Source organism: Parabacteroides sp. KHUB-02 (assembly GCF_056640955.1).
Genome location: NZ_JBWQEV010000001.1, coordinates 749219 through 806889, shown reverse-complemented (window position 1 = coordinate 806889; position 57671 = coordinate 749219). Strand labels below are relative to the sequence as shown.

44 protein-coding genes, 5 tRNA genes and 1 pseudogene (2 of these 50 running past the window's edge) are annotated in these 57671 nt (G+C 46.1%); 21 read left to right on the top strand and 29 right to left on the bottom strand.

What is annotated here, in order from left to right; all coding sequences use genetic code 11:
* Together ACYIA1_RS03620 and ACYIA1_RS03615 are read right to left on the bottom strand one after the other, a co-directional pair.
* Window positions 1–1228: the 5' portion of an OmpP1/FadL family transporter gene (locus ACYIA1_RS03620; RefSeq protein WP_005866281.1), read on the bottom strand. 383 nt of this gene lie to the left of the window's left edge; the window shows 1228 of its 1611 coding nt (coding positions 1–1228); the start codon lies at window positions 1226–1228; the stop codon falls past the left edge of the window.
* A gap of 30 nt (window positions 1229–1258) precedes the next feature.
* Window positions 1259–2548 (bottom strand): hypothetical protein, encoded by a 1290-nt coding sequence (locus ACYIA1_RS03615; protein ID WP_005866279.1) that lies wholly within the window; start codon window positions 2546–2548, stop codon window positions 1259–1261.
* Between the two features lie 287 nt (window positions 2549–2835).
* Here ACYIA1_RS03615 and ACYIA1_RS03610 point away from each other — a divergent pair, with 287 nt between their 5' ends.
* Window positions 2836–4902 (top strand): cation:proton antiporter domain-containing protein, encoded by a 2067-nt coding sequence (locus tag ACYIA1_RS03610; protein WP_480334398.1) that lies wholly within the window; start codon window positions 2836–2838, stop codon window positions 4900–4902.
* A gap of 3 nt (window positions 4903–4905) precedes the next feature.
* On the opposite strand, the gene ACYIA1_RS03605 is transcribed toward ACYIA1_RS03610, so the two are convergent.
* From ACYIA1_RS03605 to ACYIA1_RS03575, 7 genes are all read right to left on the bottom strand, one after another.
* Entirely contained in the window at window positions 4906–5901 is a 996-nt protein-coding gene (locus ACYIA1_RS03605; RefSeq protein ID WP_005866275.1) for an Acg family FMN-binding oxidoreductase, read from the bottom strand.
* Window positions 5902–6015: 114 nt separating this feature from the next.
* Window positions 6016–6100, bottom strand: a tRNA-Ser gene (locus ACYIA1_RS03600).
* A gap of 15 nt (window positions 6101–6115) precedes the next feature.
* Window positions 6116–6188, bottom strand: a tRNA-Lys gene (locus tag ACYIA1_RS03595).
* A 19-nt stretch (window positions 6189–6207) separates the two neighbouring features.
* A tRNA-Lys gene (locus ACYIA1_RS03590) sits at window positions 6208–6280 on the bottom strand.
* Window positions 6281–6397: 117 nt separating this feature from the next.
* Window positions 6398–7201 carry an MBL fold metallo-hydrolase gene (locus ACYIA1_RS03585; protein WP_005858162.1) on the bottom strand — a complete coding sequence of 268 codons (804 nt, stop codon included), beginning with the start codon at window positions 7199–7201 and terminating at the stop codon, window positions 6398–6400.
* Window positions 7202–7250: 49 nt separating this feature from the next.
* Window positions 7251–8315, bottom strand: coding sequence for an asparaginase (locus ACYIA1_RS03580; protein WP_005858163.1), 1065 nt, complete (start codon window positions 8313–8315; stop codon window positions 7251–7253).
* 22 nt (window positions 8316–8337) lie between these two features.
* Window positions 8338–8949: a trimeric intracellular cation channel family protein gene (locus tag ACYIA1_RS03575; RefSeq protein ID WP_005858164.1), complete on the bottom strand. Its 612-nt coding sequence runs from the start codon at window positions 8947–8949 to the stop codon at window positions 8338–8340.
* Window positions 8950–9121: 172 nt separating this feature from the next.
* Here ACYIA1_RS03575 and ACYIA1_RS03570 point away from each other — a divergent pair, with 172 nt between their 5' ends.
* Window positions 9122–10603, top strand: a complete 1482-nt coding sequence (locus ACYIA1_RS03570) for a DUF3943 domain-containing protein (RefSeq protein ID WP_005858165.1) — start codon at window positions 9122–9124, stop codon at window positions 10601–10603.
* Here ACYIA1_RS03570 and ACYIA1_RS03565 read toward each other — a convergent pair.
* On the bottom strand, window positions 10600–12237 hold the full coding sequence (locus ACYIA1_RS03565; protein WP_005858166.1) for an ABC-F family ATP-binding cassette domain-containing protein: 1638 nt from the start codon (window positions 12235–12237) through the stop codon (window positions 10600–10602). The two genes, ACYIA1_RS03570 and ACYIA1_RS03565, sit on opposite strands and share 4 nt — an antisense overlap.
* Window positions 12238–12582: 345 nt before the next feature.
* On the opposite strand from ACYIA1_RS03565, the gene ACYIA1_RS03560 reads away from it, so the two are divergent.
* Window positions 12583–13131, top strand: a complete 549-nt coding sequence (locus tag ACYIA1_RS03560) for a 30S ribosomal protein S16 (RefSeq protein ID WP_005858168.1) — start codon at window positions 12583–12585, stop codon at window positions 13129–13131.
* 82 nt (window positions 13132–13213) lie between these two features.
* Here ACYIA1_RS03560 and ACYIA1_RS03555 read toward each other — a convergent pair whose 3' ends face one another.
* Both ACYIA1_RS03555 and trxA read right to left on the bottom strand, forming a co-directional pair.
* Window positions 13214–13546, bottom strand: coding sequence for a CGGC domain-containing protein (locus tag ACYIA1_RS03555; RefSeq protein WP_005866270.1), 333 nt, complete (start codon window positions 13544–13546; stop codon window positions 13214–13216).
* 84 nt (window positions 13547–13630) lie between these two features.
* Window positions 13631–14104, bottom strand: coding sequence for a thioredoxin (gene trxA / locus ACYIA1_RS03550; protein ID WP_005858169.1), 474 nt, complete (start codon window positions 14102–14104; stop codon window positions 13631–13633).
* 192 nt (window positions 14105–14296) lie between these two features.
* Between trxA and ACYIA1_RS03545 the strand changes: the two genes are divergently transcribed.
* Both ACYIA1_RS03545 and ACYIA1_RS03540 read left to right on the top strand, forming a co-directional pair.
* A tRNA-Ser gene (locus tag ACYIA1_RS03545) sits at window positions 14297–14381 on the top strand.
* 1150 nt (window positions 14382–15531) lie between these two features.
* Window positions 15532–15619, top strand: a tRNA-Ser gene (locus ACYIA1_RS03540).
* A gap of 80 nt (window positions 15620–15699) precedes the next feature.
* On the opposite strand, the gene ACYIA1_RS03535 is transcribed toward ACYIA1_RS03540, so the two are convergent.
* Entirely contained in the window at window positions 15700–16575 is an 876-nt protein-coding gene (locus tag ACYIA1_RS03535) for a DMT family transporter (RefSeq protein WP_250788522.1), read from the bottom strand.
* A gap of 158 nt (window positions 16576–16733) precedes the next feature.
* Between ACYIA1_RS03535 and ACYIA1_RS03530 the strand changes: the two genes are divergently transcribed.
* Both ACYIA1_RS03530 and ACYIA1_RS03525 read left to right on the top strand, forming a co-directional pair.
* Entirely contained in the window at window positions 16734–18083 is a 1350-nt protein-coding gene (locus ACYIA1_RS03530; RefSeq protein ID WP_250788520.1) for an MATE family efflux transporter, read from the top strand.
* Window positions 18080–18670 (top strand): Crp/Fnr family transcriptional regulator, encoded by a 591-nt coding sequence (locus tag ACYIA1_RS03525; protein ID WP_008779579.1) that lies wholly within the window; start codon window positions 18080–18082, stop codon window positions 18668–18670. The genes ACYIA1_RS03530 and ACYIA1_RS03525 overlap by 4 nt, the downstream gene beginning before the upstream one ends.
* 7 nt (window positions 18671–18677) lie before the next feature.
* Here the strand turns inward: ACYIA1_RS03525 and ACYIA1_RS03520 are convergent, their stop codons facing one another.
* The 7 genes from ACYIA1_RS03520 to ACYIA1_RS03490 form a co-directional block, all read right to left on the bottom strand.
* Window positions 18678–19658: a FimB/Mfa2 family fimbrial subunit gene (locus tag ACYIA1_RS03520; RefSeq protein WP_170105511.1), complete on the bottom strand. Its 981-nt coding sequence runs from the start codon at window positions 19656–19658 to the stop codon at window positions 18678–18680.
* 116 nt (window positions 19659–19774) lie between these two features.
* Window positions 19775–21451: an Mfa1 family fimbria major subunit gene (locus tag ACYIA1_RS03515; RefSeq protein WP_008778117.1), complete on the bottom strand. Its 1677-nt coding sequence runs from the start codon at window positions 21449–21451 to the stop codon at window positions 19775–19777.
* Between the two features lie 61 nt (window positions 21452–21512).
* Window positions 21513–23321 carry a hypothetical protein gene (locus tag ACYIA1_RS03510; RefSeq protein ID WP_034530409.1) on the bottom strand — a complete coding sequence of 603 codons (1809 nt, stop codon included), beginning with the start codon at window positions 23319–23321 and terminating at the stop codon, window positions 21513–21515.
* Window positions 23318–26104: a fimbrial protein gene (locus tag ACYIA1_RS03505; RefSeq protein ID WP_005866256.1), complete on the bottom strand. Its 2787-nt coding sequence runs from the start codon at window positions 26102–26104 to the stop codon at window positions 23318–23320. Before ACYIA1_RS03505 ends, ACYIA1_RS03510 begins: the two co-directional genes overlap by 4 nt.
* 338 nt (window positions 26105–26442) lie before the next feature.
* Window positions 26443–27402, bottom strand: coding sequence for a hypothetical protein (locus ACYIA1_RS03500; RefSeq protein ID WP_413639454.1), 960 nt, complete (start codon window positions 27400–27402; stop codon window positions 26443–26445).
* Window positions 27403–27639: 237 nt separating this feature from the next.
* The gene (locus tag ACYIA1_RS03495) at window positions 27640–28599 is read right to left on the bottom strand and encodes a hypothetical protein (RefSeq protein WP_005866250.1); all 960 of its coding nucleotides are present in this window, start codon (window positions 28597–28599) and stop codon (window positions 27640–27642) included.
* Window positions 28600–28686: 87 nt separating this feature from the next.
* Entirely contained in the window at window positions 28687–29331 is a 645-nt protein-coding gene (locus ACYIA1_RS03490; RefSeq protein WP_005866248.1) for a Crp/Fnr family transcriptional regulator, read from the bottom strand.
* A gap of 114 nt (window positions 29332–29445) precedes the next feature.
* On the opposite strand from ACYIA1_RS03490, the gene hcp reads away from it, so the two are divergent.
* The 6 genes and pseudogenes from hcp to ACYIA1_RS03460 all read left to right on the top strand — a co-directional run.
* Window positions 29446–31092 carry a hydroxylamine reductase gene (hcp, locus tag ACYIA1_RS03485; RefSeq protein ID WP_005866246.1) on the top strand — a complete coding sequence of 549 codons (1647 nt, stop codon included), beginning with the start codon at window positions 29446–29448 and terminating at the stop codon, window positions 31090–31092.
* Window positions 31093–31147: 55 nt separating this feature from the next.
* Window positions 31148–32005, top strand: coding sequence for a pyridoxamine kinase (locus ACYIA1_RS03480; protein ID WP_005866243.1), 858 nt, complete (start codon window positions 31148–31150; stop codon window positions 32003–32005).
* Window positions 32006–32054: 49 nt separating this feature from the next.
* A complete protein-coding gene (locus tag ACYIA1_RS03475) occupies window positions 32055–33002 on the top strand; it encodes a ketopantoate reductase family protein (RefSeq protein WP_005866241.1) in 948 nt (315 codons plus the stop codon).
* A 2-nt stretch (window positions 33003–33004) separates the two neighbouring features.
* Window positions 33005–33577 (top strand): DNA-3-methyladenine glycosylase I, encoded by a 573-nt coding sequence (locus ACYIA1_RS03470; RefSeq protein WP_480334388.1) that lies wholly within the window; start codon window positions 33005–33007, stop codon window positions 33575–33577.
* A gap of 53 nt (window positions 33578–33630) precedes the next feature.
* Complete coding sequence (locus tag ACYIA1_RS03465) at window positions 33631–34140, top strand: helix-turn-helix domain-containing protein (protein ID WP_052647234.1); 510 nt, start codon at window positions 33631–33633, stop codon at window positions 34138–34140.
* Window positions 34137–34991 (top strand): annotated as a pseudogene (locus ACYIA1_RS03460) (IS3 family transposase); the annotation flags it as partial. The gene ACYIA1_RS03465 and the pseudogene ACYIA1_RS03460, both read left to right, overlap by 4 nt.
* Before the next feature lie 94 nt (window positions 34992–35085).
* On the opposite strand, the gene ACYIA1_RS03455 reads toward ACYIA1_RS03460, so the two are convergent.
* Both ACYIA1_RS03455 and ACYIA1_RS03450 read right to left on the bottom strand, forming a co-directional pair.
* Entirely contained in the window at window positions 35086–36063 is a 978-nt protein-coding gene (locus ACYIA1_RS03455; RefSeq protein ID WP_122378939.1) for a type I phosphomannose isomerase catalytic subunit, read from the bottom strand.
* Window positions 36064–36085: 22 nt separating this feature from the next.
* On the bottom strand, window positions 36086–38104 hold the full coding sequence (locus ACYIA1_RS03450) for an alpha amylase C-terminal domain-containing protein (RefSeq protein WP_022192727.1): 2019 nt from the start codon (window positions 38102–38104) through the stop codon (window positions 36086–36088).
* Window positions 38105–38202: 98 nt separating this feature from the next.
* On the opposite strand from ACYIA1_RS03450, the gene ACYIA1_RS03445 reads away from it, so the two are divergent.
* Window positions 38203–40491: a cation:proton antiporter gene (locus ACYIA1_RS03445; protein ID WP_005866233.1), complete on the top strand. Its 2289-nt coding sequence runs from the start codon at window positions 38203–38205 to the stop codon at window positions 40489–40491.
* Window positions 40492–40521: 30 nt separating this feature from the next.
* Window positions 40522–41106: a nitroreductase family protein gene (locus tag ACYIA1_RS03440; RefSeq protein WP_005866231.1), complete on the top strand. Its 585-nt coding sequence runs from the start codon at window positions 40522–40524 to the stop codon at window positions 41104–41106.
* A 2-nt stretch (window positions 41107–41108) separates the two neighbouring features.
* On the opposite strand, the gene ACYIA1_RS03435 is transcribed toward ACYIA1_RS03440, so the two are convergent.
* Both ACYIA1_RS03435 and ACYIA1_RS03430 read right to left on the bottom strand, forming a co-directional pair.
* Window positions 41109–44090 carry an SbcC/MukB-like Walker B domain-containing protein gene (locus ACYIA1_RS03435; protein ID WP_480334384.1) on the bottom strand — a complete coding sequence of 994 codons (2982 nt, stop codon included), beginning with the start codon at window positions 44088–44090 and terminating at the stop codon, window positions 41109–41111.
* Entirely contained in the window at window positions 44087–45337 is a 1251-nt protein-coding gene (locus ACYIA1_RS03430) for an exonuclease SbcCD subunit D (protein WP_005866227.1), read from the bottom strand. The genes ACYIA1_RS03435 and ACYIA1_RS03430 overlap by 4 nt, the downstream gene beginning before the upstream one ends.
* Before the next feature lie 294 nt (window positions 45338–45631).
* Here ACYIA1_RS03430 and ACYIA1_RS03425 point away from each other — a divergent pair, with 294 nt between their 5' ends.
* Window positions 45632–46882, top strand: coding sequence for a TonB-dependent receptor (locus tag ACYIA1_RS03425; RefSeq protein WP_005866225.1), 1251 nt, complete (start codon window positions 45632–45634; stop codon window positions 46880–46882).
* A gap of 47 nt (window positions 46883–46929) precedes the next feature.
* On the opposite strand, the gene ACYIA1_RS03420 is transcribed toward ACYIA1_RS03425, so the two are convergent.
* A complete protein-coding gene (locus ACYIA1_RS03420; protein ID WP_480336311.1) occupies window positions 46930–48177 on the bottom strand; it encodes a sensor histidine kinase in 1248 nt (415 codons plus the stop codon).
* Between the two features lie 366 nt (window positions 48178–48543).
* Here ACYIA1_RS03420 and ACYIA1_RS03415 point away from each other — a divergent pair, with 366 nt between their 5' ends.
* Window positions 48544–48678, top strand: coding sequence for a hypothetical protein (locus ACYIA1_RS03415; RefSeq protein WP_255417773.1), 135 nt, complete (start codon window positions 48544–48546; stop codon window positions 48676–48678).
* 3 nt (window positions 48679–48681) lie between these two features.
* On the opposite strand, the gene ACYIA1_RS03410 is transcribed toward ACYIA1_RS03415, so the two are convergent.
* Window positions 48682–49461 (bottom strand): DNA-binding domain-containing protein, encoded by a 780-nt coding sequence (locus ACYIA1_RS03410; RefSeq protein WP_005866221.1) that lies wholly within the window; start codon window positions 49459–49461, stop codon window positions 48682–48684.
* A 212-nt stretch (window positions 49462–49673) separates the two neighbouring features.
* On the opposite strand from ACYIA1_RS03410, the gene ACYIA1_RS03405 reads away from it, so the two are divergent.
* Complete coding sequence (locus ACYIA1_RS03405; protein ID WP_480334380.1) at window positions 49674–51962, top strand: NADP-dependent malic enzyme; 2289 nt, start codon at window positions 49674–49676, stop codon at window positions 51960–51962.
* A 111-nt stretch (window positions 51963–52073) separates the two neighbouring features.
* Here ACYIA1_RS03405 and ACYIA1_RS03400 read toward each other — a convergent pair whose 3' ends face one another.
* Genes ACYIA1_RS03400 through ACYIA1_RS03390 form a run of 3 tightly spaced genes read right to left on the bottom strand, consistent with a single transcriptional unit; the run spans window position 52074 to window position 54475 of the window.
* Window positions 52074–52967 carry a D-isomer specific 2-hydroxyacid dehydrogenase family protein gene (locus ACYIA1_RS03400; protein ID WP_480334378.1) on the bottom strand — a complete coding sequence of 298 codons (894 nt, stop codon included), beginning with the start codon at window positions 52965–52967 and terminating at the stop codon, window positions 52074–52076.
* 24 nt (window positions 52968–52991) lie between these two features.
* The gene (locus tag ACYIA1_RS03395) at window positions 52992–53471 is read right to left on the bottom strand and encodes a DUF456 domain-containing protein (RefSeq protein WP_480334376.1); all 480 of its coding nucleotides are present in this window, start codon (window positions 53469–53471) and stop codon (window positions 52992–52994) included.
* A gap of 29 nt (window positions 53472–53500) precedes the next feature.
* Window positions 53501–54475 (bottom strand): virulence RhuM family protein/type II toxin-antitoxin system death-on-curing family toxin, encoded by a 975-nt coding sequence (locus ACYIA1_RS03390; protein ID WP_480334374.1) that lies wholly within the window; start codon window positions 54473–54475, stop codon window positions 53501–53503.
* Window positions 54476–54570: 95 nt separating this feature from the next.
* Here ACYIA1_RS03390 and ACYIA1_RS03385 point away from each other — a divergent pair, with 95 nt between their 5' ends.
* The 3 genes from ACYIA1_RS03385 to ACYIA1_RS03375 all read left to right on the top strand — a co-directional run.
* Window positions 54571–55977 (top strand): efflux transporter outer membrane subunit, encoded by a 1407-nt coding sequence (locus ACYIA1_RS03385; protein WP_005866210.1) that lies wholly within the window; start codon window positions 54571–54573, stop codon window positions 55975–55977.
* A 69-nt stretch (window positions 55978–56046) separates the two neighbouring features.
* The gene (locus ACYIA1_RS03380; protein WP_259010303.1) at window positions 56047–57162 is read left to right on the top strand and encodes an efflux RND transporter periplasmic adaptor subunit; all 1116 of its coding nucleotides are present in this window, start codon (window positions 56047–56049) and stop codon (window positions 57160–57162) included.
* Between the two features lie 7 nt (window positions 57163–57169).
* Window positions 57170–57671, top strand: partial view of an efflux RND transporter permease subunit gene (locus ACYIA1_RS03375; RefSeq protein WP_048928372.1) — the beginning only. Its footprint extends 2636 nt past the window's final position; only the first 502 of its 3138 coding nucleotides appear in the window; its start codon is at window positions 57170–57172; its stop codon lies off the right edge, out of view.

Below are 57671 nucleotides of genomic sequence, written 5' to 3'. Positions count from 1 at the left end.
TATCCGTTATATCTTGGTTAGTATACACGTTACTGCTACCATCCGTTTGATACATACGCATATTCTTATAATTCATCAACTCGTAATCAACGCTTATCAAAGCGGTCGTACCCAAGATTGCGGCGGCACTAAAGATCCATTTATCCGGAGAACGGAATTCATAGTCATAATAAGCATTATTAGGAGTAGCCGCATCCAGTTTACGCTCCTTCATCTCCCCTTTATCCATAAAGGTCAGATAAGAACCGGCCTCACCATAATAACGATCTGTCATCTTATACCACGTAGGTGAATTATAAGCTACACCTAAACGAAGAAAATCAGTAGGACGAACAATGGCACCCACATTAAATGAATACCCGGTACCATCCGTATCCAAGTAATTATCTAAGTATAAATTATTGCCGTTCGTAAATTCCTCATCATACGATGACTGATATCTATAGTTCAGATCCGTAATCGCAACCGTAGCGCCAAGCATCACAAGTTCCGATATATTTATACCGAAAGCCAAGTCATATTGATCCACGGAACCTCGCTCTGAAACTTTTAATTGACCTCCTTGCAATAAATACGGACTCCATTGCCCATCCGCATCTTTATCCCCGAACGCACTATAATACTCTTTATCATTATCGTTATATGAATCCATATAACCGGCATTGTATCCTAGAATAGATAGCCAATCACCTAAGTCTTGGTTATTATAAGGGTTATAGTCTTTACCCTCCCCCAACAGTCCGCTAGGCATTCCTGCCGCACGCATGGCCACATAATCAGAAAGAGAAGTATTCAAATCACCTCCTGTAGCCATCGTATAGTTCCGGTTATAATTCTTCAAGCGATTATAAGAGAAACCAACGTTCCAGCTCACGATACCCTCATCATTCGCTGTCGGGAAATATCCTACGTAAGCGATATTATCGAAACTCACCTTCGTACGGCTGTTGTCCACCTTCGAACCAAGCCAATCGGTCTTCGCGGAGGCCGAAGACAAACTCAATGTCGTAACCACCTCCGAGCTTTTATAAATCGCCAAGCCTGCCGGGTTCGTATTCATAGCGGAAATATCACCACCTAACGCACCAAAAGCACCACCCATTCCTAAATAACGAGCCGTACCATTCAACTCCGTCTGGGAATACTTAAAGGCATCCAACTGTGACTGCGAAAAAGCGGTGCCGCCACACAGGGCAAGCACCGACATTATAATTCCTATCCTTTTCATCGTATCTCTAATTTTATCAACCTAACACTTTTACCTGCGACCACCACCGGCACGGCCACCTCCGCCACCAACAGAGCCTCCACTAGAACGACCTCCACCGAAGCTACCGGAAGAAGAACCTACCGAACTACTACGAGAAGGAGAGGAACTTCTAAATTGACTGGAAGAAGAGCGACTATTTGAGAAATCGCTACTGCTTCTGGAAGAAGAACGTGTTACCGGAGCTGAATATTGACGTCCGGAAGAAGATGCGGCTCCAGAACTACTTCTGGAAATCCTTGTTCTCGCCGAGCTATTACTTATGCCCGAGCTACTTCTTGTCGTTGCCGAATTTCTAACAGAAGAAGAGGAACGACGTCCCGCACCAGAGGAAATAGCAGATTCCCTACGGGTAGATCCCGCACGTCCATTGCTCAAGGAACTTGAAGACGAAGGTCTTGTAGTCGATCCGGAATTTCTCAAGGAAGAAGAGCCACTGCTCCGCCCACCTGTATAACCGGAACCTCTGCCACTCGCATAAGAGCGATTATCTCGATAAGAAGAACGTCCGTTTGAATAATGTCTACTTGGAGTCGAATAGTAACCGGGATAGTAATGATGGTGATGTCCCCAATGGCCACCCCAATAGCCTCCACCCCAGCCCCAAGACGGGCCATACCATGGATCGTACCACGGACTATAATAGCCGGCATAAAAGCCTCCCCAGCCCCAGCCGAATCCCCAAGACGGGCCGTAGAAGCGAGATGAATAAGTCCACCAAGGGCTATAACTATAGAACCAAGGATCGTACCAACCTGTATACCAAGGCGAGCCCCAACCGTTGCCGACATTGATATTAAAATTCACGTTCGCGCTACCGTTCGAATAATCCGTATCATAGCCGTAACCATAATATCCGTCACTCAGATACAAATCGACTTGATCCGCTCCGGCGATCGTAATCTTACTCGGCGAATGATAACGAATGATACGTTCCGTATATTCAGTATCCGAACGACGCTCGGAAGAAGACTCATTCTCATCGCTATCCTCATAGATAACGGAATCATCCTCACGATAAGGCTCCTCCACCTCGACTGATGTATAACGACGGTTATATTCATCCACATCCCGGCTGTCTGAAGAAGCTTGGCTCTTGGCTGTAGCGACCAGGGTCCTAGACTCCTGTTTCGGCTGAACAACCTTTTTCTCTTCAACCTGTTCTTTCTTTTTCTTGTTTTTGGAAGAGAAATACACATCATCAAAGAACTCCTCCTGAGCCGCGGCACTAAACGCGATCAGAAGCATCATCACTAAAGATGTTAATTTCATGGGTTTCATATTTGTTTCTCCTCTACATTAAATAAATATTTTTCTCTTTTCATGTTTGACACCCTTTTATGCAAAGGGTTTAAACGCTTTTTAGTTTTATAACAATAAACTCAATGCAATGTATGTACAAATATAATCGGTTCACGCTAATGTCCCAAGATTTACATATACTTTAACTTATAAAACTCACACATTTATTGTTATCTATAAAAGAAGATGCAAAGTTGGCGTAAACGCTGCAATCTCCGCAAATTCTTATTATTTTTGTTTCAAATTATAACGAAAAAATTACGCATATGGTATTAGCCTCGACAATAGATTTCACATTGCCCTTAGCGGACCCGGTATTAAAATTTCTCTTGATTCTTTTAATTATCCTGGCCGCTCCCCTTTTATTAAACAAGCTGAGAATCCCTCACCTGCTTGGACTGATCATTGCCGGCGCAATTATCGGACCGCACGGCTTTAATCTCGTATTACGGGATAGCAGCATTATCTTGTCCGGGACGGCGGGATTGCTTTATATCATGTTTCTCGCCGGATTGGAAATCGATATGGCGGATTTTAAGAGAAATAGTACGAAAAGCCTAGCTTTCGGCATGTACACATTCCTCATTCCGATGATCCTAGGAACGGTTGTCGGGATATGGGTCCTGCGATTCAACGTATTGACCTCCGTTTTACTCGCCAGTATGTTCGCCTCCCATACATTGATCGCCTATCCGATTATCAGTAAACTGGGTATCAGCAAAAACAAAGCTGTCAGTATCACCGTAGGAGGAACGATGATCACTGATACCTTGGCATTGCTCGTCCTAACGATCATTGTCGGCATGGCCACCGGACAGGTCAACGATATGTTTTGGATTCGTCTGGGGGTTTCCATCTTGATATTCGCGTTAATCGTATTATTCGGTTTCCCTTTCATTGGGCGTTGGTTCTTTAAGCATGTACACGATAATATATCACAGTATATATTCGTGCTGGTGATGGTATTTCTGGGATCTTTCCTAGCTCAGGTAGCGGGCATGGAGGCGATCATCGGGGCGTTCTTATCCGGACTAGCCCTAAATCACCTTATCCCGCAAAGCTCACCCTTGATGAATCGTGTCGAGTTCGTAGGAAATGCCATATTCATCCCATTCTTCTTGTTGGGCGTAGGTATGTTAATAGATTATCGTACGTTCTTTACCAGTTTCGAGACCATTAAAGTTGGGCTTATCATGATTATCGTAGCTACGGCCGCCAAATACATAGCCGCTTGGATGACCCAAAAGACTTTCCATCTGTCCACGGATCAGCGAAGCGTTATTTTCGGCTTAAGTAACGCACAAGCCGCCGCTACATTGGCCGCCGTGATGGTCGGATATAACGTAATCACCGGAACAGACGCTAATGGGGAACCAATCCGGTTATTAAATGAGAGCGTGTTGAACGGTACGATCCTGATGATACTTGTCACTTGCACCATCGCCTCTTTCGCCGCCCAAAAAGGCGCTCATAACATAGCGGCCCAAGATATATCCGATAAGGAGGAAAACAAAAAAGAATCAGAGCATATCTTGATACCGGTCAGCAATGAAGAGACCGTGGAAGAGCTGGTCAACCTCAGCTTGGCGATCAAATCTCCCCAAAACAAGAACGGCTTGTTTGCCCTAAAAGTGATAGATAACCATCATTCAGACGAGAAAGCGTTAAAACAGTCCCGCAGGGTTCTACAGACCGCAGTCAATACGGCTGCCGCCACGGATACCCAGATGAAAGATTTATTAAGATATGACTTAAGCGTATCGAATGCTATCGCCAGCGTGGTAAAAGAGCGGGAGATCACAGATCTGGTAGTGGGATTGCACAAGGAAAAAGATATACCGGCGGCCTTCCTAGGCCATATCGTGGAAAGCGTATTGGCGGAAAGTAGTGTAAGTACATTCATATACAAGCCCGCACAACCCATCTCTACTGTTAGACGGCATCTGATCATCATCCCGGAATTGGCCGAAAAAGAAATCGGTTTCAACCAAATCATCTTCCGGCTACGAAACGTGACCCAGAACACAGGTGCAGCGACAGTCTTTTACGGTTCGGAAGCGACCTTGAATGCCTTAAAGAAATTATTAGCCAAGAAAAGCGGAGAAGCCAGTTATATCGAATTCAACGACTGGGATGACTTCCTGATCGTTTTCCGGGATATAAAACCGGACGACACGATGTGGGTTATCCTTAGCCGCAAGGAAGGACTTTCCTACGCTCCCGCCATGGCCCGTATCCCCAAGTACCTCAACAAATACTTTCAGGCAAACAGTTTCGTCTTGGCATATCCCGTGCAAGCTGGCATGAACGAGGGCACTCGCTATCTGACTTAGCCATTACGGAACCAGCCTCTCACGCCAAGACTTTCGAGGTGAGTACGGCATTTTCCGCTTAGCGTATCCTAGACGGAGGATCAAGGCAGGAATCTCGTTGGTGAAAGACAAGTCTTTCGCCAGCAAACCGGAAAGATCACGCACCTCACAAGGCTGGTTCAAAAAGGCGAAAGCGATATTCTTTTCCGTAGCTCTCAAAAGAAAACGTTGCAAACTCCGGCCTAGCGCAAACCATTCCGGTAGCGTATTTGTCCGTAAGGCGAACAAGGCTAAATGAGAAGAAGAGTCCAGCTTCTTCTTGTCTCCCCTATTTTGTATGCCGACTTTCAAGACACTTCCCATGATTGTCTCTGAGATAAGACGGGGAAGATTCGGCGCCCCGAACACCGCATAACTCAGGCCGTCCGATGTAGCTCGTACATGATTCTTATTAAAACGCATCCATGATTTCAGCTCTCGTTTAAACAGATGATCGTTCATTTGCCGGTTATTCCCCGCAAATATATAAGAAGAAAGCGTATCGAACTCCCACTCTCCTTTCGACCACAAATGCAGACTGATATTTTCCTCCAAAGGCGTATTCCTCAAATAGCTCAATTGATCCGATGGAATCATTTCCCCGGAATATATGCCTCGATTCGTCTGTCTGACCGAAATTTCCTCGATAAGCCCACTCGTCTCCTTAATCATCGATGCCTCCGACAAGAGCACGGTGATCTCCCCCGATCCTGAAAAAACCGGTAGCGGAGCATATCCTTTTGCCTCAGCCGCAATGCAAAGATTCTCGGTGGCACATCCTAAGCTAATAAATAACTCACGGTTATCCGGATCTACGGCCGGAAGGGACTTACTCATATCCGGAAGAATCTGTATCCTATCCTTTTGCACACGAAACAACCAAGGTTGGGTATTATGCCCCGATGGGGCTTTCACGGCTTGTTCCATCATATAGATAAAATCCGGCCGTATATCACTTATCCGCAATGATCCTGTTTCCATATTATTATACACTTTCTCATTCTAGCGATGCCCGCTACCTCTTTCCGTTCGTGCCCGGACAAACGCCTCAAAAACAAAAAATCCCGTAAAGCTTTCGCTTTACAGGACTCTCTGCGGAAAGACAGGGATTCGAACCCCGGGAACCTCTCAGTTCAACGGTTTTCAAGACCGCCGCAATCGACCACTCTGCCATCTTTCCAATAAGTAAATCGTGTGACCTGGGAGGGGCTCGAACCCTCGACCCAATGATTAAGAGTCATTTGCTCTACCAACTGAGCTACCAAGTCAACATGTTATTTGTTTGAGTGACCTGGGAGGGGCTCGAACCCTCGACCCAATGATTAAGAGTCATTTGCTCTACCAACTGAGCTACCAAGTCATTCTGTTTTGCTATCGTTACTTTTTCAAACCACCGTTTGTTTCTCGATTGCGGGTGCAAAGATAGAGGTTTTATTTTTCCCCGCAAACTTTTCGACTACTTTTTTTTCTTAAAATTTTAATCAAACTCGTAAATATCCGAGGGTGTAGTCCGCTTCAACGCTACCAATGAGACATCTTTCCCTACCCTTATGCCCTCTTGGAAAAGACGTATATCCACTGTCTTATAGGCCAGTTCGGGATGGTTATTGTCCCGGCTGAGATGGCAAAGCCAGATATTCTTCAAACCGGTATTATAATGGGTCGCCAAGAACTCTGCAGCCTCCCTATTACTCAAATGCCCGGTGGGGCTCGCCACCCGCTCTTTCAAGAAAGCGGGATATGTACCGAAACGAAGCATCTCCTCATCATAGTTCGCTTCCAATATTAAATGGTTCGCCATGCAGATATATTTCCCCACCGTGTCCGTGATATGGCCTACGTCGGTAGCGAAAGTGAATTTATGATTACCATACTCGATATGGTATCCCACATTATCAGTACTATCGTGAGGCACCTCGAAAGCCGTGATACGGAAATCACGGATAAGGAATGGAACTTCTTTTTCTATAACCTTGCGGGAGACACATAAGGTCTCCTCCACATACCGGCTCTTATCAATCCCCCGGTGCACGTCGGCTGTCGCATAGACAGGAATGCAAAGCTTCTCGCCCAAATACCCGACCGTCTTGATATGATCCGCATGATCGTGGGTAATCAACACGGCCACGATCTTGGTAAAATCGATCGACCGGTCCTTCAATACTTTCTTTATGGTCCGGATTCCGATACCTGCGTCAATCAGCATACCGAATTCCGAAGTCCCCAAATAATAGCAGTTCCCACTGCTCCCACTCGCTAAACTCAGAAATGATAGTTTCATACTCTCCTATTCCGCAACACTGCTTTTTTTCTGTTTTACATAGTATACACTAGGGGCGGAACGTCTCAGGGATCGATACCTCCCCGATCAACGAGCAGTTCATATGCTCCTTCACCTCGTCGGGTGTCAGCCCATGGCCGAAGAGGAACATTAGCTTCGTCACGGCGCTCTCCGTCGTACTATCGAAGCCGCTCGTCACGCCTGCCTCCAACAATTTGTGCCCCGTCTCATAACGGTGCATCTCCACACTTCCGGCCCTACACTGAGTAACATTCACGATGACGATACCACGGTCTACAGCCTCCTTCAACATATTCAAGAACCATTCCTCGCACGGAGCGTTTCCGCTTCCGAATGTTTCCATCACCACGCCTTTCAGACCCGGGATATTCAGGATACTTTCCACTACTTGCGGAGAAATTCCGGGGAATAGTTTTAGTATAGCGATATTTCGGTCCAACAAATAATGCGGCTTCAGCGGCTTACGCGATACCGGATGATATACCTGCGGCAGATCATACTTAATATAGATACCCGCATGAGCCAAAGCCGGGTAATTGTACGAACGGAACGCGTTAAAATTATCTGCGTTTATCTTACTCGTACGATTCCCCCTCAATAAATCATTCTCAAAAAAGATACAGACCTCCGGGACCAACGGTAAGCCGTTCTCCTTGGCGGCCGCTATCTCGATCGCCGTAATCAAGTTCTCCTTCCCATCGGTACGCAACATCCCGATCGGTAATTGCGATCCCGTAAGGATCACCGGCTTACTCAGGTTCTCGAGCATAAAACTCAATGCCGATGCCGTATACGACATTGTATCCGTGCCATGCAGTACCACAAAGCCGTCGTATTTCTGATAATTATCGGCGATGATTTTCACGATCTTCATCCACGAGTCCGGCCCCATCTCCGAGGAGTCCATCGGAGGATCGAACTGTATCGTGGCCACCGAATACCCCAGTTTCTTCAACTCCGGCATATTGTCCTTCAAATGCTGGAAATTAAACGACTCTAACACTCCAGTCTCCGGATTCTCGATCATACCTATCGTCCCACCCGTATATATCAACAGGATGGAAGCCTTTTCTTGTTGAGTATGCATGTCCATATAATTATGCAAAGTTAATAAATTATTCTTCTCCTTTCAACACCGGAACACTTATATGATATTTTACGGCGATTATACGTGCGAGGAACACGCTCAACGCCGATACGAACTGTATCATCGCCGCCGACATAGAAGTTTGCATACATATATAATATATCAAACCGCCAAAGACACAAGCCAACGCATAAATATCTTTCCGGAATATCAAAGGCTCCTCATTAATCAATATATCCCTCATCATACCGCCAAACGAGCCGGTTATAGTTCCCATCACGATCGCCACCCACATGGGAAACCCGAAATCCAAGGTCTTGGCGATACCTACCACCACAAACAACCCCAATCCGATAGCATCGAATATAAAAAATGTATTGTTCAAACGGATCACGTATTTTCGGAAAGCGATAACGAACAACAAAGCCAAGGCCGAGACAATCAAATAAGAGGCTTGTTCCATCCAAAAAGGCACCGCATTCAATAAAATATCACGAATCGTACCTCCTCCTACAGCGGTCACGACACCCACCACATAGGCGCCAAACCAATCAAATTGTTTCGCAGAAGCCAATCTTATGCCACTTATGGCAAACGCAAAGGTCCCTGTATAGTCACAAAAGGTGATAAAATCTATCATTTTGTTTTTTTCGCAAAAATACGGAATAGTTCGCAAATAACAGCATTTATAGAAAGAATACCTAACAATAATTTAAACCAAACGAATCCCTTAATGTTTATTATATATAAGTTTGCGGAGTGGTTATAACCGTAACCTATTGATTTTTATTCACAAAAGAGAATTGAGTTAGATGAGGATGAAAAAATGCATGTTGATCGGGTTGATCTGTCTGCTATCCAGCCAATGGATGTGGGGGCAACACTTCCCTCAGATGGATGCCCGCAATTACGTGAGCGACACGGCCCTTTTCATTCCACGCCGCCCTTGGTTGGCAGCAAGCGAGGTATTCGGAATGAACATGGCCGTCTGGACTTTCGACCGTTTCTTAATGAACGAGGATTTCGCGAAGATAAACGGACATACGATTAAGCAAAACTTCAAGACGGGGCCTGTTTGGGACACGGATAAGTTCTCTACCAATCTGGTGGCCCATCCCTATCACGGATCGTTATATTTCAACGCGGCCCGTAGCAACGGACTGAATTTCTGGCAATCCATTCCATTCGCGGCGGGAGGCAGCCTAATGTGGGAATTCTTTATGGAAACGGAACCGCCCTCCATCAATGACATGCTTGCCACCTCTTTCGGCGGTATAGAATTAGGTGAGATTACCTACCGGCTCTCCGACTTATTCATCGACAACCGCTCCCACGGGGCGGAACGTGTGGGACGGGAGATCTTATCCGGTTTGATATCTCCGATGCGGGCGATCAATCGTATCATCACGGGAGAAGCTTGGAGACACAGCAGCTCCAAGGGGCGTGTCTACACCTCGGTTCCCGTGAACTTCATCGTGGGTGTTGGTCCTCGCTTCCTTGCCGAGCAGGAAGGCTCCAAGCATGGCACTACGAGCATGCACGTATCCTTCAGGTTGGATTATGGAGATCCTTTCAATGATGATTTCTATTCGCCCTATGAATGGTTTCAGTTGAAGGCCGGGTTCGATTTCTTTTCGAGCCAGCCGCTCATCAGCCAAGTCAATGCCGTTGGGGCTATCTGGGGGAAACAGGTCTGGAGTAAAGGCCCTCGTAGTCTGGCCGCTGGAATCTTTCAGCATTTCGACTACTATGATTCCGAGTTAAAATCCAATAGTTCCCAAACGGTAGCTCCCTACCGCATATCGGAAGCGGCGGCGGTCGGTGGTGGATTGATCTATTACAAAAGAGGCACGCCGGACAATAAGGTAGATGTTTACGCCGAATTATACGGAACAGGAGTCGCCTTGGGCGCAAGCATCTCCGATTATCTCCGGCTGGAAGAGAGAGATTATAATCTGGGAAGCGGTTATAGCGTGAAAGCGTTTACCGGATTGGCCTACGATAAACGCTGGGCGTTCTTGATCGATTTGGAGAACTACCATATCTTCACATGGAAAGGATACGAGCCGGATATAGACTGGAATGCGGTGGACCCTACAAAGTTAAACGTACAAGGCGATGCCGGCAACGCACGTCTGACGGTATTTTCCACCACCTTAGCCTATATGTCCAAGCATAAATGGAATATTGCGTTGCGAAATCGTTATTTCTCCCGCCGTACCCATTATAAGTATCATAAAGATATAGATAGCTCCACGTATGATATTATGCTGACGCTTGGGTGGAGGATTTAATTCTTCCGCTCAAGCTCACGCAGATTCTCCATCTTCTTGCGCTGCATAAACTCATAGATGCCTTCCAAATGCTCCGTCACTTTTTGGTTTCCGAACTCATAGACCTTAGAGACCAGCCCATCCAAGAAATCACGGTCGTGGGATACGACGATCAACGTCCCGTCAAAGTCAAGCAACGCCTGCTTCAAGATATCCTTCGTCTTCATATCCAGATGGTTTGTCGGCTCATCCAGAATCAGCAAGTTCACAGGCTCCAACAATAGCTTAATCATGGCCAGACGTGTACGCTCGCCACCGGAAAGCACCTTCACCTTCTTCGCCGAGTTCTCGCCGCCAAACATGAACGCACCCAGCAGATCCTTGATCTTATTACGGATATCGCCTTGCGCCACATCGTCTATCGTCTGGAAAACCGTAAGGTTCTCATCCAGCAGGGAGGCTTGGTTCTGGGCGAAATAACCGATCATCACGTTATGCCCCAGCGTCAACGTCCCCTCGTGCTCGATCTCTTTCATGATACACTTCACCAAGGTAGACTTACCCTCGCCATTCTTCCCGACGAAAGCGATCTTATCCCCTCGCTCGATCATCAGATTAGCGTTTCGGAAAACCGTATGATCGCCATACGCTTTCGAGACATTCTCGATCGTCACCGGATAAGAGCCCGAACGGGGCGAAGGCGGAAACTTCAAGCGCAAAGCCGAGGTATCTTCCTCATCCACCTCCAAGATCTCCAGTTTCTCCAGCATCTTCACACGGCTCTGCACCTGCAAGGTCTTGGAGTACGTGCCCTTGAAACGCTCGATGAACTCTCTCGTCTCGGCGATCATCTTCTGTTGCTCGTCATAAGCCTTCTGTTGTTGCTCACGACGTTCCTTCCGTAATTGCAAGTATTGGCTATAGTTTACCTTATAATCATAAATCCGGCCCATCGTCACCTCGATCGTACGAGTCGTGATATGATCCACGAACGCACGGTCGTGGCTGATCACCACTACGGCCTGACCGTTATCGATCAAGAAATCCTCCAACCACTGGATAGACTCGATATCCAAGTGATTCGTCGGCTCGTCCAGCAAAAGGACATCCGGTTTCTTCAACAGTAGTTTCGCCAGCTCGATACGCATACGCCAGCCACCGCTGAATTCACTGGTTTGCCGGTCGAAATCCTCCCGTTTGAAACCCAGTCCCAACAAGGTTTTCTCTATATCGGCGTCGTAATTGATCTCCTCTATGGAATAGAATTTCTCGCTCAAGGTAGAGACCCGCTCGATCAGCTCCATATAACCATCCGACTCATAGTCCGTACGAGTCTCCAGTTGCTTATTCAATTCGGCGATCTCCGCCTCCATCTCGTGCAGATGGGCGAAAGCCTGCGCCGTCTCCTCGAAAACGGTACGGCCATCCTCCGTCATCAAATGCTGCGGCAAATAAGCGATCACGGTATCTTTAGGGGCGGACACTTTTCCACGGCTTGGCTCCCGCACGCCGGCCAATATCTTCAACAAGGTAGATTTACCGGCACCGTTCTTACCCATCAAGGCGATACGATCTTTCTCGTTAATCACAAAAGAAACATCCGAGAAAAGGGCGCTTCCACCAAACTCTACTGTTAGTCCGTCAACTGAAATCATATGTTTATTTTAATACATTAATATAATGAAGCCGCGAAGATAAGAAAAATCCCTTTCATTAGGGATGTACAGGAGATTTCATACGATCTTTCCGGGGCAAGACTAGGAAGAAATTGGTTGCCGATGCCGTCGACAATATTTTCGACGCCGTCAGCAATATTTCCGACAGCGTCAGCATTATTGCCGACGGTGTCGGCAACCAATTGCATAAGGGACTAATCCCTTAAACTACCTTTAAAAAAAGCAGAAGCATCCACATATTTTCCAACAAAACGCTTGTTTTATAAACAGAAACTCCTATCTTTGCACCCGCTAATACAAACAGCTTAAATTAATTATTCAAACATGGCAACAAAAATTAGATTGCAAAGACACGGTCGTAAAGGTTACGCCTTCTACCAAATCGTGATCGCAGACAGCAGGGCTCCACGTGATGGAAGATTTATTGAAAGGATAGGTTCTTATAATCCGAACACTAATCCTGCTACAGTAGATTTGAACTTCGAAAGAGCTTTGTATTGGTTACAAGTAGGTGCTCAACCTACAGACACAACTCGTAACATCCTTTCTCGCGAAGGCGTTTGCTTGAAAAAGCATTTATTGGAAGGTGTTAAGAAGGGTGCGTTCGACGAAGCCGCAGCTGAGGAGAAATTCCAAGCTTGGTTGAAGAACAAACAAGCTTCCGTACAAGCTATCAAAGAAAAAGACAGCGAAGCAGCTAGAGCAGAAGCTAAAGCACGTCTTGAGGCTGAGAAGGAAGCTAATAAGGCAAAAGCAGAAATCGTAGCTAAAAAGAAAGCAGAATTGGCAGCAGCTGAAGCTGCTAAGCAAGCTGAGGAAGCAGCCGCAGCGGCTCCCGCTGAAGAAGCTCCGGCAACTGAAAGCGCTGAATAATTCGTGCGATGCCAAAATAAAAAAGAGGACATTTTTCAATGCCCTCTTTTTTTATGCCTTTTCCACCAGCTACCGGATCTTCCTAATGCGTATAATCGATCAGCCGGATGCCATCGCCTAAATCGTTCTGGATAACATCCTTCATCCTTTTGGCGAAAGGACAGGCATAACCTATCGGCGTCCCTTTTTGGATACAGGAAGCAAAAGCGATACTATCCGCCCCTCTATTCACCAACTCCCTCGCCCTTAATACGGCCTTTTTTCCGGGACAACCTCCGCAATTGATAAACCCAATGATCTCAATATCTTCCTCTACACCCTCAAAGGCTCCCTTTTTCTCACGGATCATCCTAAAATCAGTAGTACCGGGGCAAAAATCCTCTGTTTGCATACATCTGATAATTCCTACTTTCATAAAGCATCCCTCCCAATTAAAAAAGCCGTAAAATCTAAAATTCTACGGCTTTCCGATCTATAAATGATGATTAACTAAGTCGTGTTACTTCTTCTTCAACAAGAAAGTATCGATCTGTTTCACAAACTCCTCACGGGGAAGAGCTCCCATCGATATCTGAGGCTGTCCTTCCTTAGGGATAAACAAGAACGTAGGAATACTTTGTATGCCGAAAGCGGCAGCCAACTCCTTTTCCTTATCCACATTTACCTTATAAACTACGATATCATTCTTATACAGGATAGCCAAATCCCTTAAAATAGGAGCCACTTGCTTGCAGGGACCACACCAGTCCGCATAAAAATCGATGATACAAGGCTTATCACCTTCATATACCCATTTCGTAGCGTTCTTCTCGTAATTGAATACCTTTTGCAGGAACTCTGCCTTGTTCAAAGTAACGACCTCTCCCTTGGAGGCGGTACCAGCCTCACTTGATTTATCTGATTTAGCGGACATCGAGCAGCTTACTAATAGCAGCACAACCGAAACCAGCCATAAACTTTTCAACTTTCTCATATAGAAACCTTTTACTTGATTGATAAATTATTTGCTACAAAAATAGCAATAAAAAGGGGATTCCCACACATTCTATTCTTAAAAGAAAAGAATAAACAAAAAGAAAAAAAGCGCATAAGACTCTTGTATATTCCAAAAGAATGACTACCTTTGCAAAGCAATTAAACGAAACGTTTGATCGCAAAACATATTGGAAAGATGGCAGAGTGGTCGATTGCGGCGGTCTTGAAAACCGTTGAACCGAGAGGTTCCCGGGGTTCGAATCCCTGTCTTTCCGCAGAATCTACTGAACAAAACAAGAGAGTAAGTGGACAAAAACCTACAAATCTGCGATTTGTAGGTTTTTTTATTATTGCCTATAAGTCTTGTCTCCAATGCCTTATCAGAAGAAAATTCGGCTCACCCGATAATCAGTGGGGGTATCTTCAGGCTCATATATATTTCATTTCAGCCGGCAACCTAAGACAAGTCGACCTACAGAAATATCGAAGTCGGCCAACAGATGAGATCATGGGATAACCATTGCCATATAAATCGCTGTCTTATATCCTGTTAATCAACAGGCCAACTCACTTGAGAAAGGCTTCCCAAGTGAATAACTAACCATTTCCAGACTCGTAAGCTTACGGCTACCCCCAGCCGTAAGTTATTCACTTGACAAGCCGTAAGTTATTCACCTGACAAGGCATAAATTATACATTAACCGTCTCTCCCCCGATGGTTATCGGGAAATGGCAGAGGAACTATAGATACAAGTGGCCCATTTGTCTTTTTGACAACTTGTAATCTGAAGTCCCGGAGAATCGATTATTCCGTACCTAAGTGAGTCTCGCTTCCAAATTCGAGAGAAAAAAACAGCAATTCTCTGTTTGATAGCCGTTTGCTGAAAAACGGCCTTTCGTTCCAGTCGAAATAATTCACCCTAGTTCATGTTTTACGGTCGTTAGGCGGTAATAATGCCCAACGCTACCGCATGTGAGGGCCGATGCCTATATATGTGTAGGCTTACGCCACTATATGTGTAGCTTGACGCGACTATATGTGTGGGTTGACACTGCTATATGTGTGAGTTGATACAGCCATATGTGTAGGTTGATACGTATATATTCGTTAAAAAGCGACGCTTATCGTGTTAAAAAGCGGTTGTGGCAGCTTGTTCGCGCTCCCCGTTTACGCTCGTTGGCTTTTATAGCCAGAGAGCCGTGTCGTGAAAAAGAAGGCATTTCAATCAAAAAGATACCATTCATCGCATTAAGCTGACATCCGCGATTCTTGTTTTATCCCTTTGAATTAACTCTGTTCCCAATAAATATCGGGTGAGCCAAGTAATCGCATCCAGACATTGCATCTCTATGTAAATTCGCAAGCGAAACTCTTGCATAATCAAAAAAAATCAATACCTTTGCACCCGGTTTCAACAAGACCTTGGAGAGATGCTCGAGTGGTTGAAGAGGCACGCCTGGAAAGCGTGTAAACCCCTAAAGGGTTTCGCGGGTTCGAATCCCGCTCTCTCCGCAGAACTAACCAGACAATGAACAGTTAAGTCCCACAAATCGTTGGATTTGTGGGACTTTTTAGATTTTTTGTTACCTACACTAAATCTTCTTGTTTGATCGAATAACACTTAGTGTTTGTAAGATGACAGACAATATTATTACCCCTAGCCCTATATAAAAAGCGGCGTTCAACTCTTTAGCCTCACTAAAAAGAAGCATAGCCAAGATAATGCTATAAATAGGTTCCAGATTATAACTCAAGTTTACCGTGAACGCAGAGATCTTTTTCAGGACTTGTATCTGAAGTAAATACAAACCAATCGTACAAACAGAAGCTAAAAGCAATAAATAAGTAAAATCTAATAGCCCGGGAACAATCGTCGATACAGGAAAATATCGCAAATAGAACGGTAAAATACAGGAAAGCCCGATAAAGCCACCTACCATTTCATACAAGAGCATGGTACTTGTTGAATAATTATTTCCGATCTTCTTATTCGTGATCGTGAACAAAGCCGCTAAAGCGGATGATATAATACCCAAACCTATTCCTAAACGATAGCGAGTATCGAAATGGAAAATCAGCACCACCCCGAATAAAGTCAACAAACTAAAAACAACCTCCTTGAAAGACACTCTATGACAATTAACCAATGGTTCTAGAAAAGCCGTAAAGAAACCTACCAGAGAAAAACAAACCACTCCAATAGACACATTCGAAGCCTTTATACTTCCATAAAAGAAAACCCAATGCAATCCCAGCAATAACCCTACTCCCCCTATTCTCAAGGCATCCCCGAAAGAAATTCGATTCAATCTTTTGCCGACGGATAAAACGAGTAAAAACAACAAAGACGCAAGCATCATACGATACCAGACCAATAGGGCTTCATTCAAGCTAATCAATTTTCCAAATATGCCCGTCGCACCTGCCAAAATAATAGATATATGCAGTTTTATAAATGCGTCTTTCATTATGTCACTATAATATTTAATTATGGACAAATGTACAAAGGAAATATAAGCTATCGAATTCAAACTTGATAAATACTCCGTTTTTTACCCTAATGGTAACTTTTTTCTAAATGGAGAAGCCTACTTTTGTGCCGCAAAAATAAAAAGAAAAGAAACTGATGATGCAAGACAGTATTGATTTTGGAACAATGAACATTCCGAAGTTGTTCCGTATGATGTTTATCCCTACCTTATTAGGTATGGTCCTTTCCGCCACTATTAATATCGCCGATGGAATATTCGTAGGAAGAGGCGTAGGAAGTGACGCCTTGGCTGCGGTAAATATCGTGGCTCCTTTTTTCATGTTAGCAACCGGAATCGGGCTTATGTTCGGAGTAGGCGCATCTATCGTCGCCTCGATCCACCTTTCACACCAGAAAGTCAAGGTAGCGAATATTAATATCACGCAAGCGCTTTCGGTCTCATTATGTATTATGTTATCGCTTTCCTTGTTAGTGATGACATTCCGTACTGAGGTCGCTCTTTTATTGGGTAGTTCCGAACAATTATTGCCCTCCGTATTGGAATATATGAACTGGATCGTCCCGTTCCTTGCCTTTTACATGTTATTGAATATCGGGTTATTCATTATCCGGTTAGACGGATCACCTACATACGCCATGTTATGCAGCGCTATCCCGGCCCTGATAAACCTAACATTAGACTATATTTTCGTTTTCCCATTGCATTGGGGATTAATGGGAGCCGCTTTAGCTTCCGCTATTTCCGTAATCGTAGGAAGTATTATGATCGTGGTTTATATCGTAGGTTTTTCTAAAGTATTACATCTTTACCGCCCTAAATTCTCGCTTAAAAGTATCTTATTGACAATCCGCAATATCGGATACATGGTAAAGCTTGGTTCTTCCGCGTTCTTAACTGAGGCAGCTATCGCTTGTATGATGCTGGTGGGTAATTATATATTCATGAGATACCTTGGGGAAGACGGGGTTGCCGCCTATAGTGTAGCCTGTTATTGCTTTCCTATCGTATTCATGGTGAACAATGCGATCGCCCAGTCTACCCAGCCGATCATAAGCTACAACTATGGCATACAGCAGTGGAAAAGAGTACGGCAGGCGTTTAAGTTAGCCCTGCTATGCGCTGTCGTGTGCGGAGGACTCGCCTGCGTGGGTACTATTTTATTCTGCCCGGAAGTCTCCTCCTTATTTCTCGGTAATCATGGCAACGCTTACGAGATAGCGGTCTCCGGCATTCCCTATTTTTCTTTGGGATATGTCTTTTTCGCTCTCAATATCGTTTGTATCGGGTACTACCAGAGCATAGAACGTTTCAAACCCGCTACGCTATTCACTATTCTACGAGGAATCGTGATTATCACCCTAAGTTTCATGTACCTACCTGTTGTCTGCGGAATTAAAGGTATTTGGCTGGCCGTACCTTTGTCGGAATTAATTACTTTTGTAATCATAGTGGTATACTATCTATTGAAACGTAGAAGAGCATGAAAGAGGAAGTTCGCCAGAAAGTGATGGAACGGTTTTCAATCTCTGAGCAGGCCATGCAGTTATTGCTGGAAAGCGCAGAGATGATGTCGTTTGTCCCCAAAGATATAATCGTACATGAAGGTGAGATAAACACGAATATGTATATCTTATCCAAGGGAATCTGGCGGGCTTATACATTTAAAGATGGGACGGAAGATACCTTTTGGTTCGCCGTGGAGAGCGAGATCGCACTCCCGGTATGGGGATATACTTCCGGCTCTCCTTCTCTTTATACCATAGAAGCCGTTACGGAAAGCGAGGCGTATTGCCTATCCAAACAGAAACTAGAAATCCTATTTCAATCCTCCGTGCAATTAGCAAATATCGGAAGAAGGATTCTAGAGAATTTTATGCTTGAGATCGAGACTTCATGGTTAAGTTCTTACAAACGAACCGCCATTGAACGTTACGCCATTCTATTGGACAAACAGCCCGAAATCATCCAATCCGTCCCCCTAAAATATATAGCTTCTTATCTAGGTGTCACGGCTCAATCCTTAAGTAGAATCCGGGCGAAGTTAGCTAGTTCTTTAACCTTTATCGTGTAAAGCCTCTTCATATCCCCTCGGACTGGAGATACCATGTCCAGCCATTTATATTTACCTGTACGGCATTCCATGTATTATCAGCAAAGAAAAAGATAATCTTATATCTATCTTGGCGATCCAGATATTCTTGTACATCCATATTATTTCCCTCCATACTAGTCAAGGCTAAAAAATCTGTCAAATTAATATTGAATACCTTTTTGCCGGTAGACTTCTCCGTTACGACAAAACGTGTCGGCCGATCTTCCATCAGCCGCATCGTGTTCAACTCGACAGCTGCCGCCGATGATGACTTTTGTTCCATATAATAAGGTCGGAAACTTAACACATCATCCTCCAATAACGAGTTGTCATAGGCCAGATGGCCATTCGACTCGATGATCTCATATTCATAATCATTCATGTTCACATTCCAATTATCTCCGGAGGTAGCCCGGATATAACTATCGGAATAACCTTGAAAAACAAACCGTATCTTATTCGTATCTTTTATCAGATCAATCGTCTTAGTCTGATGGCTGGTCCCTGTAAAATCAACGTCACTGATATAACCATACCAAAGAGGCTCCAGTTCTTTACTGATGATAAGAGACTCCTCACGTTTCAGCCTTAACCTCATATCAGTAATCGTATTCTCTCCCCTAGGCGTATAAATATCGTAGGAGTCACGTGCGCCGGCCCAAGCCAGAAATTGGTATTCTCCTATCGGAAGCTTTACCTCCATTTGGTAATTGCCTGTCGCCAACGCTTCACCTTCCTCTACTTGACTGAACAGAAACTTTCCGTCTTTGTCAAATACATAAAGCTCCACTTTATCCACCTGCGTATGGAACGCATCCGTGAAAAGCATATTATAGTCGTACTTAAACTTGACAAATAAACGACATTCGGGAAGATCCTCATGAAACATATCGCAAGAGGTCAATATCCACGGACAGATAATAAGGATTCCCCAAATTGTATAACGTATAAGACGGTTCTGTTTCATATTTTTCTATTTTTCTAATTAATCCTTACTCTAATTAAAGGGAGTTCCCAGAAGGAAAAAACACTGTTTGGAAACTCCCCTTTTCTAACCTGCGATACCTAACTAATAACCTAAAATCATAAGATCTCCTCTTGGCTATACCAAGTCCACGGGTTCACGTTAATCTGGATAGACAACCATGTCTCATCATTCTCATCTGGCGTATCTGGGTCCGGATCCGGAATAGTAGGATAACCCGGATTATTAAATCCCTTGATATTAATATCATAAACGGAATTACGCACAACCCCAAACTCTCCAAACTCATTCATCGCCTTATCCGAGTCATCATGTTTAATCATGATCTTGTAATAACTTACACCACCATCATAATAAAAGACCGTACCATAACTACCCGCCCCTTTATTCTCTACGGCAAGCCTTGCGTCTACAAATTTCTGTTTAAGTGCCGCAGCCTGCGTTTCTGCGCTTTGACCGGATTGCTTAAATTCATCTCCGGTTGGAATAGTAACCTCCTTGGAGGAATCCACGTATTTTACATACCGGTTGAAGGCTGTTGATATAGAGGTTGGATAACCGTCAGGGTTCCCATCCTTATATTTCTTTGTCAACTCATTTTCTATCCAGTCCATCAAGGTATCATATGTATAGCTTACGCCATTTACGATCATCCAAGACTCACCCTCTCCCACATCAACCGTACCGCCATCTAATTTTTTCAGTTTCTTCGGCGCAAAGTTCGCTTGTAAAAGGACTTGGGTCGTATAAGCATGGTTGTTATACTCTTTTTCTTGTGTATTCTCCAGACAATATTCAGTAACGGGATTAGATGCTGAACTTATCTCATTCCAAGATATGGCAGATGCGTTCGTCGAAGCAGACACAAAATTGTAATTATTCGTATACGCCACTTGATTCGCCTCGTTCCACTCACCGATATTCGTATTGTTGTAATTCGGGTCTACCCGGTATGAACCGATCTCATACCTATCGAATGGAGTGACACAAGTACCGCGAGCATCCGGAGTATTGGCAGGATCTTCATTCCAAGTCTTAATCCTCCTCGATACAGGATAATACCATTTATTAGTAACGTTCAGAATCCATTTCGGGCTATAGATCGATGCCGTGCTATTATCCATAGCGCCATCGCTGGTATATACACGTACTTTAGCGACAACACGATCTATATAAATCGCTAGCGGATTCTTTACCGCGACATCTTGGCTCTTATAAAGAGTTAAGTTTATCGTATTTCCCGAGTTATCCGAAGGTTCCAGATGACCTTTTGAGTTTGTCATCAAAAATGTTCCTGTTTTCGCGACACTCGTTGTTATCGACTCATCCTTCACCGCCTTGTTCACATCCACGAAACTAGAGCCTTCCCCGACGCTGGAGAAACCGGCACCCGGATTCGCGATAATCAGTATTGTCTTAGAAGTAGCCGGAATCTGAAAAGCCTTACTGCTACTGCTTGCGCCGGAAGATGTCAAATCACCGGAGCCGGTACTTAGGTCTATCACTTTTGTAACTAGACTCGCATCTTGATCGCCATCGAAGAAAATCGCTTTAACATCCTCAATCTCATATTCGCCTGTTATCGCATTCTCTTGATTAGGGGTATTCAATCCACGGGTAACGGCGGCGGGAGTCTTAATATTCAAAGCCACCCACGCATCGCCCGAAGGATCGGTTACTACATCGCTATTCCCATCCGAAATAGCATGGTCATCACTACACGCAGCAAACACTAGCGTCGCAAGCGCAAACATAAAAAGTCTTTTCTTTTTCATTTTACAACAATTAAACTGTTTCTAACTAAACACTTATCACTTTTTATCTCTTAGTCATCTTTTAATCCGTCACGACCGTTTGGGATAATTGACTAATATTTAACTTTATACGTTGTACAGAATTAGTATTCGAGGATACACCGGGATCTTTTATAGTAGTCAGGTATATAATGCCACTTCTCTGTTTGGACATTGTATTCCCCAAGACTTCAATATAAATTGTCCCATCATCAACCGTGATCTTATCCGTGTCCTCCCGTACAGCGCCGACGGAAGGACGCAGCTTTATCCAGCTCTTAGGATCATCCGCCCCATCTTCCACATATGCGGAAAGACAATAGTAGTTCATATCGAAACTATCGCTGCTATCCGCAGCCGGCATATATTTAATTGTCACTCCAGCCGCCGGTATAGCATATCTTTGCCTAATACGCACCGTCTTTTCGAGAGTCCCCAATTTCAGCGTGATATACGCATGATCTAACAAGCCATTCGATATTTGAGCTTCCACAGCCGTGATATTCGGATCTGATGTCGTATCATCCACGATCGGTATTCTCGCTCCATTAGATGGGTTTACCAGCAAGGGTACCCCAATGCCGACCTCGTTTCCATTATCACTAATCCGGCAGGCATTCGGAAAACGAGTCCGGCAATCCGTAATCAATTTAAAAACCTCAAAATTGGCACCCTCACTCGTATAGGCGATAAATACCGAATTACTGACTCCCAGAAAGAAATCGTTGTTCGCTACAACTTCGTATGAGTCTCTATTATCAACTGAGATCTCATAATCCAGAGCTGTGTTGGAAGGTTTAGAGGCTTTTGCATCTTCTACCGTATCATAGCCGGGACCTTTTGCCGTAACAATAGTGAATTGATAAGAATGATTACGTTGTAAATCCATTAACTGGACATCCTTATTGACGATCGCCATTTTATAGAAATAATCCCGTCCCCCATACGCACCTTGAATAATCAAGTGTGTATTATTCCGCATATCAGACTCATATAAATAGACTGGATCATTCTCAGTACTCTCCCCCCCATCTATGAAATCTGCCTGAACCAATAAGGATGAATAAGCAGCATCATTCCTGTATTCAGTCAAATTAGAGGTATTATCCCTAATGAGACCATCCAGCGTATGTAACGGTCCTTGCCTAGGTACATTCATAACCGCCACAACTCCCTTTAGCTCAAAGTTCGTCGCCTTATTGACAATTACCATTTTAGCGATCGCCCGGGTAAGCATCAAGGGCGTTCCGTCCGTATTCTCGATCTTTGTTGTATGATCTATCTTATCTACTTCCAGTAAATAACTCATCGGGATCACTTGCCCGTTACCACTATAAGGAATGACAGAAACCGAAGGTACCGCCAATGGAGCCGTCAGCATATTCGTACAGAAATCAGCCAATGTCGTCAAACCTTGCATCAATTGGGCAGAAAATCCAGTTTCATCGAATCCATATTCCGTAACCGCATCCCCATAATAAAATCTATCGGGTGAATTAGCCAATATCAATAACTGATATTTACTGTCATTCGATTGTTTAGTCAATATCACATATCTTTTTCCCGCTAATTCAAAGGCTTGCACGGCTTCCACAAAAGTAGCGTTAGGCCCTTCTCCTTTGAAAACAAACATCCATGGGTTCTTACCCACCGTACCCTCATCCATAAGTCCTTTTGTTGACGGGAGATGGTACGAATTAGCACGGGCGAAAATCTCCAGCTGTACTTTTTCAGAAAAGACTTCTTCCTCTCCTACCTGTTCAGACAAAGCAAATTCATGCTCACAGCCAGATAGCATTAATAGGGATAACAGAGCCCAAAAACCGATCATATGTATACTAATTATTCTCATTCTTTCACGCAACGAATTGTAAAACCAAATTGATGACTCGAAGACTTGGGAGTTGTCGCTAAATAATTATACTCTATCCCCCAAATATTACCGTGAGCAGAACCTTTCTCTTCTCCACTTGACGTATCAGTCCACCCCGGAGCCGCTGAAGAAGACCAATAATACCCTGTCTCACTCGCATATTCCAAACTACCATCCGTATGCCATCTTCGGCCTGCGGCCGGAAAGAAAATAGAGGCGTTATTGTCCGGATTAAATATCAAGACACCCCCATAAGCCGCTTCCGTCGTATCTAAAGACACTCCTTTATACTTACTGACCTTCCCCGAACCTCTTTCTATGCCATCGATCATATCTCTTTCCACGATAGGACGCCTGTCGAAAAAACCATCCGCATAGAATCCGTACTTGATCTCTTCCAGAATCTTAGGGATATATTTCTCCGGTTTATTCTGTGGATCAATCGGTTTTTCAGCCGTCACCCAATTTCCATCCCCTTTCATTGGATTACGGAATAACGACATTCTTATCTCGGATTTATATACATCATTATAGGTATAACTATTCAACACAATCCTATCCAAGGGACCGTCGCTTGGACGATGATAACCCGGGGGACAGATCTCGTAATAATCTTTCAGTTTATCCCCGCTCGTAGCATCCCAAAAAGTGGGAGTCTCAATACGTCTTATCGGCCATTCCGATAACTCCCACGTAGCACTCTTATTATTCACGTTGGTAGGGTGATACGCACGAAGTGCTAAAGAAGCATATGCTACCGGTAATCCCCATTGAAAATGAGCGCCGGCTTGAGTCGGATACTTAACAAAATCAACTTGATCAGTGCTTTTATCTATCTGCCTCCATTCATCCTTTGTATCAACATCATTTAAGAATGACCGAGCTGTCAAATTGTACGCACTAAATTTTACACCTAAATCCGGCCCCTCGTTTGTACCCCTCCGCATTATATAATCAGGAGCCTCTCCTTGGCGGACATATAAATCAGTTTCGTAAGTCGTCCCATTTTCCGTATAAGAAAGCTTTACGACACCATATCTAGGCACTCCTTTTCTAGGATTCTTGCTCTTCAATCCTATCCGGAAGTAAACACGTCCTCTTCCTTGTACAAAACTGCCTGTCTCACCTTTCTGTGAATTAGGAATAACCGGATAGTCTTCCGGATCTCCCGGAGAACCTGTTCCAACGTTAGGATCAAAGCTAGGTGTCGAGCTTATCACTATAAAATCCTGATATTCGGTTGGAACTTCCACACGCCACTGATACCAATAACTCCACTTGTTCCCACTAATTATCCTTTCTCCACTTTCATCATCCTTATAGAAAGCCCCTACATAAGGGTTAGACCATAGATGATTCGTTGAATTAATATCAAACGGATAACGATTTCCATATTGACTGACCTTTACGGTTATCGTTCTACGAATAGCGTTCTTCCCCGAGAAATCTTCCGCAGCCATCAATGTAATCTCATAGGTTTCCTTACCTATAATATAGTTTGGCAAATCAAGTAAGATATCCATATAGCCCGCTCCAGTACTCGGATCATACGAAATCCTCTCATCAGCGTTCGGCTGCCACTCTTGACTCGACAAAGCGTTAAACACCTCATTCGTTTCCTTATAAGTGTTTGTACTTAGCACTTTTACTTTATCAAAAATCCTCACAACCGGCATATTGGACGAGAAAGAGATTCGTGCCCCGTTAAAATCGGTAATATCGACCTCCGTATGTGACACATTTAGCACTCTATTACCAGATATATTCCAATCATTTGCTATTGAATCCCAATCCGATGCCTGTATATTCATCTCCAAGGGTTGTTTAATGATCCCGGTAAGATCTAGCTTCGTATTTTTAGGTAAGTTATAATCAACCGGCTCTGAGTTTATTTTCAACTCACAGGAGGGATTATAGCTATCCTCCATATCTACCGTAAAAACCACCGCATTTGCCGGATCGTTCTTTCTCTCCAACTCATTAGAGGGCAAAATAATACGAGTGATCTTCCGAGCCCAATTCATTCCGGGAATATTTGGAGTAACAGAGGAGAAATAATCACCATCTTCTCTCAATGTAAAATTACGTGTTACATTCCTCTCAATAGTAGAGCCACTATATTGAGCTGTCAATGGGATCAAATTAGGGATACCACTAAATATAACTCCATTAAAAATATCATCGAAATTATCTGCCGCCTCCAAAACAACATCTACTCGAACTCCCAGACGATTAAGGGCCAGTTGTAATAAAGAAACCGTTGTCCCATCACTCAATTTAGCCCCTTTACCTTTTGGTAAAACCTCTACGTTATTTATTTCCTGCATCATTGGGATCGATTTCTCCGAAGAAAAAGAGCTTGCGGGATAAGCGATAAGATTCAAATCGTCATAACGTGAAAGAGTGTTCAGTTTATTGGCTATAACGTTATCCGTCGGTTCATTCGCCAAAAATACGAAATCATAATTCCCAGCTACGATTGGATGCCGGATGATATTTTCTATCCATTGATTCTTACTATAGTGAATATTAGATATGCATGCTCCCGTTGTCTTATTGAAAGCCAAAACACGAAGCGTATTCACGTCGTAGTCCTCTTCGCTACCCGAATGAGTCGTATTTTGAGAATCTATATTCCTAATAGAAATATAGGCTCCTTCCACATTACCGCTAATCATTGTCTCATCCGTACATGAGAAAAGGATTATCAATAACAAGACTGCCACGAAACCTTTATATATTTTACACTCTTCCACTATCATAAAAATTGCTCTAATGTTATAATGCAAATATCACGATATAAAAAGTCACAATAAACTAAATATGCACCCAATAATGACAATATGAATCACAGTTTACATCTAATTATGCAATTATTTTTCAGGCCGTTACAGTTTCCAGAAAAACAAGATCAAAAGGCTCTATTTTTCTATTATACGCAAGACTCTTATCAAACAGTTCCGATTATCGAAACAAATCACATTAATAAGAATCCACGAAAAAGCCCTTAAACGAAAGATCGCTTAAAGGCTCAATAAACATCCCTTATAATATTCATTTATGTAGAAATTAGGTCCGTTATATTTCGTCTTATCTATAATTATAATATATCAATAACCGATCTCTGTCTTTTTATAAAATCGATACGTTGTGCCTCTCCACTTTCGGATATTAGGATAGAATGGCGTTTCAATGCCTGAATCCAATCTCGTTGCATTTTACAAATCTGCGGACTTTGGGAGTCCATAGAATTGATTGAATAAACTCGTAGCATACTAATTTGGAAATCCAGCTTCTCTATATAAGTATAGGTTGCCTCAAAATCAATGCTTGATAAGTAGAAAAACACCTTATGGCCCTCACTGAACTCTCCTGTGATAGATAAAGCCTCCATATGAGTAAGTAATTGATAAAGTTCCTCTTTCAAGCACAGAACATCCTCTTTCGATATCAAATTCAGGCAAGCAAAGTATTGGACCTCTTTCACGAAAGAAACAAAAATATTCATATCCCAGATAAAACTGGTTTTCGGACAATTCTTTACGCTATAACTTAATTTTTTATGTACATTTATAATTCGTTCTTCCACCACCATCCCATATAGAGAATTTGGAGTCTTTATCTGTCCATGATGATATAACCAGCGGCAAAGACGGAACTTAGACAGATATTCAAAAGAGGAATAAAGCGTAAAAGGCAAAACATTCGATGCCGTACAAACCTCCGTACTCTTATCTCCTTTCACATAGTCAAATATCCGTAAGTAACGATCAATAATCTCATAATAACTTTCTATCGCATTGGCAGACCGGAGCAAGTTCATATCGAAAGTCACTCTATTATGCAAGTGATTTCCTATGATCTGATCTATGGAGATCCCCAACTTATAGGAAATTTGCGCAACCTCATCAATCGTAAAAGCGACCTCTCCCCAAAGCCTGCGGTACACCGCCTCTCTCCCGATACATAAAGTATCCGTCAAGAAATTAGCAAGATTTTGTCCGGGAGGAAACCTATCTTTCATTGCGGTTATCAATTCATTTACAATACTATCTTTCATTGCCTTATACCTTATTTCCAACTATTAATATTCCTTGATACATTTGGCAAATGTAAAACATGTAAACGATAGTTTTGTACGATAAAGCAAGCCTATGAGAATTGTTCCTTTTCTAATTAAAGCAAACACAGACAGAAAAAGATAGAAAACGAAATTAAACTAAAAAAGCACCTATAAATTTCGAATCGCACAATCGGAAGATCTAGGTTGTTTCATTTATCGAAACAGGTTCAAACCCTAAAGCGTATTTATAATCTCCCTTTGTCTATTGAAAAACTGGATACGTTGCATCTCTCCACTCTCGGAGATCATGGTAGAGAACTTTTTTAAAGATTGAATCCAGTCTTTCAAGCTATTAAACATCTCAGAATCCTGTGTCGTAATAGAATTTATCGAGTAAACCCGTATCATACTTAACTGCAAAGAACTTGTTTCCAGATAACTATACGTAGCCTCAAAGTTAATATGCGATACATAAATTCGTACACTATTGCCAGCCTCGGTCTTTCCTCTCATGGCAAGTTCTTCCAATTCATCCACCAACACTAATAACTCCTCTTTGATACGTTGTATATCCTCACAGGAAATAAGATGGATATCGGAGAAATATTTAATGTCATTGACCAAATGATGGAAGATCATATTATCCCAAATATAATCCGTAGAATGGATATACTGTGTCAACGATACAAATTCTCTTTGGGTATCAACCAGTTTTTCCGGTATCTTCAGATTCTCAAAATGATTGCATTGGATATGCTTATTCTGATACATCCACTTAAATAAACGAAACTTTGACAAAAGGTCATGCTTCAAATAAAGGATCTGAGGAATAGTATTGGAAGAGGTACCCAAAGCCGTAGTAGGATCATCCTGAAAGGCCCTAAAGATCTTCACATATCTAGACAAGATCGTAAAATAAGCATTAAAAGGATCATCGTGATCTACCACATTCAAGTCGAACACGGCATTGGCACTAAAACTAACCCCTACTATTTTATCCAATGACACACCCAATTTCCTTGAGATAAGAGCTGCCTCTTCCAAGGTGAAAGGAACCTCGCCACGTAAGCGCCTATAAATGGCTTCTCTGCCAATATAAAGGGTATCCATCAACAGATTCGCCAAATTTGTCTTAGGAGGAAGTTTTTCTTTTAAAGCTTCAATCAAGCCTGTATTTAATTCATTTATCATCATAACCATGTCGAATGAAAAATCATCTACTCTAGTAACATATATAGAGAGGAAGTTGTTTCGAGAACAAGTACATTCGTAGATGGATTTTCAAAGCACGTAGCTTTTCAGCTTATTCATATCAACTATTTTCCCTTCCCGGGAAATAGCCCCTTCCTCTATCATTTCCGAGAAACTACGGGCCAATGAAGGACGGGCCACTCCAAAATATTCCGAAAGCTCTGTTTGATTACGATCCTGCTTATAATGATCTCCTTGAATACGTTTAAGTATATAGTAAGCCAGTTTACCTTTAATGGTCTTAATCGATAATAATTGAAGACGTTCAGAAAGAAATTGTGTCCGGTTGGCGTTAAAAGCCATATAGCTTTGAAGAAAATGCTCGTTTGTCGCCAGCAAACGCATCACCGCATTCTTAGGTATTAAAATGATCTCGCATTCCTCCAAGGCGATAACATCTACCGGGAAGCGATTATTTTCCGCAAACAAAAATGCGGAGGCCAAAGGAGTAGGCGCCGATAAAGTCTCCACTTCCAGAATTGTCCCGCTTTCGGTGATCATCTCAGTCTTTACCCGTCCTTTACTCAATAGATAAAGCGAAGATAAGGCATCTCCCTGACGAGCCACCCAGTCACCTTTCTTAAACGACCTTGTCGAATAATCCAACGAACTGAAAAGAGCGGTTTGCTCTTCCTCAGACAATTTTCCGCAAATAGGACACAAACTCAGATTCATAAAACTTCCTTTTGCGGATAAAGATAAAGAAAATAATCAAAGAGTGTAACAACTGTTACAGGTTAAACGATCTTCTATCCCCTACATTCGCGATAAACTTATAAAATAAAAGCTATGTTCTGTTATCAATGTCAAGAAACCGCCCAAGGAAAGGGCTGTATATTAAAAGGTGTATGTGGTAAGACCGCCGAAGTGGCCGGATTACAAGATTTACTGATGTACTTAATGAAGGGAATCTCCAAACTAACAACGACTTTACGCAAGCGAGGCGTGGAATCATCCACGGCCAATAAGTTTATCGTCGACGGACTTTTCATGACCATCACAAACGCCAATTTCGATTCATCCAGATTCGTATCAAAGATCAAAGAAGCCTATCAGCTACGGGAGAACCTTCTCGACGAGCTACATCGACAGGGAATCCATCCATCCTTAACCTGCGATTGTCTGACTTGGAAATCGGACAAAGTAGAGGAAATGGAGGTCAAATCGAAAGAAGTAGGTATTCTCGCCACAGAAAACAAGGATATCCGCTCTCTACGAGAATTACTCACTTATGGGGTAAAAGGTATGGCTGCCTACGTGGAACACGCTTACAATCTAGGCTTCGAGGATACCAGCCTCTATGCCTTTATCCAAGACGCCTTGGTCGCAACGACTCAATCGGACCTGACCGTCGCCGATTTAACCCGATGGGTACTCACCTGCGGCGAATACGGAGTAAAAGCCATGGCCTTATTAGATAAAGCGAATACTTCCACCTATGGCAACCCGGAAATTACGAAAGTGAATATCGGCGTAGGAAAGAACCCGGGTATACTTATCAGTGGGCACGACTTGAGAGACATTCAAGACTTGCTGGAACAAACCGAAGGTACAGGCATAGATGTCTATACACATAGCGAGATGCTTCCTGCACATTATTACCCGGCTTTCAAGAAGTATAAGCATTTTGTAGGAAACTACGGTAGCGCCTGGTGGAAACAAACATCTGATTTCGAGACATTCAACGGAGTTATCCTGTTTACGACCAACTGCCTTGTCCCTCCCCGTTCTTCCGCCACTTATGCCGATCGGGTCTATACGACCGGCTCTACCGGGTTCGAAGGATTCCCACATATCGCCGATCGTAAGCCCGGAGGCTCTAAGGATTTCTCTGCGTTAATCGAACACGCAAAGAAATGCGCCCCTCCAACGGAAATCGAACATGGGGAGATCATCGGTGGATTCGCTCATGAGCAGGTATTCCAATTAGCCGACAAGGTTATCGATGCCGTAAAATCAGGAGCGATACGTAAATTCTTTGTCATGGCAGGTTGCGACGGAAGAATGAAGAGCCGTAGCTACTATACCGAATTCGCCGAGAAATTACCGAAAGATACCGTCATATTAACCGCCGGTTGTGCCAAATATCGTTACAACAAACTGCCTTTGGGGGAGATCAGAGGTATTCCACGGGTATTAGATGCCGGACAATGTAATGACAGTTACTCATTGGTGATGATCGCCCTCAAGTTAAAAGAGATCTTCGGGCTGGATGATGTCAATGAATTACCTATCGCATACAATATCGCATGGTACGAGCAAAAAGCGGTAATCGTATTACTCGCCCTACTCTACCTAGGCGTAAAAAACATTCACTTAGGACCGACATTGCCAGCGTTCTTGTCGCCGAATGTAGCCAAAGTATTGGTCGATAATTTCGGGATCGCCGGAATAGGTAGCGTGGACGAAGACATGGAACTATTTCTAGGAAAGTAAAATAAACCTTTCCCGATCCGCTCTTGTTTTCCTATCACATTTTAATCGATTCAAGATGAATAAGGAACAACAAAAAAGAGTAGCCGCCATTCATGACCTATCGGGATTTGGCAAATGTTCATTGACAGTTGCCCTCCCGATCCTCTCGGCGGCAGGAATAGAGACAAGCGCCTTACCTACGGCCATACTTTCTACACACACAGGAGGTATTCTCGGCTATACTTATAGAGACTTGACGGAAGATATGCGTCCGTTCATGAAGCATTGGAAAGAATTGGATATCCGTTTCGACGCCGTCTACAGCGGCTTTCTTGGATCTTTCGAGCAATTAGATATCGTAAAAGAGTTCTTCTCCCTTTTCAAGCGGGAAGATAACCTGATTCTAGTCGATCCTGTCATGGGCGATAACGGAGAACTATACAAGATATTCACCCCTAAATTCGCCAAAGGAATGAGATCCCTTTGTGAAAAAGCGGACATTATCGTACCGAACCTGACGGAGGCCGCATTATTGTTGGGCGAACCCTACCAAGCAGGTCCCTATACCAAAGCTTATATCGATGGTATTTTACATAAACTAAGTCAGCTAGGCCCTAAGCAAGTTGTCTTGACCGGTGTCTATTTCGACGAGAAAGAACTGGGAGCCGCCACTTTCGATATGGAACGAAATGCGACAGAGTATGTTTTAACAGAGAAAATACCCGGTTATTATCATGGTACGGGAGATGTTTTCGCAAGTGCTTTACTGTCCGGTTTGTTAAATAATTTCAACTTGGAGAGATCTGCGGAAATAGCCGTTCGCTTCACGACAGAAAGTATTCTTCGAACATTCAAGGCGCAAACGGATTATCGCTTTGGCGTGAACTTCGAACAATCCATTCCGGATTTACTAAAAGAACTGAAACTGATATAAATGAGAGCCTTTTTTTTCTCATATTTGCAAATAAAAGGAATATAATAGTATGGCTAAATTAAGAATAGCGTTTTCTGGTATCGGTGCGGTGGGTGGTTATTACGGAGGTATGGTCGCCGCCCGCTATCAAGGAACAATAAAAGCAGATATCTTTTTTATCGCCCGTGGAGAAAATCTAAAGGCTATCCGTGAAAACGGTTTACAAATGCAACTAGGCATCCGGACAATCCATACGGCTCCGGCACTAGCCACCGATAATCCCGCCGAGATAGGGCCGGTAGACTACCTTTTCTGTTGTACAAAAAGTTACGATCTAGAAGAAAACATCCAGCAGCTAAAGCCTGTTATCGGACCTGAGACCGTTATCATCCCCTTGCTAAACGGATTGGATATCGAAGAACGAATCCATAATATACTACCCGAACAAGAGGTCTGGAAAGGATGTGTTTACATCGGTTCCCGCTTGACAGAGCCGGGTGTTATCGAGAAATTCTCCTTGAAAGAACGTATTTTCTTCGGTAACAAAGATGCAAACAAAGATAAGCAAACCGAGTTGCTTAAATTACTTATGTATGCCCGGTTAAACGCTTTTAATCCAGCGGATATAGACCTACGCATCTGGAAGAAATTCTTCATGATCTCTACGGCGGCTACGGCTACGAGTTTCTTCAACCAGCCCATTGATGAAGTACTAGCCCAACATATCGACCTGTTCATCGCTTTGGGTACGGAATTAAAAAGCGTAGCGGAGGCTATGGGAGTCCGTTTACCCGATGACATCGTCTATACTTCCATCGAGATGCAAAAGATGATGCCGGCCGGCTCCACGACTTCCATGCATAGTGATTTTCTCGCCGGGAAAAAAACAGAGTTGGAAACATTGACAGGATATGTAATTCGTCAAGCGGAGAAGCTCGGCGTTGATGTCCCTACTTATCGATTTATGTATAACGGATTGTCTTTTTATCCCTATCCGAAGAAAACAGAAATATCATAATTATGCAAAATATAATAAACGGGCGTTGTGGTTGGTGCGGAACTGACGAGTTGTATATGGCGTACCACGATCAAGAGTGGGGAAAGTTGGTGACTGACGATAAAACACTGTTCGAGTTTCTTGTATTGGAAAGCTCTCAAGCCGGATTGAGTTGGATAACAATCCTTCGGAAGCGTGAGGGATATCGTAAGGCTTTTTGTGACTTCGACACCGAACGGGTAGCGCAAATGACCGATGAGGATGTTGAACGGTTGATGCGGTTTGAGGGTATCGTGAAAAACCGCCAGAAAATCAAATCCACAATCACAAACGCAAGGCTGTTCCTCGCCATACAAAAGGAGTTCGGCAGCTTTTACAATTACACCCTGTCATTCTTTCCCGACAGAAAACCGATTATCAACACATTCCGGTCATTGAGCGAGATCCCTGTCACGTCGCCTGAATCCGAAGCCATGAGCAAGGACATGAAGAAGAGGGGCTTCAAATTCTTCGGACCTACAATTTGTTACGCCCACCTACAGGCTTCGGGATTTATCAATGATCATCTGATAGACTGCGTTTGCAGGAAAGGATAATAAAAAGTGAAGTGCCCCTCGAAAGTTGGACAAAAAACTTTCGGGGTTTATTTATGTCAAGACATCACACATTAGCAGAAAAACAAGAAATCCTCCGTCTTCATGAAGAGGGAGCCAGCATGGTTGAGTTGATGACTCGTTTTCATGTCAGCGATTATTATTTATATATTCTTTTTGGAAGATATAAGAAATATGGCATTGACGGTTTAGAAAATTACAAGAAAACCGTTATAAGTTTGGCATTGAAGTTGCAAATAATCAAGGAGTATGAGGAAGATTGCTTACCTTTGTGGCAGCTTTGCGTGAAGTATGACGTCAGTCATTCCAGTATTTGCCGTTGGATACAGCAATACAAATCTGGAGGATATGAAGAATTGTACCGTCATAAGCAGCGAGGGCGACCAATCAAGAATATGGGACGACCAAAAAAGAAAGAACCTCAAACGGAATTAGAAAAGCTCCAGGCTGAAAACTTACGCCTGCGGGCAGAGAACGCCTTGCTAAAAAAAGCAAAGGCCTTAATGGAAGAAAAAAGGGCCAAAACGAAAGACTCTGGTCTCTAGTCATCCATTCATTAAGGCCGGAATATGGTCTCGACCTATTGTTAGAGATTAAAGGAATGGCTCGTTCTACGTTTTATTACCACCTTAAACGACTTGGCAATACCTCAAAATATAAAGAGGAAAAGAAACGTATAAAGGAAATCTTTCAGGAAAGCAAAGGACGCTATGGTTATCGCCGCATCACCTTGCAATTACGTAATGATGGATATGTTATAAATCACAAGACGGTAGAGAAACTGATGCAGGATTTGGGAATCAAGTGTCTGATACGCAAAAAGCGGTATCGCTCCTATAAAGGAACTGTCGGCAAAATTGCACCAAATATCCTCAATAGGGATTTTAAGGCAGATTGCCCTTATAGTAAACTTGCCACAGATGTGTCACAAATATCAATTGGTCAACAAAAAAGTTTTTTGTCGCCTATAATAGATATGTTTAATGGAGAAATACTTAGTTATAATGTATCTGACAGAGCAGATTTAGAACAAATAAACAAAATGTTGAAGGATGTTTTTGCTATTACAGACAAAGCACCGGCAGGGAATAAAATCCTGTTGCACTCTGATCAAGGATGGCAGTATCAACATAAAGACTATCAGAATGCATTGGCCCAACACGGGATAATACAAAGTATGTCCAGAAAGGGGAATTGTTTGGATAACTCTGTCATGGAAAACTTCTTTGGGATTATGAAATCCGAACTCTTATACTCCAGGGAGTTTAAATCCATGCAGGAGTTCAAAGAGGAACTTGAGCAATATATTGATTGGTACAATAAGAAAAGAATTAAAATGAAGCTAAATGGAATGAGCCCGGTACAATACCGAGCTCATTATGAAGAGAATTTATAAAATTAGAATTTAACGTCCAACTTTCGGGGGGCACTTCAAAAGTCCGGTTTATTAGATTTGACACACCCTCTCATTACTATTTAGCGCATCGATCTTATTGACCGATATAAGTCTCCATGAACTTAGCGCCCGGAGCCGGAGAGATGGTTACAACCTCCGTGTCAGCGGGGATCAAGACAGTTTGACCTTGGTGAACAAAGATCTCGTTTCCTTTATTATCACGGATGGAAGCCTTGCCTGCCATACAGATGTAAACGACAAAAGAATCCAGTTCCGAGAAATTACGAACCATAATCGTATCCAGATCCAAAAGGTTTGTCGTGAAATATTTACAGTCCGCCAACTCTACCGTGGCATTCGTATGACCTTTGTAGTGAGTACGGTAATCCGGATACAACGTATAATCGATAGCGTCTTTCGCCAATTCCGTATGCAGCTCACGGCCATTACCGTTCACATCTTTACGGTTGTAATCGTAAATACGATACGTGATATTACTGGTCTGCTGGATCTCGGCGATAAAACAACCCGCTCCGATCGCATGCACACGTCCCGCCGGCAAGAAAAATACATCACCTTCATTTACGTCGTAACGTTGAAGCACATCCATGATCGTATTGTTCTCCACCCGTTTCACGTATTCCTCTGCGTCGATTTGCTCAGAGAAACCGGAATACAAGCCAGCGCCTTTCTCTGCCTTGATCACATACCACATCTCCGTCTTACCGAAAGAGTTGTGGCGCTTTTTCGCCAGCTCATCGTCCGGGTGAACTTGAATAGATAAATTATCACGGGCATCGATAAACTTGATAAGCAAGGGGAAAGTCGTCCCGAATCTCTCCATCACCTTCTCTCCCAGCAATTCCTTGCCATAAGAGCGGATCAACTCATCCAAAGACTTACCTTCCAACTCGCCATTATCGACGATTGAATAATTTCCCTCAACATGAGAAAGCTCCCAGCTCTCGCCTACACCATTCTCAACCGGAGTAATACCCTTAAACGGGCAGATATCTGAACCGCCCCAAATCACCTTCTTGAGGATCGGCTTAAATGTAAATGGATATAACATAACGTGTTTTGTGTATAGAGTTTTACTTTTTGACCTTCACTTTCCTTAATACGACGGCGCTACGTGCCGGGATATAAAGTTTCAGCCATTCTTTCTTTTCTTTCTTATATAACGGATCAAATTGCGTGAAATGCCTTATGGTATCATCAGCCAAGCCAAACCCCCCGAAACGGGTAGCGTCGGTGTTCAATACGACCTCATATTCTCCCTTCGGAACTAAGAAACCGTAATCCGTGAACGATTTCGTCGGGCTAAAGTTGAACACAAAAACCAAGTCTTTACGCATATAAGCCAATATCTGATCGCCATCATTATCCCAAACCTTCTGGATAGGGGTATCTTGGAAATTCTTCACATCCCCGATCAATTCCAACATCTCACGGTCGAAATCGCCCAAGAAATGGTACTTCAAATCCAAGTTGTCCACCAAATCCCATTGGCGGCGAGCGTATTTATAAGACCATCCATTGCCCTCCCTCGGGAAGTCGATCCATTCCGGATGCCCGAACTCATTTCCCATAAAGTTCAGATAACCGCCATTAATAGTAGAAGCCGTAACCAAACGGATCATCTTATGCAAGGCGATACCTCTATCTACCATGAAATTATGGTCATCTTTTTGCATATGCCAATACATATCGGCGTCGATCAAGCGGAAGATGATCGTCTTATCACCCACCAAGGCTTGATCGTGGCTCTCGGCATAACTGATCGTCTTCTCATCGGCACGACGGTTCGTCGTCTCCCACCAGATCGAAGACGGATGCCAATCCTCATCTTTCTTTTCCTTGATCGTCTTGATCCAATAGTCCGGGATGTTCATAGCCATGCGATAATCAAAGCCATAACCACCATCCTCTATCTTAGCCGCCAAACCCGGCATGCCACTCACCTCCTCGGCGATCGTTATAGCGCCCGGATTCACCTCATGGATCAATTTATTGGCCAAGGTTAGATAAGCGATAGCGTCGCCATCTTGGTGGCCATTAAAATAATCGCCGTAATTACAGAAAGCCTCGCCCAAGCCATGGCTGTAGTAAAGCATGGAGGTCACGCCGTCGAAACGGAAACCATCGAACTTATACTCCTCCAGCCAGAACTTACAATTCGACAATAAGAAATGAAGCACCTCGTTCTTTCCATAATTGAAGCACAGGGAATCCCATGCCGGATGCTCACGGCGTTCGCCACTCAGGAAATATTGGTCATACGAACCGTCAAAGCGGCCTAATCCCTCCACCTCGTTCTTTACGGCGTGGCTATGTACGATGTCCATGATCACGGCGAGACCCATCCCGTGCGCCTCATCGATCAGTTGTTTCAACTCGTCCGGCGTACCGAAACGGGAAGAGGCGGCGAAGAAGCTACTTACGTGATAGCCGAACGATCCATAATAGGGATGTTCTTGTATAGCCATGATCTGAATGGCGTTATAACCATCCTTCGCTACACGAGGCAATATATTTTGACGGAATTCATTATACGTCCCCACCTTCTCCTCGTTGGTGCTCATACCGATATGGCACTCGTAGATCAAAAGGGGAGACTTCTTAGGTTTGAACCGTTTATTCTTGAATTTATAAGGTTTCTCCGGGTTCCATACTTGAGCGCTGAATATCTTAGATTGCTCATCTTGCACCACCCGGCGAGTCCATGCGGGAATACGTTCTCCGCTACCGCCGTCCCACTCGACCAGCAACTTAAACAAGTCCTCATGATACATCTGCGCATCGGTCAAAGCGATCTCCCATACGCCATTCGCCTTACGTTTAAGCTTGTATTTATTATCTTTCTGCCATCCGTTGAATGTTCCAATCAAATAAATAGCGGTAGCATTCGGCGCCCATTCACGGAACACCCAGCCTTTCGTGGTTTTGTGTAACCCAAAATAAAGATATCCGGAAGCCATCTCGGATAAGGTTAGTTTACCATTATTCGTCAGGCTCTTTTCTTTATCAATCACGTATTGATACCGGCCTTCTATAGCCGCCTCATAAGGGGCCAGCCACGGGTCATTTTTTATCAGATTTAGAGACTCCATGATTTATTATAATTTGGTTCTCGGCAAAGATAAAAGAAAAAAACATACCCATTGATAATATTAGGATATTTCTTATATTCGCGGTAAACCGTACAAAGATGAGCAAAGGAACAAAAAGTATAGCCTTTTACCTAATGATGATCCTCATTTTCGGTTCGCTGATGTACTTTATCGCCAAAGAAGGAGAAAGTCAGCAACTGGAAAATTCGATTGCGTCCATCCAAAACGCACCTAGTAATTTAGAAGAGGGATTTACCATATTTACTCAATTATTAGTACATAATATCGAGTCTTCCATAGGAATTCTGCTTTTACAAATCATCACGATATTGCTTACGTGCCGTTTGTTCGGTTGGTTATTCCAGAAGATCGGGCAACCCACCGTCATCGGCGAGATCGTTGCCGGAATCGTGCTAGGGCCGTCCGTATTAGGCAATTTATTCCCGGAGGCTTCCGCCTTCCTTTTCCCTGTGGAATCGTTGGTGAATATAAATATGCTGAGTCAATTCGGACTTATACTCTTTATGTTCGCTATCGGGATGGAACTTAATATCTCCGAGGTAAGGAAAAAGCTGAAAGAGACGATCTTAATCAGTCATACCAGTACGATCGTCCCCTTCTTTTTCGGTATGCTGACCGCCTATTTCGTGTACGACAAATATGCGGATAAGAGTACGCCTTTCCTCTCTTTCGCCTTGTTTATAGGTATCGCCATGAGTATTACCGCCTTTCCCGTATTGGCACGTATTATCCAAGAGAAAGGACTTACCAAGACACATTTGGGTACCATCTCGTTGGCAAGCGCAGCGAATGGGGATATCACCGCATGGTGCTTGCTAGCGGTTGTCATAGCGATCGCACAAGCGGGTTCGATGCTAAGTGCCGTTTACAACATTTTATTCTCAGTCCTTTACATAGTGTTTATGTTTTTGGCGGTGCGGCCATTCCTGCGGATGATCGGACATATTTACCACAACAAGGAGGTAATCGACAAGGGGCTGGTCGCTTTCATCTTCTTGCTATTGATCACCTCGGCTTATCTGACTGAGATATTGGGATTGCATGCCTTGTTCGGCGCTTTTATCGCAGGGGTGGTGATGCCGGGAAATGTCAAATTCCGCAAGATCATGACCGAGAAAGTAGAGGATGTATCCCTTGCGCTATTTCTTCCCTTATTCTTCGTATCCACCGGATTACGTACGGAAATAGGTCTTCTAAACAAGCCTGAGTTATGGTGGCTATGCCTTATCTTCATAGTCGTGGCCATCGCGGGAAAGTTTGGGGGAGCGATGTTCTCCGCCCGATTCGTGGGTGAGAGCTGGAAGGATAGCCTATACATAGGGGCACTCATGAACACCCGCGGGTTGATGGAGCTGGTCGTATTGACGATCGGGTACGAGATGGGGATATTGACACCTTCCGTATTCGTGATCTTAGTGCTAATGACGCTGGTCACCACCTTTATGACAACACCGTTGGTCTCATTCATCAAATTCTGTTACCGGACGCATGACAAGCTGATGGAGCAAAAAGAGAGAATGCCATTGGAGGGGATATTCAAGGTACTGTTGTCCTTCGGACGAGCCGGAAATGGACAGATCATGCTGGACGTAGCCTACCAGATGTTCGCCCAAGGCAAAAACAAACTGGAGCTGACGGCACTGCATTTGACGGTTGGCTCGGATGTAAACCCGCTACACACGGATAATTTCGAGGAAGTCAGCTTCGGCCCGATCCTTTACGGGGCCAAGAAGCTGGGCATTCAGATACAGACCCGCTACGAGGTATCGAACAACGCCGGAGTGGATATTTGTAGCATCGTAAACAATGAGGGGTACGATTTCCTTTTGGTCGGTTCCGGGATATCGATGAGCAACACACCGGACGATATAGCGGCAAGCCATTACCGGGCCTCGTTCTACAACCGTTATTTCAAACGCTTCAAGGCTCCGGAATCCTGGTTTTATCCGGGTGCCTTATTGAAAGACAAGACGAAGATGTTTATCGAGCAAAGCAATTGCCCGGTAGGTGTATTCGTGAACCGGAATTTCGTCAAGGCATCGAACGTGATCGTGGTCATCGACTCCGAGGAGGATTTATTCCTGTTGGGATACGCCCAGACCTTATTGAAGTCTACACACGGCTCGGCCAGCGTACTTGATAAATCCAGCAGTACGACCCCGGGGAACGAGGTGATCAAGGAAGGAATCCTGCGATTCACGGAAGACGTGAAGCAGACCACGCTTCTACGAGAGAAAGACCTTACACCCCAGTCTTTCAACGGCTTCAACTTCATGCTGATCAGTTATAAGACATGGAACGATGTCTCCGAGCACCGGAAAGAAGCCTTGCAGAAGATGCCTTCTACGTTGATATTAAGCAAATAATCCGTTATAAATCCATATAAACCCGTCTTTATGAGAATCTGTCTTTTCTTCTTGATCACCGTTTTCCTCATGGGCTGCTCCTCTACGGAAAGCCAACGGCAGGAACCGGAAAACCAGACCTTGGAAACGATACTCAACCGCAAAAGCGTACGTAAGTACAAAGATCGCCCGGTAGAAAAGGAAAAGATAGACAAACTGATACGAGCCGGAATGGCCGCCCCTTCCTCCCGTGACAGGCGACCTTGGGAATTCATTATCGTAACCGACTGGAAAGCCTTGGATACGATGGCCGAAGGCCTTCCCTTCGCCCGGATGCTGAAAGAGACAAGGCAAGCGATCGTCGTTTGCGGCGATACGATCAAATCCTCCAACGCTTGGTTTCTGGATTGTTCCGCCGCCTCGCAAAACCTGCTACTTGCCGCCGAATCCATGGGATTGGGAGCCGTATGGACGGCTGTTTACCCCTATCCGGACCGGATTGAGATCGTTCGGAAAGAGCTTCGGCTACCGGATCATATCATGCCGTTGAACGTCATACCTGTTGGATACCCCATGCAGAAAGAGACTCCCAAAAACAAATACAACGTCCAACAGATCCATCACAATGGCTGGTAAAGCTATATGACTTCCAGATAACTCCGTCCGTTTCCCGCCCGGTTCACCCGAATCTGCACGGGAATACGTTCCGTCATTTCCTGTACGTGCGAGATAACGCCGATCTTGCGCCCTTGCGTACGTAGGCTCTCCAAGGCATCCATAGCGACCCGCAACGTCTCCGCATCCAAAGAGCCGAAGCCCTCATCGATAAACAGGCTCTCTACCTTCATCCGGTTCGAGGAGAGAGAGGACAAGCCTAGCGCCAAGGCCAGCGAGACCAAGAAAGATTCCCCTCCGGAAAGGCTATGCACAGTACGGATCTCGTCGCACATATCTTGGTCGATCACCTGCAAAGCCAAGGTATCCGGCACACGCTCCAACCGGTAACGCCGGGATAGTTGCCGCAATTGCACATTCGCGTAACTCAACAAGACATCCAAGGTGTAGCCTTGGGCGATCCTACGGAACTTGGCGCCATCCGCCGAGCCTGCCAATTCATTCAGCTTTGCCCAACGCTCGCTCACCGCCCTCCGCTCCGAGAGCTCTTGCTGGAAGCCGGCTATCTTCCGCTTATTCTCCTCGTGCGTACGCAGACGGAAACTACATTCAGACTTTTGGGCCGTCATTTCCGACAGGGATTCCTCCAGCGTCTTCCCCTCGGAGTTCTCTTGATAGGCGACCATCCAGTTATCCAGCTCCTGCCGGCGTGCGGAAAGGAGACCGGAAGTCTCCGCCAGATCCTTCTTGATCTGTTCCGTACCCCCCCGGTATTGCTCCACCTCGCCGGCGTGCCTCGTCGTACTCTCTTGCAGCTGCTTCAAATGGCTCTTCAAGGCTTCCACCCGTTCGTGGAAGGTACGTTCCACCTGGTCGGCGGGCTGGCCTCCCAGCAAGAGACTCCGCTCCGAACGCAAGCGGGTATAGGATTGATTCTTCTCGTCGTAGGCTTTCGCGGCGTCCTCGTACTGCTTACGCAAGGGAGGGAGGAAAGCCTCGTACGACTCCCGTTCCGCTTTATAGGCGCTCCGCTCCCGTTCCAATTCCCGCAAGCGTTCCCCGTTGGCTTGCCACTGCCGGGCGAAATCCGTCAAGGTCTCCCGGAAGCTTTCCGGGTCCTTGTTCCAGCCCGTCTGCCATGCGTCGTTCCCGAACAGGGCGTTGGCGGCGGATAGGGATTGGGACAGCTTCTCCTGCTGCTCCCGCTTATCCAGTTCTTCCCGGTCGATTTGCTCGGACAGGGATTGTAGCTGATTCCTTAATTCCGTCCGTGCGTTCTCGTCCGCGGCGAGTTGTTTATGCAGCTCCAGTTCTTTCTGTTGCAGGGCGGCGAGTTGTTTCCCGCAGGCCTCCTGCCGTTCTTTCCGGTCGAGAAGCCGCTTGAGGCGCAGGGTAGCTTCCGAGATGCGATCCGCCAAAGCCAACAGACGCTCATGCGCCTCGTGAGAGGCGAAAGGATGCTCAAGGCTTCCGCAGACCGGGCAAGGCGTTCCGGCGATCAGCTTGTCCCGCAGGCTTTTGATATCGCCAGTCGTCACGAACTGGGCTTGCTCCAACAATAAACGCTCCCGTTCCGTACGGCAGGTCTCGATCGATCGATCCAAAGCCTCCGGTTCCAATTCCTTGAGGGCTAGCGCTACGGACTTCCGCTCTTCCTCAATCTTTACCTGTTCCTTGGCGTGCGTCTCCGCCTCCCGCCGCAAGGACTGTCCTCGCACCTCCAACCGCTGGATTTTCTGTCGGATAGCTAGCAAGGCCTTGTCCGACCGCTCGGCTGCCCGGCGAGCCGTGAGGCAGGTATCCAGATGGATCAGCAAGGCCGACAGTTGCTCGGCGATCCCCTCCTTGCTCCGGTAGCGTTCACGCCACGACGTCAGCTTGTCCCATTCCTCCGAGGCTTTCTTCTGCCGCTCTTCCACCTTCCTGAGTTTCTCTTCCGCCTCCTGCTTCCGCCGGGAGAAGTCTTTCATCCGTTCATCGGCCTCGGAGCGGGCTTTCAAGGCCGATTCCAGTTGCACGTCCAGTTTCCGGGCCTGTTGCAATTCCAGTCGCAAACTCTTTGATTCCTCATCCGTCCTCGCCAATCGCACCTCTCCTTGCTCATACTCCTTCCTTGAGGTTTCCAGCGATGCCAACGCCCGTTCCAAGAAACGGGCGTTCTCCTCCCGCTGTTTTTCCTTCGAGGCGATCTGGACCTCGGCCGCTTTCACGGCCTCCCGCAGGCTTTGCCGCTCGACCTTCGCCTTCTCCAGACGGGCCAGCTCCACCTCCAAGGCCGAAAGGCGGGTTTGGGAGGCTTCCACCTCCTCCTCCGATAGAAGCTCTATGCCTTGTACGCGGGCGTATAGCTGCTCGTAGGCCTCCTTCGCCTCGGCGTTCTTGGCGAAGATCCGGCGGGAGATCTCCGAGTATTGCTCCGTACCCGTCAGTTTCTCCAGCAAGGAGGCCTTCTCGCCCTGCTCCGCTTTCAGGAAGGTAGAGAAATCGTTCTGAGCCAAGAGCACCGAGCGGGTGAACTGATCGAAAGTCAGGCCGATCAGCTCGATGATACGGGCTTGCAGGTCCTTGTTGGTTCCCGGCTCCTCTTTCCCGGCATCTATATTATATAATGTAAGGCGGGCGGCCTGCAAACGTCCGCTCTCCTTCTCCCGGGCCCGGGATACGGACCAGCGGGCGCGATACCGACACCCGTTCAGCGCCACGAAATCCACCTCGGCGTAGCCCGAGGCCGTCCCGCGGCGCAAGAGGAAGCGGGGGTCGCTTTGCGGCAACACCTCCTCTTGCACGTCCCTCAGCCGCACGTTATTCTCCTTCGCCAGCTCCGTTCGCGGCGTACGGGAGAAAAGGGCGAGGCACATGGCATCCAGCAACGTGGATTTTCCCGCCCCGGTAGGCCCGGATATAGCGAAGATACCCGCCGAAGCCAAAGGCTCTTCCGTAAAATCAATGGAAAACTCTCCTTCCAGCGACGCCAGATTGCGTCCTCTGATCGCCAGCACTCTCATAAAGAAACCTCCCTCATCACCTCATTAAACAATGTCTCTATCTCCTCGGGCAACTCGCCTCCGTATTTCACGGCAAACGTATGTCTCAGCATATCCAGCGGGGCTATCTTTTGCAAATCATTATACGATAAGGCCCTCTCCTCCGCCTCCCCTTCCCGCCGGGGATACGAAGGAACGATGGAGGTGAGGCGGACCGCCTTCCCAACCAACGCCTCCTCTACCCGATGGCGGAACGTAGGGTCCGGCTCCGTCAGCAGGACCCGTATCTCCACGTAAGGCCAGCGGCTCTCGTCCTCCCTGCCCTCCTCCGGCTCCGGAAGCCCGGCAAGGCATCGCAAGACCTCCTCCGGTGGTAACGGGCTGTCCGGTATACGCAGCAAGTCCGCGACTCTTGGGATCTCGATCGCCTCGATACCAGCGACCTTCCCCTCCTCGACCGCTACGGCTATCACTTGATGCCGGTAATTCTTCTCCGAGAACGACATGGGAAGCGGGCTTCCGGCGTAACGTACCGCCTCGCGCCCGCCGATCCGTTGCGCCTTATGGATATGCCCCAGCGCCGTATAAGCGATCCCGGCGTCGAAGGTATCCGCGGATACGGACTCCAGACCTCCCATGATGGCGCGCTCGCTCCGGTCGTCGTCCGACAACTCGGCTCCGGTAGCGTGGAGGTGTCCCAAGGCTACGATCGCCTCGCCGGGGTTCCTCCGGGCATCCGCATAGGCATAGAGCCGCCGGTACATCCGGCCGATGCCCGCCACATACGAATCAAGCTCTCCCTCGGGCGCCGCCGGGTAATCTCCTTGGCGGAGGAAAGGCACCGCCAGGCAAAGCGCCTCCCGTTCTCCCGCCCGGTTCCTTAAAGGGACGACGAGCGAGGCGAGGTCGATCTCCCCGGAATCCGTCCTCCCCACGATACCGACAATCGAGGTATTCAATTCCTCCAGCAAGGGATTCGGGGCTTCCAGACGGATCGCGGAGTCATGATTGCCGGCGATGATCACGATCTGCAAGCCCGGATTCCGGCGATTCGCCTCTTTCAGGAAACGATAGAAACGACGTTGCGCCCCGGCGGAAGGGTTCGTCACGTCGAACACGTCGCCGGCGATCAACAGGACATCCGTCTCACGCTCCACCAAAAGATTTGTCAGAAAACCGAGGAAAGCGTCGTGCTCCGCCTCCCGGTCGTAGCCGAAAAAGGTCTGGCCCAGATGCCAGTCGGCCGTATGGATAAGTTTCAATGCCATATATTGTCATATTTATAAAAGCAAAGGTACAATTTTTTTCTAGGTTCTTTCTTTTGCCGTCAACATAGCCAAAGAGACATATCCGCGTCAAGGGAATAAGTTGTCGTTTCTTCTTTTTCAGGTCTATTTCAGCAATATACATCATAATATATGTATTTTAGTCCTAAGTTTATAAATTCTTTTGTTACATTTAGAGCGAAGAATGATCATCAACCGTTTTTCCCATAGCAACGGATATCATAGATTTCCTAAAGGCAATGACATAGTTTACAATAAAAAAACTAAATAAAAATCATGTACCATCTGATATTAAACGTTCTAGTTTTCTTTCTCCCATTGCTTCACGGGGATAAATCGACCGCATCAAATCCGGATATCAAGGAGGGAAATGAGGCTTACACAGTCTCATTCTATCCGGAAGGGGGCCGATTGATATTAAATACCGCCTGCGTAGTCGCATTCAAGGCAGAAAGCAGAGATGGTAAAACATTAGATATCTCAGGAGAGATCGTGGATGACAGAGGTAATATTGTACAAAACGTAAAATCCTTATATAACGGATTAGGATATTTCAATATTTACCCAAATGAAGGAAGGACCTATTATCTGAACTGTAAAAGCACAGAAGGTATAGAAAAAAGCTTTATATTACCTGCCGCAACCCTGTCAATAGGGATAAAAGTACATTTCAAGGAAGACCAAATATTAGTCTCCGCCTTAAAACCAGAGCATTTGCAATTTAAAGACACTTTATATATACTGTTACAATCCGAAGACTCCATCGTTTATAAAGACATTTGGGATTTCTCAAGGAGATGGATCGTATTCGAGAAAAAAAACATCAAGACCGGACTGTCTAGTTTTCTTTTAGTAGATAGTAATGGCGATCTACTTTCCGGGCGACCGTTTTTCAAGCTAGAAAATATCTCATCACTCCAATCTTTGCCTCCGGACTTCAAGATAAGGCTACTTCCTATCATGAACGATCCGGGAACCGACTCCATACGGAAGAATCTCGTATTGGATACTTTGGCCAAGACTTTAACAATCGACCAGGAACAATCGGAACCTGATAAAAGGCCAGATGATGATATATGGAAGACCATCGAGTTGGAGAATGTAGAAATCAAGGCATTCAAGAAAGACAAACAGAATCAAGGACTCTATTCGCCCGTCCAAGCTTCCAGCCGTATTTATAGCTCCCAAGATATAGAACGGTGGCATATAAATGAGATGAAATCGTTATTATCTCGCTTTAGCGGGGTTAAATTTATCTTCGATGACGTTAAGCAAAAATATTATCCGGTACTCCGTGACGCGATAACTTCCTTTAGATCAAAAAATGAAGGGAAACCCCTAGTCGTGATCGATGACACGCCTTTTATCGATTTCGACATCCTAGATTACCCTGTTAACGACATAGAAGAAATATTTTTACTAAAAGGATCAGACGCTGCCATATGGGGGCCTAAAGCTAGCAATGGAATTATCGTCATTATAACCCAAAGAGGTAAATCCACAAAAATCGAGCAAAAAGAGGAATAAAATGAGAATCCCGTCCGGGGTCGGCAAGACATCCGCTTCCCGCTCCACTATCCCCCCTTATATACCGGCAGCACGACCGAGAAGCGGCTTCCTTCTCCCTGCTTAGAACTCAGCGCTATCCGTCCCCCCAAGTTTTGTACGATTCCTTGGCAGATAGACAACCCTAGACCGGCCCCTTGGCTGAATTCATCTTGCTTGAAAAAACGGCTGAACACCTTCTCTTGTTCCTCCTCCGATAGACCGATCCCGGAGTCCTCGACAAATATCGCCGCCTCATCCGTGCCCCTCAGATGCTTAAATCCCAACTTTATATATCCGCTATTCGTGAATTTACAAGCGTTTGTCAAGAAATTGGTTATAACTTGAGAAAGTCTCTTTTTATCCGTATAGATAAACAAATCCCCCTCCGCCTCTTTCGAGAATCGTAGGTAGGCGGGGACCAATAACTGATGGGCGAGGTAAAGGTCGTCCACCAACTCCTTGACGGAGCAGCTCTCTTTCTCGAATTTCATTTGTCCCGATTGAAGTCTCGAAACCTCCAGAATATCATTGATGAGCACCAACAGCAGATCGCAGCTCTGATTGATCGTCTTGGCAAACAGCTGCTTGTCGGCCTCGTCTAAGTCCTTCTCCGAGGCCAGCAGGTTCGAGAAGCCTACGATAGAGTTCAGCGGCGTACGTATCTCATGGCTCATGTTCGCCAAGAACTTTTGCTCATATCCCCTCATGAGGATAAGCTCTTTTTCCCGTTTCTTCATGTCATTGATATTGATAAGTATACCACTCACGTCTTTGCCTCCCTCCGCATTATCTAACGCAGGCATGGCGCTAAAGCGGAATTCCCACCATTCATAATCAGATCCGGCGAAGCGGGCACGGCATTGGAATACCTCCTTGTCCGCCTTCCATAAGGATTGCCTCTGCAGCTTGAAAGCGATGAGATCATCGGGATGTATCAATTTCCACATCTCCTCCAACTCGATTCGCGACGGCTGGTCACCGACAGGATACTTGAAAAAGAACTCCTCATCCTTGAATTCCCAGATGTATATGCCTCCACACTGTATGGCCAAATCCAAGAAGAAATTCTTTTGAGACAAACGGGAGAAGATCATCTTGACTTGCCTCTTCTCCCGCCGGTACAGGTATAAGACAACGATTAGCAGCAGGATAGAGGAGATCTCAAAAATAGGCCTCAGCCTGTAATACTCAAATAAGGGGGAGCGCTCGGGCAGTAAATAGATCGCTGCGAACAAAGCCGCCAAAACCAAGAATATGTAAAGTAGGTGCTTCATCATTCTTCAAATTTATAAGTCCTCGCGGGACTACGGTAAATTATGAGACCAAAGGTATGAATATTTATTAAACAGTCAATGAAAATCAACGATAGTCTTAATAATAAATAATAATGTTAACACGGGAGGAAGAAATAAAGCCGTCTATCACCGTAGTCCCGCGAGAACAGCGCCTACCTCTCCCGCAATCATCCATCCATCCCGGCTTATATCTCGTCCGGAGATTCCCGGTCGGAGCCGAAAAAGGCCCGGCCCGGATGCCAGTCGACCGTATGGATAAGTTTCAATGCCATGATGGTAATCTTGTTTTATGGAGGCCAAAGGTAGGGAAAAATCTCAGGAAAGACCTTTAGAAAGGAGGAGAGGATGCGGGAAGGAAGCAAGTTGTCATTTCCGGGTGCCGGAAACGGACGTTTCCACGTATCGGAAACGAGAGCTTCCGGGTATCGGAAACGAAAGCTTCCGGGTGTCGGAAACGAGAACTTCCGACACCCGGAATAAAAGTTAAACCTCATCGGGGCTTTCGCTATCTCCATCACCTCCGCCCACGGTTAATGGATAAGGGAAGCGATTCCGGCGTACTTCCTTCAAAAAGACTTTACTGTTGCCACTCGAGCGAGTAGCCACCTCCAAGTAATACGTGCCATCCTCCAAGGCGGGGATGATAAGCGAGAAGGCCGACGGATCGTTGCGCAACACGGAGGTCATCGGCACGGCTACCGACGTTTGGGAGCCGTCCTTCACGAAGAAGAAGCCCACGGCATCTCCCGTCTCGCCGGCGATCTTGATACGTTGCCCGCTGCCGGTCAATCCTCCGCCCGGGGTCAGTTTCGTATTCACGGCACCGGACGCTACGTCCGTCACGCTGATGATCGTAGGCAGCCCCTCCTCCACGTGGCTGACGATCACGCTGATGTCCGTCAGCTTCGAACGAATCTCCGCCGTGGGCGTGGAACGGAGCACGACCTTGTTGCGCGCCGGGTCGAACTGCGCCTTCGGGCCGATGAACGAGCCCTCCACGCCCAAGCTGTTCGTCGTGAAACCGAACTCCACGGTACTGCCCGAGTACAGCTCCTCCTCGGCCACACCCTTGATCTCACTGTAAATACCTTCAATCTCCGAGGCCGAATATTTCGTACCGAGCCGAGCGGCGGCCAGCTTGCATAAGTCGCCGATCGAACGACTTTGTACGTAAGTGACGTTGAACGTGAAATCGTCCGTGCGCGCCGTCAACTTGTTCTCCACCAGCTTACCGGTGATACTTCTTTTCTTAGGTTCTGCCATACTATCATTCAGATTATGGGCCTCTCTTGGATAGAGACCCTAGTTATTAAACACCCAAATGTAACAATAAACTTTCACTCCGACAAGCGGGAATCGGATTACTATTCACGCTTTCCCAAAAACTATTTGTAAGCAAAACCTAGCCAACTCATAATAATTTGTTACTTTTGCGGTGGTTTTAAATAGGAACAACATAATTAATAAACATACCTATGGCAAAGATTACAAAAGAGGAGGCCCTTCGGTACCATGCCGAGGGCAAACCGGGTAAAATCGAGGTTATCCCGACAAAGCCTCATAGCACGCAAACGGATTTATCCCTAGCTTATTCGCCGGGCGTAGCCGAGCCGTGTCTGGAAATCGAGAAGAATCCGCTGGACGCGTACGAATATACGGCGAAAGGTAATTTGGTAGCCGTAATCTCTAACGGTACCGCCGTACTCGGGCTGGGCGATATAGGCCCCTTGGCCGGTAAGCCGGTGATGGAAGGCAAGGGATTGCTATTCAAGATATTCGCGGGTATCGACGTATTCGATATCGAGGTGAACGAGAAAGATCCGGAGAAGTTTATCCAGACCGTGAAGGCGATCTCGCCTACGTTCGGAGGAATCAACTTGGAGGATATCAAGGCACCGGAGTGTTTCGAGATCGAGACCCGCTTGAAGAATGAGCTGGATATCCCCGTCATGCACGACGACCAGCATGGTACGGCTATCATCTCCGGCGCCGGGCTGATCAACGCCTTGGAGATCGCCGGCAAGAAGATCGAGGACGTGAAGATCGTGGTGAACGGCGCCGGAGCCGCCTCTATCTCATGTACGAAACTGTACGTGATGCTGGGAGCGCACAAGGAGAATATCGTCATGTGCGACAGCAAGGGCGTCATCTCTACCAGTCGCCCGGACTTGAACGCCGCCAAGCGGGAGTTCGCTACCGACCGTCCGATCAAGACCTTGCAAGAGGCCGTGGTGGGAGCCGACGTATTCTTGGGCCTCTCCGTGGCGAACGTATTGACCAAGGAGATGGTACGTAGCATGAATGCCGACCCGATCGTATTCGCCTTGGCGAACCCGAACCCGGAGATCTCCTACGCCGACGCTATGGCCTCGCGGGACGATATCATCTTCGCTACCGGACGTTCCGACTATCCGAACCAGATCAACAACGTGCTGGGATTCCCTTATATCTTCCGCGGCGCCTTGGATACGCACGCCAAGGCGATCAACGAGGAGATGAAGCGAGCCGCCGTCTACGCCATCGCCGACCTTGCCAAGGAGCCTGTCCCCGACGTGGTGAACGCCGCCTATAAGCTGAAACGAACCACTTTCGGACGCGACTATATCCTTCCGAAAGCGCTCGATCCCCGTTTGCTGACCCGTGTATCTTGCGCCGTGGCGAAAGCCGCTATCGACTCGGGCGTGTCTCGCAAGACGATCACCGACTGGGAGGGCTACGCCAACCATTTGCGTGAGATGATGGGGTACGATAATAAACTCTTGCGCTCGTTCACCGATATGGCGAAAGCGAACCCGAAACGGGTGGTATTCGCGGAGGCGAACCACGTGAATATGCTGAAAGCCGCCGCCGAGGCGAAAGCGGAAGGTATCTGTTTCCCGATCTTGCTGGGTAACGAGGAGCGTCTGGCCAAGATCGCCGCCGAGGAGAATATCAGTCTGGACGGTATCGAGATCGTCAACCTCCGCCACGACCGCGAGACGGAACGCCGCCACCGCTACGCCCGTATCCTTACCGACAAGAAGGCGCGCGAGGGCGTGACCTACTCGGAGGCTTGCGAGAAAATGGTAGACCGTAACGCCTTTGGTATGATGATGGTGGCTACCGGCGACGCTGACGCTTTCGTGACGGGTGTATACAGCCGCTACTCGGAGGTTACCAAGATGGCGGAGCAGATCATCGGCATCCGCCCGAGTTACAAGCATTTCGGTGCCTTGAACATCCTGACGTGCAAGAAGGGTACGTTCTTTATGGCCGATACGTTGATCAACCGTCATCCGTCGGCCGAGGTATTGATCGATATCGCCCGCCTGACGCACGACGCCGTGAAGTTCTTCGCTCACGAGCCGGTGATGGCGATGTTGTCTTACTCGAACTTCGGTTCCGACAAGCAGGGCAGTCCGCTGAAAGTACACGAGGCGATCGACTTCTTGCATAAGACATACCCAGACATGGTGGTAGACGGAGAGATGCAAGTAAACTTCGCCCTCGACAAGAAGCTGCGCGACGATATGTACCCGTTCAACAAGCTGAAAGGACAAGACGTGAATACCTTGATCTTCCCGAACCTAAGCTCCGCCAACAGCGCATATAAGCTATTGGATACGCTGGGTATCACCGAGACGATCGGCCCGATCCAGATGGGATTGAACAAACCGATCCACTTCACCGACGTAGAAAGCTCTACCCGTGATATCGTGAACCTGACTACCGTAGCTGTCGTAGACGCTATCGTTCAGGAGCAGATCGAGAAAGAAAATAGATAAGTTTTGACGCAGATGACACGGATAACACGGATAAGAATAAAATAAATCCGTGTCATCTGCGTCATCTGCGTCTAAAAGATAGACCACCAAGAGTTTTGACACAGGGTCATGTCAATTTAGATAGCTTTCGATATTCGCTATTACCTTTTGCGACAATCGCTCCATACATTGCTCCGAGTGGCCGGAGACTTTCGGGGTATATATGACATTATCGAATTGCGTCAAGGTATCCGCGTAGTTCCCGATACCCACCTCATCGCATAAGAAGAAATTCCGCTTATGGGCGCTAAGCCAACGTTGTAAATCCGGGACACGGAAAGTAGGCCCTACCGACGTATTGATCAATATCTTCAGATTACCGAACAAACGAAACTCACCCGCCCCCAGAAGAATCGTATTACGAGGTAAGCAAGTACATAAAATATCCACCTCCGGCAGCAACTCCCGCAAAGGCAGGTAAGCGATACCGGCGGCCTCGGCATCCGGCTTACGGGTACGGCTGAAATAATAAACCTCAGCCCCCAAGAAACGAAGAGCGTCAGCGATCATTCTCCCGGTGCGACCCAATCCCACGATGCCTACTTTTTGCCCGCCCAGCTCATACGCCTTATGTTTCCACTGCTTCCCGCCGAAACCATGCAACAAACGGACTAGCTCGCTAATGACATACTCCACGACTCCCTCATCGCCATAGTCTCGGATGCCCAAAACCGTTATCCCCCGCTCACGTGCGGCGGCTATATCCACATTCGCACTAGACTCACTATAAAGGGTACAGCACATCCCGATGTATTTGATATTCGGGCAAGCCTCGATCACGTTCCTCCGGATCTGTGTATTATAAGAGACGAGCACACAATCTGCGTCCCCGATCCGGTTCACAATCTCCTCATCCGTTTTCGGAATGCCGGTATAAAAAACAACCTCTTTTCCAAGCTCCTTCAAACGCTCCACTCCCCATGTATTCAATCCGGTAGAATCTACCACTACAATTTTCTCAAACATATCTTACTTTATTAACTACCATCTTCAATTAATTATCCCTCTCACAAAGCTATAAATAAAATAGCCGCAAAGAGCGACTTTCAGCACGACACTCAATAAAAAACCAGCGAACGCCCCGAAACCAGCCTTCAACGCATCTCCGGACGCCTTGCCTCCCAAAAGTTCTCCAACGAAAGCCCCCACGAATGGACCCAGCAAGATCCCCCAAGGCGGAAACACGAATATGCCGGCCACGGTTCCCACGGCACATCCCCAATTTCCCCACTTGGACCCTCCGCTATACTTAGTCCCCAGCATGGGCGTAACATAGTCCATCGCCTGTGCCAACACGACCAGCAATCCCCACACGACCAACTCCGTAACCGTAAATTCCGCATAACCCGTAAAATGCTGCAGCCACAAAGCCAAATACGCCACCGGCGGCCCCGGCAAGACCGGCAAAAAACACCCCGCCAATCCCACCAACAAACAGATAACGCCTAGTATAACCAATAAGATATCCATACAATCACTATTTACAATAATCCTTTATTTCACCAATTCTCCTTATTAATCAAATTCACCACGACTTTCACCATCATATCTTTTTCCTCCGTCCGGCTTTCCGCTATCATCAAGGTTAAAGCGACCAATGTAGTATCAGCGATACGTTTCGTCCCATCCGGATTATATAAGATTCCATTATTATCGAGAAACCACAAGAAAAGCGTTGCGGCTATACGCTTATTACCATCGCTGAACGAATGATTTTTTGTAACCAGATAAAGAAGCATAGCCGCTTTTTCCTCTACCGATGGATAAAGATCCTCCCCTCCAAAAGTTTGGTAAATCTGTCCGATAGAGCTTTTGAAAGAACCGTCTTTCTCGTTTCCGAATAAATTACTTCCACCAAATTTACTTTTCAATCCTTGGATAGCCAACATCGCATTTTCATAGGTAGCCTTAAACCGTTGCTCATTTGTCGTCGAATGAATATCCAATTGCTGATAGTCATACTTATCCAGTGTATCTAAGGCATAGGTATAGTCTACAACCACATCTAGTAACGTACGGCTTTCATCTGAGGAAAGAACCTCCTGACTCTTAACTGTACGACCGAGGACTTGTACAAGCAGCTTCAGTTCGTCGTATTTTTGTTGGGTCAGTTGTTTATTGACAGCGTAGCCTTTGACAAGGTATTCTTTTAGGATTTTATTCGCCCAGATACGGAATTGCGTACCACGCTTAGACTTGACACGATAGCCGACTGAGATAATGACATCAAGACTATAAACCCCAGTAGGCTTGTATTTGGAAAAAGTATTATGCAAAATTTGCATATTACTCATTTCCTCAAGTTCTCCTTCTTTAAAAACATTTCTGATATGCCGAGCTATTACCGATTGATCCTTTTGAAAAAGCTCCGCCATCTGCGCTTGCGTAAGCCATACTGTATCATTCTCCAATTTCACGTCAATTGAAGTCTCACCATCGGCTGTCCGATAAATAACGATCTTGCCATTTTCCATACGTTTCAGTTTTTAGGATATATAAATAGACAAAGATACAAACATTTCCCACCCTTAACTGTTTTGCTAAAAGCTAAATCTAAACATATATATTTATGCACAAACATTTACGCCTGACATGTTATGCTTTGTTGTGCTTGCTGGTGCCGATCGGGGTAATGGCGCAGACAGAGCATACGTATTTAGACCGTGCCCTACCCGGATCATGGTCTGAGGAAGGGAGTGATTTCCAGCAGACACTTCCCGTAGAAGATAATTGGTGGAGAAATTTTAAGGACCCGTTACTGGACTCGCTGATAGAAGTAGCCGTGAAACAAAACTATTCCGTGCAAATGGCGATGGATAGGATCGCCATGGCGAAAGCCAACCTGCGGTCGGCACAAGGAAGCTACTCGCCCACCCTAGGGCTTTCCGCCGGATGGACACGGCAACAAAGTAGCGGCAATATCAATCAGGTACCCAAGGCGATCACCCAATATTCCAGCGCTACCGTAGATATGAACTGGGAGGTGGACGTATTCGGGAGTATCCGGAACCGGGTGAAAGCGGAGAAAGAGAATTTCGCCGCCTCGAAAGAGGAATACAACGCCGCCATGGTCTCCCTTTGCGCTCAAGTAGCCTCCTCCTATATCAATATGAGGGAACTGCAACAAGAGGTAAAGGTAGCGCAACAGAACTGCCGCTCCCAACAGACGGTCGTACAGATCACCCAGAAACGGTATGAGACCGGGCTAGTCTCTAAACTGGACGTAGCGCAGGCGCAATCCGTATACTACAGCACGAAAGCCTCCCTACCGATGCTGGAGGCCGGTATCATCCAATACGCAAACTCCTTGGCGATCCTGTTAGGCCTGTACCCTTCCGATCTACAAAAGATCATGGAGACAGACGCTTCCTTGCCGGAATATATCGAGCCGGTCGGTGTAGGGCTACCGGCAAACCTGTTGCTACGCCGTCCGGATGTACGTGCGGCAGAACGGCAGGTCAATGCGCTTGCCGCCTCGCTCGGGGCCTCTAAGTCCGATTGGTGGCCGAAAGTATTCGTGAAAGGCTCGGTCGGTTTCGCCTCCCACGACTTCGACAAGCTGGCGAATCATAATAGCTTGACCTATGAGATCGCCCCTACCCTTACGTGGAACTTCTTCCAAGGCACCCAGAAGATACAGGCTACCCGGTTGGCGAAAGCCCAGTTGGACGAGTCGATCCGACAATTCAACCAGACCGTGCTTACCTCCGTACAGGAAGTGGATAACGCCATGAGCTCGTACAAGAACTCGATCAAGCAGATCGTAGCCCTCCGGGAAGTGGTAAACCAAGGAAAACAGACCTTGGATCTTTCCCTTGACCTCTATAAGCAGGGCCTTACGCCTTTCCAAAACGTACTGGACGCGCAACGCTCCCTCCTCACCTACCAGAACCAATTGACACAGGCTCAAGGTAGCTCACTACTGAACTTGATACAGCTTTATCAGTCATTGGGCGGAGGATGGAATCCTATGTAGGCCGTTCGATCCGATCGAACAAAAGCCCACTCAAACAATTAATATAAATAATCATTAAAGACAAAAGATATGAAGACATTTGTTTACATAGGGATTATCGGAGCCTCCGCCTTATTACTGGCGTCTTGCAAGGGGAAAAGCAAGCCGATGGAAACGCCCGTGCCCTCCATAAGCGTATCCACGCCGATCGTGAGGGACATTACCTTGACGAAAGAATACCCCGGATACCTTAGTTCACAACTGAAAGTAGACTTGGTAGCCCGTGTCAACGGATACTTGCGTACCTCTTACCTCAAGGCCGGAAGCCGGGTGAAGAAGGGCGATCTTATCTTCGTGATCGAACCGGACACCTATCAAGATAACGTCACCCAAGCCGAGGCTTCCGTAAAGACCTCCAAAGCCCAGCTGGAATATGCACGCAGCAACTACGAGCGTATGAAGGAGGCGGCTAAGAGCGGCGCCGTAAGCCAGATACAAGTGATCCAAGCGGAGGCTACCGTATCGGAGTCTGAGGCTGCCGTGAAGAACGCCGAGGCGGAATTGAATACCGCACGGACCAACTTGAGCTATTGCTATATCCGTGCGCCTTTCGACGGTGCGGTTACCCGGGCCAGCTACGATATAGGTAATTACATCAACGGAGCCGTCCAGCCGGTTACCTTGGCCACCTTATACAAGGACGACTTGATGTTCGCCAATTTCAATATCGAGGATAACCAGTTCATGAAGATGATGCTGGAAGCCGCCCGCAACGATAGCACCGTGAAACTTCCGACCGAGATCCTCGTCAGCATAGGCAAGGATGGCGGCAATGCGTATACGGGCCGGCTGGATTATCTATCCCCCAATATCGACCTATCGACCGGTACCCTGAACGTACGTGCCAATCTGGATAACCCGAAGCATGTATTGAAGAGTGGCTTATACGTCACCATCACCCTGCCGTACGCCGAGCAGCCGAATGCGGTCTTGGTTCGTGACGCCTCGATCGGTACCGACCAATTAGGGAAGTACCTTTATATCGTGAACGACTCCAATGTCGTACGATACCGTCCTATCGAGGTGGGACAATTGGTAGACGATACGCTTCGCCAAGTGATCGCCGGTATCGGCCCCAAAGATCCCTATGTCACTTCTGCCCTGCTTAAGGTACGGGATGGCATGACTATCAAACCTATAAAATAAGCAAGCTATGGTAAAGTTCTTTATTAACAGACCGATATTCGCCACCGTACTTGCTCTGATCATCGTCGTGGCGGGTTTGGTCACCCTCAATATATTACCGATCGCCCAGTATCCGGAGATCACGCCGCCTACCGTACAGGTATCCGCCGTTTATCCCGGGGCGGACGCACAGACGGTAGCGCAGACCGTAGGTTTACCGATCGAGCAACAGGTAAACGGCGTGGACGGTATGCTTTACATGAGTTCGAACTCCTCCAGTTCGGGGGCTTACTCCCTGACGATCACCTTCGCCGTGGGAACGGATATCGACATGGCGACCGTCATGGTGCAAAACCGGGTGAGTATCGCCCAGAGCAGCTTGCCGGAACCCGTGATCGTACAAGGTATCACCACCCGCAAGCAATCCTCCAATATCGTGATGATGCTTACCCTAAGTTCCAAGGATTCCATTTACGACGGGTTGTATTTAAGTAATTACGCCACCTTAAATATGATAGACCAGCTAACCC

Excerpts from the sequence above, each read along its gene's own strand:
- ACYIA1_RS03585 (WP_005858162.1), bottom strand. The coding sequence starts at position 7,201 with ATGAAACTATCATTTCTGAGTTTAGCGAGTGGGAGCAGTGGGAACTGC.
- ACYIA1_RS03380 (WP_259010303.1), top strand. The coding sequence starts at position 56,047 with ATGAAGACATTTGTTTACATAGGGATTATCGGAGCCTCCGCCTTATTA.
- ACYIA1_RS03605 (WP_005866275.1), bottom strand. The coding sequence starts at position 5,901 with ATGGAAACAGGATCATTGCGGATAAGTGATATACGGCCGGATTTTATC.
- ACYIA1_RS03500 (WP_413639454.1), bottom strand. The coding sequence starts at position 27,402 with ATGAAAGATAGTATTGTAAATGAATTGATAACCGCAATGAAAGATAGG.
- ACYIA1_RS03470 (WP_480334388.1), top strand. The coding sequence starts at position 33,005 with ATGCAAAATATAATAAACGGGCGTTGTGGTTGGTGCGGAACTGACGAG.
- ACYIA1_RS03400 (WP_480334378.1), bottom strand. The coding sequence starts at position 52,967 with ATGTTTGAGAAAATTGTAGTGGTAGATTCTACCGGATTGAATACATGG.
- ACYIA1_RS03395 (WP_480334376.1), bottom strand. The coding sequence starts at position 53,471 with ATGGATATCTTATTGGTTATACTAGGCGTTATCTGTTTGTTGGTGGGA.
- ACYIA1_RS03615 (WP_005866279.1), bottom strand. The coding sequence starts at position 2,548 with ATGAAACCCATGAAATTAACATCTTTAGTGATGATGCTTCTGATCGCG.
- ACYIA1_RS03515 (WP_008778117.1), bottom strand. The coding sequence starts at position 21,451 with ATGAAAAAGAAAAGACTTTTTATGTTTGCGCTTGCGACGCTAGTGTTT.
- hcp (WP_005866246.1), top strand. The coding sequence starts at position 29,446 with ATGTTCTGTTATCAATGTCAAGAAACCGCCCAAGGAAAGGGCTGTATA.
- ACYIA1_RS03405 (WP_480334380.1), top strand. The coding sequence starts at position 49,674 with ATGGCAAAGATTACAAAAGAGGAGGCCCTTCGGTACCATGCCGAGGGC.
- ACYIA1_RS03570 (WP_005858165.1), top strand. The coding sequence starts at position 9,122 with ATGAGGATGAAAAAATGCATGTTGATCGGGTTGATCTGTCTGCTATCC.
- ACYIA1_RS03420 (WP_480336311.1), bottom strand. The coding sequence starts at position 48,177 with ATGAAGCACCTACTTTACATATTCTTGGTTTTGGCGGCTTTGTTCGCA.
- ACYIA1_RS03565 (WP_005858166.1), bottom strand. The coding sequence starts at position 12,237 with ATGATTTCAGTTGACGGACTAACAGTAGAGTTTGGTGGAAGCGCCCTT.
- ACYIA1_RS03440 (WP_005866231.1), top strand. The coding sequence starts at position 40,522 with ATGAGAATCTGTCTTTTCTTCTTGATCACCGTTTTCCTCATGGGCTGC.
- ACYIA1_RS03425 (WP_005866225.1), top strand. The coding sequence starts at position 45,632 with ATGTACCATCTGATATTAAACGTTCTAGTTTTCTTTCTCCCATTGCTT.
- ACYIA1_RS03525 (WP_008779579.1), top strand. The coding sequence starts at position 18,080 with ATGAAAGAGGAAGTTCGCCAGAAAGTGATGGAACGGTTTTCAATCTCT.
- ACYIA1_RS03435 (WP_480334384.1), bottom strand. The coding sequence starts at position 44,090 with ATGAGAGTGCTGGCGATCAGAGGACGCAATCTGGCGTCGCTGGAAGGA.
- ACYIA1_RS03520 (WP_170105511.1), bottom strand. The coding sequence starts at position 19,658 with ATGAAACAGAACCGTCTTATACGTTATACAATTTGGGGAATCCTTATT.
- ACYIA1_RS03410 (WP_005866221.1), bottom strand. The coding sequence starts at position 49,461 with ATGGCAGAACCTAAGAAAAGAAGTATCACCGGTAAGCTGGTGGAGAAC.
- ACYIA1_RS03495 (WP_005866250.1), bottom strand. The coding sequence starts at position 28,599 with ATGATGATAAATGAATTAAATACAGGCTTGATTGAAGCTTTAAAAGAA.
- ACYIA1_RS03610 (WP_480334398.1), top strand. The coding sequence starts at position 2,836 with ATGGTATTAGCCTCGACAATAGATTTCACATTGCCCTTAGCGGACCCG.
- ACYIA1_RS03580 (WP_005858163.1), bottom strand. The coding sequence starts at position 8,315 with ATGGACATGCATACTCAACAAGAAAAGGCTTCCATCCTGTTGATATAT.
- ACYIA1_RS03445 (WP_005866233.1), top strand. The coding sequence starts at position 38,203 with ATGAGCAAAGGAACAAAAAGTATAGCCTTTTACCTAATGATGATCCTC.
- ACYIA1_RS03505 (WP_005866256.1), bottom strand. The coding sequence starts at position 26,104 with ATGATAGTGGAAGAGTGTAAAATATATAAAGGTTTCGTGGCAGTCTTG.
- ACYIA1_RS03465 (WP_052647234.1), top strand. The coding sequence starts at position 33,631 with ATGTCAAGACATCACACATTAGCAGAAAAACAAGAAATCCTCCGTCTT.
- ACYIA1_RS03575 (WP_005858164.1), bottom strand. The coding sequence starts at position 8,949 with ATGATAGATTTTATCACCTTTTGTGACTATACAGGGACCTTTGCGTTT.
- ACYIA1_RS03560 (WP_005858168.1), top strand. The coding sequence starts at position 12,583 with ATGGCAACAAAAATTAGATTGCAAAGACACGGTCGTAAAGGTTACGCC.
- ACYIA1_RS03480 (WP_005866243.1), top strand. The coding sequence starts at position 31,148 with ATGAATAAGGAACAACAAAAAAGAGTAGCCGCCATTCATGACCTATCG.
- ACYIA1_RS03475 (WP_005866241.1), top strand. The coding sequence starts at position 32,055 with ATGGCTAAATTAAGAATAGCGTTTTCTGGTATCGGTGCGGTGGGTGGT.
- ACYIA1_RS03450 (WP_022192727.1), bottom strand. The coding sequence starts at position 38,104 with ATGGAGTCTCTAAATCTGATAAAAAATGACCCGTGGCTGGCCCCTTAT.
- ACYIA1_RS03430 (WP_005866227.1), bottom strand. The coding sequence starts at position 45,337 with ATGGCATTGAAACTTATCCATACGGCCGACTGGCATCTGGGCCAGACC.
- ACYIA1_RS03490 (WP_005866248.1), bottom strand. The coding sequence starts at position 29,331 with ATGAATCTGAGTTTGTGTCCTATTTGCGGAAAATTGTCTGAGGAAGAG.
- ACYIA1_RS03555 (WP_005866270.1), bottom strand. The coding sequence starts at position 13,546 with ATGAAAGTAGGAATTATCAGATGTATGCAAACAGAGGATTTTTGCCCC.
- ACYIA1_RS03530 (WP_250788520.1), top strand. The coding sequence starts at position 16,734 with ATGATGCAAGACAGTATTGATTTTGGAACAATGAACATTCCGAAGTTG.
- trxA (WP_005858169.1), bottom strand. The coding sequence starts at position 14,104 with ATGAGAAAGTTGAAAAGTTTATGGCTGGTTTCGGTTGTGCTGCTATTA.
- ACYIA1_RS03455 (WP_122378939.1), bottom strand. The coding sequence starts at position 36,063 with ATGTTATATCCATTTACATTTAAGCCGATCCTCAAGAAGGTGATTTGG.
- ACYIA1_RS03385 (WP_005866210.1), top strand. The coding sequence starts at position 54,571 with ATGCACAAACATTTACGCCTGACATGTTATGCTTTGTTGTGCTTGCTG.
- ACYIA1_RS03510 (WP_034530409.1), bottom strand. The coding sequence starts at position 23,321 with ATGAGAATAATTAGTATACATATGATCGGTTTTTGGGCTCTGTTATCC.
- ACYIA1_RS03535 (WP_250788522.1), bottom strand. The coding sequence starts at position 16,575 with ATGAAAGACGCATTTATAAAACTGCATATATCTATTATTTTGGCAGGT.
- ACYIA1_RS03415 (WP_255417773.1), top strand. The coding sequence starts at position 48,544 with ATGCGGGAAGGAAGCAAGTTGTCATTTCCGGGTGCCGGAAACGGACGT.
- ACYIA1_RS03390 (WP_480334374.1), bottom strand. The coding sequence starts at position 54,475 with ATGGAAAATGGCAAGATCGTTATTTATCGGACAGCCGATGGTGAGACT.